At 55.4% G+C, this 57,035-nt stretch carries 54 protein-coding genes and 1 tRNA gene (1 of these 55 running past the window's edge); 27 read left to right on the forward strand and 28 right to left on the reverse strand.

All coding sequences use genetic code 11. The features are described 5' to 3' along the window. Positions 1 to 278: 278 nt before the first annotated feature. Positions 279 to 354: transfer RNA gene (locus F8R23_RS22620), tRNA-Phe, on the reverse strand. A 704-nt stretch (positions 355 to 1,058) separates the two neighbouring features. Between F8R23_RS22620 and speF the strand changes: the two genes are divergently transcribed. Continuing rightward, positions 1,059 to 3,218 (forward strand): ornithine decarboxylase SpeF, encoded by a 2,160-nt coding sequence (gene speF / locus F8R23_RS22625; protein ID WP_151416048.1) that lies wholly within the window; start codon positions 1,059 to 1,061, stop codon positions 3,216 to 3,218. Between the two features lie 107 nt (positions 3,219 to 3,325). Beyond that, on the forward strand, positions 3,326 to 4,441 hold the full coding sequence (locus tag F8R23_RS22630) for a GGDEF domain-containing protein (protein WP_129936125.1): 1,116 nt from the start codon (positions 3,326 to 3,328) through the stop codon (positions 4,439 to 4,441). A gap of 45 nt (positions 4,442 to 4,486) precedes the next feature. On the opposite strand, the gene mltC is transcribed toward F8R23_RS22630, so the two are convergent. From mltC to mutY, 3 genes are read right to left on the reverse strand one after another with little or no spacing between them, the layout of a single operon-like run. Then, positions 4,487 to 5,563, reverse strand: a complete 1,077-nt coding sequence (gene mltC, locus F8R23_RS22635; protein ID WP_112347383.1) for a membrane-bound lytic murein transglycosylase MltC — start codon at positions 5,561 to 5,563, stop codon at positions 4,487 to 4,489. A gap of 55 nt (positions 5,564 to 5,618) precedes the next feature. Further along, positions 5,619 to 5,891, reverse strand: coding sequence for an oxidative damage protection protein (locus tag F8R23_RS22640; protein ID WP_020828614.1), 273 nt, complete (start codon positions 5,889 to 5,891; stop codon positions 5,619 to 5,621). Between the two features lie 20 nt (positions 5,892 to 5,911). Next, positions 5,912 to 7,027 carry an A/G-specific adenine glycosylase gene (gene mutY / locus F8R23_RS22645; protein WP_151416049.1) on the reverse strand — a complete coding sequence of 372 codons (1,116 nt, stop codon included), beginning with the start codon at positions 7,025 to 7,027 and terminating at the stop codon, positions 5,912 to 5,914. Positions 7,028 to 7,159: 132 nt separating this feature from the next. Here mutY and trmB point away from each other — a divergent pair, with 132 nt between their 5' ends. The 7 genes from trmB (at position 7,160) to F8R23_RS22680 (ending at position 11,003) form a co-directional block, all read left to right on the forward strand. After that, a complete protein-coding gene (gene trmB, locus F8R23_RS22650; RefSeq protein ID WP_085118934.1) occupies positions 7,160 to 7,879 on the forward strand; it encodes a tRNA (guanosine(46)-N7)-methyltransferase TrmB in 720 nt (239 codons plus the stop codon). Next, entirely contained in the window at positions 7,879 to 8,205 is a 327-nt protein-coding gene (locus F8R23_RS22655; RefSeq protein WP_020828611.1) for a YggL family protein, read from the forward strand. Before trmB ends, F8R23_RS22655 begins: the two co-directional genes overlap by 1 nt. A gap of 96 nt (positions 8,206 to 8,301) precedes the next feature. After that, positions 8,302 to 9,225, forward strand: a complete 924-nt coding sequence (gene glsB / locus F8R23_RS22660; RefSeq protein WP_129938822.1) for a glutaminase B — start codon at positions 8,302 to 8,304, stop codon at positions 9,223 to 9,225. 30 nt (positions 9,226 to 9,255) lie between these two features. Beyond that, positions 9,256 to 9,972, forward strand: coding sequence for a YggN family protein (locus F8R23_RS22665; RefSeq protein WP_129936128.1), 717 nt, complete (start codon positions 9,256 to 9,258; stop codon positions 9,970 to 9,972). 96 nt (positions 9,973 to 10,068) lie between these two features. Next, a complete protein-coding gene (locus F8R23_RS22670) occupies positions 10,069 to 10,311 on the forward strand; it encodes a DUF4160 domain-containing protein (protein WP_041418711.1) in 243 nt (80 codons plus the stop codon). Continuing rightward, complete coding sequence (locus F8R23_RS22675; protein ID WP_012146739.1) at positions 10,295 to 10,543, forward strand: DUF2442 domain-containing protein; 249 nt, start codon at positions 10,295 to 10,297, stop codon at positions 10,541 to 10,543. Before F8R23_RS22670 ends, F8R23_RS22675 begins: the two co-directional genes overlap by 17 nt. 25 nt (positions 10,544 to 10,568) lie before the next feature. Then, complete coding sequence (locus F8R23_RS22680; RefSeq protein WP_129936129.1) at positions 10,569 to 11,003, forward strand: DUF29 domain-containing protein; 435 nt, start codon at positions 10,569 to 10,571, stop codon at positions 11,001 to 11,003. 36 nt (positions 11,004 to 11,039) lie between these two features. Here the strand turns inward: F8R23_RS22680 and hemW are convergent, their stop codons facing one another. The 6 genes from hemW to F8R23_RS22710 are packed head-to-tail and all read right to left on the reverse strand — an operon-like array spanning position 11,040 to position 15,205. Then, a complete protein-coding gene (hemW, locus tag F8R23_RS22685) occupies positions 11,040 to 12,179 on the reverse strand; it encodes a radical SAM family heme chaperone HemW (protein ID WP_129936130.1) in 1,140 nt (379 codons plus the stop codon). After that, positions 12,172 to 12,765, reverse strand: coding sequence for an XTP/dITP diphosphatase (locus tag F8R23_RS22690; protein ID WP_129936131.1), 594 nt, complete (start codon positions 12,763 to 12,765; stop codon positions 12,172 to 12,174). Before F8R23_RS22690 ends, hemW begins: the two co-directional genes overlap by 8 nt. 17 nt (positions 12,766 to 12,782) lie before the next feature. Then, positions 12,783 to 13,073, reverse strand: a complete 291-nt coding sequence (gene yggU / locus F8R23_RS22695; RefSeq protein WP_020828604.1) for a DUF167 family protein YggU — start codon at positions 13,071 to 13,073, stop codon at positions 12,783 to 12,785. Further along, complete coding sequence (locus F8R23_RS22700; RefSeq protein WP_085118923.1) at positions 13,070 to 13,624, reverse strand: YggT family protein; 555 nt, start codon at positions 13,622 to 13,624, stop codon at positions 13,070 to 13,072. Before F8R23_RS22700 ends, yggU begins: the two co-directional genes overlap by 4 nt. A 31-nt stretch (positions 13,625 to 13,655) precedes the next feature. Continuing rightward, positions 13,656 to 14,477 carry a pyrroline-5-carboxylate reductase gene (gene proC / locus F8R23_RS22705; protein WP_151416050.1) on the reverse strand — a complete coding sequence of 274 codons (822 nt, stop codon included), beginning with the start codon at positions 14,475 to 14,477 and terminating at the stop codon, positions 13,656 to 13,658. Positions 14,478 to 14,497: 20 nt separating this feature from the next. Continuing rightward, positions 14,498 to 15,205, reverse strand: coding sequence for a YggS family pyridoxal phosphate-dependent enzyme (locus F8R23_RS22710; RefSeq protein ID WP_129936133.1), 708 nt, complete (start codon positions 15,203 to 15,205; stop codon positions 14,498 to 14,500). 20 nt (positions 15,206 to 15,225) lie between these two features. On the opposite strand from F8R23_RS22710, the gene F8R23_RS22715 reads away from it, so the two are divergent. Beyond that, positions 15,226 to 16,248 (forward strand): type IV pilus twitching motility protein PilT, encoded by a 1,023-nt coding sequence (locus F8R23_RS22715; RefSeq protein WP_151416051.1) that lies wholly within the window; start codon positions 15,226 to 15,228, stop codon positions 16,246 to 16,248. Here F8R23_RS22715 and ruvX read toward each other — a convergent pair. The 6 genes from ruvX to F8R23_RS22745 form a co-directional block, all read right to left on the reverse strand. Then, positions 16,245 to 16,667 (reverse strand): Holliday junction resolvase RuvX, encoded by a 423-nt coding sequence (gene ruvX, locus F8R23_RS22720; protein ID WP_012146730.1) that lies wholly within the window; start codon positions 16,665 to 16,667, stop codon positions 16,245 to 16,247. The two genes, F8R23_RS22715 and ruvX, sit on opposite strands and share 4 nt — an antisense overlap. Further along, on the reverse strand, positions 16,667 to 17,230 hold the full coding sequence (locus F8R23_RS22725; protein WP_099063374.1) for a YqgE/AlgH family protein: 564 nt from the start codon (positions 17,228 to 17,230) through the stop codon (positions 16,667 to 16,669). Before F8R23_RS22725 ends, ruvX begins: the two co-directional genes overlap by 1 nt. A gap of 169 nt (positions 17,231 to 17,399) precedes the next feature. After that, complete coding sequence (gene gshB, locus F8R23_RS22730; RefSeq protein ID WP_112347374.1) at positions 17,400 to 18,350, reverse strand: glutathione synthase; 951 nt, start codon at positions 18,348 to 18,350, stop codon at positions 17,400 to 17,402. Between the two features lie 10 nt (positions 18,351 to 18,360). Further along, positions 18,361 to 19,092, reverse strand: coding sequence for a 16S rRNA (uracil(1498)-N(3))-methyltransferase (gene rsmE / locus F8R23_RS22735; RefSeq protein ID WP_129936135.1), 732 nt, complete (start codon positions 19,090 to 19,092; stop codon positions 18,361 to 18,363). Positions 19,093 to 19,154: 62 nt separating this feature from the next. Beyond that, positions 19,155 to 19,850: a deoxyribonuclease I gene (gene endA / locus F8R23_RS22740; protein ID WP_151416052.1), complete on the reverse strand. Its 696-nt coding sequence runs from the start codon at positions 19,848 to 19,850 to the stop codon at positions 19,155 to 19,157. Between the two features lie 101 nt (positions 19,851 to 19,951). After that, positions 19,952 to 20,464: a SprT family zinc-dependent metalloprotease gene (locus F8R23_RS22745; RefSeq protein ID WP_112347372.1), complete on the reverse strand. Its 513-nt coding sequence runs from the start codon at positions 20,462 to 20,464 to the stop codon at positions 19,952 to 19,954. Between the two features lie 370 nt (positions 20,465 to 20,834). Between F8R23_RS22745 and fumA the strand changes: the two genes are divergently transcribed. Continuing rightward, positions 20,835 to 22,481, forward strand: a complete 1,647-nt coding sequence (gene fumA / locus F8R23_RS22750; RefSeq protein ID WP_099063379.1) for a class I fumarate hydratase FumA — start codon at positions 20,835 to 20,837, stop codon at positions 22,479 to 22,481. A 169-nt stretch (positions 22,482 to 22,650) separates the two neighbouring features. Further along, positions 22,651 to 23,517, forward strand: coding sequence for a helix-turn-helix domain-containing protein (locus F8R23_RS22755; RefSeq protein ID WP_129936137.1), 867 nt, complete (start codon positions 22,651 to 22,653; stop codon positions 23,515 to 23,517). Here F8R23_RS22755 and F8R23_RS22760 read toward each other — a convergent pair. Further along, the gene (locus F8R23_RS22760; protein ID WP_112347369.1) at positions 23,441 to 24,493 is read right to left on the reverse strand and encodes an XdhC family protein; all 1,053 of its coding nucleotides are present in this window, start codon (positions 24,491 to 24,493) and stop codon (positions 23,441 to 23,443) included. The two genes, F8R23_RS22755 and F8R23_RS22760, sit on opposite strands and share 77 nt — an antisense overlap. Positions 24,494 to 24,500: 7 nt before the next feature. Further along, complete coding sequence (locus F8R23_RS22765; RefSeq protein ID WP_129936138.1) at positions 24,501 to 25,085, reverse strand: nucleotidyltransferase family protein; 585 nt, start codon at positions 25,083 to 25,085, stop codon at positions 24,501 to 24,503. A gap of 204 nt (positions 25,086 to 25,289) precedes the next feature. Here F8R23_RS22765 and F8R23_RS22770 point away from each other — a divergent pair, with 204 nt between their 5' ends. Genes F8R23_RS22770 through F8R23_RS22780 form a run of 3 tightly spaced genes read left to right on the forward strand, consistent with a single transcriptional unit; the run spans position 25,290 to position 29,862 of the window. After that, positions 25,290 to 28,079: a xanthine dehydrogenase family protein molybdopterin-binding subunit gene (locus F8R23_RS22770; protein ID WP_129936139.1), complete on the forward strand. Its 2,790-nt coding sequence runs from the start codon at positions 25,290 to 25,292 to the stop codon at positions 28,077 to 28,079. Then, entirely contained in the window at positions 28,076 to 28,630 is a 555-nt protein-coding gene (locus F8R23_RS22775) for a (2Fe-2S)-binding protein (protein WP_129936140.1), read from the forward strand. The genes F8R23_RS22770 and F8R23_RS22775 overlap by 4 nt, the downstream gene beginning before the upstream one ends. After that, positions 28,627 to 29,862 carry a cytochrome c gene (locus tag F8R23_RS22780; protein ID WP_151416053.1) on the forward strand — a complete coding sequence of 412 codons (1,236 nt, stop codon included), beginning with the start codon at positions 28,627 to 28,629 and terminating at the stop codon, positions 29,860 to 29,862. The genes F8R23_RS22775 and F8R23_RS22780 overlap by 4 nt, the downstream gene beginning before the upstream one ends. Positions 29,863 to 30,060: 198 nt before the next feature. Here the strand turns inward: F8R23_RS22780 and F8R23_RS22790 are convergent, their stop codons facing one another. The 3 genes from F8R23_RS22790 to F8R23_RS22800 form a co-directional block, all read right to left on the reverse strand. Then, the gene (locus tag F8R23_RS22790) at positions 30,061 to 31,011 is read right to left on the reverse strand and encodes a glycoside hydrolase family 43 protein (RefSeq protein ID WP_151416054.1); all 951 of its coding nucleotides are present in this window, start codon (positions 31,009 to 31,011) and stop codon (positions 30,061 to 30,063) included. A 10-nt stretch (positions 31,012 to 31,021) separates the two neighbouring features. After that, positions 31,022 to 32,422, reverse strand: a complete 1,401-nt coding sequence (locus tag F8R23_RS22795; RefSeq protein WP_129938813.1) for a glycoside-pentoside-hexuronide (GPH):cation symporter — start codon at positions 32,420 to 32,422, stop codon at positions 31,022 to 31,024. A gap of 198 nt (positions 32,423 to 32,620) precedes the next feature. Continuing rightward, positions 32,621 to 34,003, reverse strand: a complete 1,383-nt coding sequence (locus F8R23_RS22800; RefSeq protein WP_129936144.1) for an amino acid permease — start codon at positions 34,001 to 34,003, stop codon at positions 32,621 to 32,623. A gap of 633 nt (positions 34,004 to 34,636) precedes the next feature. Here F8R23_RS22800 and pdhR point away from each other — a divergent pair. The 6 genes from pdhR (at position 34,637) to yacL (ending at position 45,545) form a co-directional block, all read left to right on the forward strand. Further along, complete coding sequence (gene pdhR, locus F8R23_RS22805) at positions 34,637 to 35,401, forward strand: pyruvate dehydrogenase complex transcriptional repressor PdhR (protein ID WP_129936145.1); 765 nt, start codon at positions 34,637 to 34,639, stop codon at positions 35,399 to 35,401. A 170-nt stretch (positions 35,402 to 35,571) separates the two neighbouring features. Further along, a complete protein-coding gene (gene aceE / locus F8R23_RS22815; RefSeq protein WP_112347360.1) occupies positions 35,572 to 38,235 on the forward strand; it encodes a pyruvate dehydrogenase (acetyl-transferring), homodimeric type in 2,664 nt (887 codons plus the stop codon). A gap of 13 nt (positions 38,236 to 38,248) precedes the next feature. Beyond that, a complete protein-coding gene (gene aceF / locus F8R23_RS22820; RefSeq protein ID WP_151416055.1) occupies positions 38,249 to 40,132 on the forward strand; it encodes a pyruvate dehydrogenase complex dihydrolipoyllysine-residue acetyltransferase in 1,884 nt (627 codons plus the stop codon). A 234-nt stretch (positions 40,133 to 40,366) separates the two neighbouring features. Next, the gene (lpdA, locus tag F8R23_RS22825; protein ID WP_012146711.1) at positions 40,367 to 41,791 is read left to right on the forward strand and encodes a dihydrolipoyl dehydrogenase; all 1,425 of its coding nucleotides are present in this window, start codon (positions 40,367 to 40,369) and stop codon (positions 41,789 to 41,791) included. A 654-nt stretch (positions 41,792 to 42,445) separates the two neighbouring features. Continuing rightward, positions 42,446 to 45,043 (forward strand): bifunctional aconitate hydratase 2/2-methylisocitrate dehydratase, encoded by a 2,598-nt coding sequence (gene acnB / locus F8R23_RS22830; protein ID WP_112347358.1) that lies wholly within the window; start codon positions 42,446 to 42,448, stop codon positions 45,041 to 45,043. Positions 45,044 to 45,182: 139 nt separating this feature from the next. Further along, positions 45,183 to 45,545, forward strand: coding sequence for a protein YacL (yacL, locus tag F8R23_RS22835; protein ID WP_112347357.1), 363 nt, complete (start codon positions 45,183 to 45,185; stop codon positions 45,543 to 45,545). A gap of 36 nt (positions 45,546 to 45,581) precedes the next feature. On the opposite strand, the gene speD is transcribed toward yacL, so the two are convergent. The 3 genes from speD to F8R23_RS22850 all read right to left on the reverse strand — a co-directional run bounded on the left by speD (position 45,582) and on the right by F8R23_RS22850 (position 47,724). Next, on the reverse strand, positions 45,582 to 46,376 hold the full coding sequence (gene speD, locus F8R23_RS22840) for an adenosylmethionine decarboxylase (protein WP_099065289.1): 795 nt from the start codon (positions 46,374 to 46,376) through the stop codon (positions 45,582 to 45,584). Positions 46,377 to 46,403: 27 nt separating this feature from the next. Then, a complete protein-coding gene (gene speE / locus F8R23_RS22845; RefSeq protein ID WP_129936147.1) occupies positions 46,404 to 47,267 on the reverse strand; it encodes a polyamine aminopropyltransferase in 864 nt (287 codons plus the stop codon). Between the two features lie 109 nt (positions 47,268 to 47,376). Beyond that, a complete protein-coding gene (locus tag F8R23_RS22850; protein ID WP_099065294.1) occupies positions 47,377 to 47,724 on the reverse strand; it encodes a YacC family pilotin-like protein in 348 nt (115 codons plus the stop codon). 236 nt (positions 47,725 to 47,960) lie between these two features. On the opposite strand from F8R23_RS22850, the gene cueO reads away from it, so the two are divergent. Both cueO and hpt read left to right on the forward strand, forming a co-directional pair. Next, entirely contained in the window at positions 47,961 to 49,580 is a 1,620-nt protein-coding gene (gene cueO / locus F8R23_RS22855; protein ID WP_129938811.1) for a multicopper oxidase CueO, read from the forward strand. 99 nt (positions 49,581 to 49,679) lie between these two features. Continuing rightward, the gene (hpt, locus tag F8R23_RS22860) at positions 49,680 to 50,216 is read left to right on the forward strand and encodes a hypoxanthine phosphoribosyltransferase (RefSeq protein WP_012146700.1); all 537 of its coding nucleotides are present in this window, start codon (positions 49,680 to 49,682) and stop codon (positions 50,214 to 50,216) included. Between the two features lie 37 nt (positions 50,217 to 50,253). On the opposite strand, the gene can is transcribed toward hpt, so the two are convergent. After that, positions 50,254 to 50,910: a carbonate dehydratase gene (gene can / locus F8R23_RS22865; protein WP_061807929.1), complete on the reverse strand. Its 657-nt coding sequence runs from the start codon at positions 50,908 to 50,910 to the stop codon at positions 50,254 to 50,256. 236 nt (positions 50,911 to 51,146) lie between these two features. Between can and F8R23_RS22870 the strand changes: the two genes are divergently transcribed. The 3 genes from F8R23_RS22870 to F8R23_RS22880 all read left to right on the forward strand — a co-directional run bounded on the left by F8R23_RS22870 (position 51,147) and on the right by F8R23_RS22880 (position 54,340). After that, positions 51,147 to 52,070 (forward strand): ABC transporter ATP-binding protein, encoded by a 924-nt coding sequence (locus tag F8R23_RS22870; RefSeq protein WP_085118881.1) that lies wholly within the window; start codon positions 51,147 to 51,149, stop codon positions 52,068 to 52,070. Further along, complete coding sequence (locus F8R23_RS22875) at positions 52,067 to 52,837, forward strand: ABC transporter permease (protein ID WP_099065287.1); 771 nt, start codon at positions 52,067 to 52,069, stop codon at positions 52,835 to 52,837. Before F8R23_RS22870 ends, F8R23_RS22875 begins: the two co-directional genes overlap by 4 nt. Before the next feature lie 222 nt (positions 52,838 to 53,059). Continuing rightward, complete coding sequence (locus tag F8R23_RS22880) at positions 53,060 to 54,340, forward strand: polysaccharide deacetylase family protein (protein WP_099065286.1); 1,281 nt, start codon at positions 53,060 to 53,062, stop codon at positions 54,338 to 54,340. A gap of 37 nt (positions 54,341 to 54,377) precedes the next feature. Here the strand turns inward: F8R23_RS22880 and panD are convergent, their stop codons facing one another. The 3 genes from panD to panB all read right to left on the reverse strand — a co-directional run bounded on the left by panD (position 54,378) and on the right by panB (position 56,575). Beyond that, positions 54,378 to 54,758: an aspartate 1-decarboxylase gene (panD, locus tag F8R23_RS22885; RefSeq protein ID WP_024484346.1), complete on the reverse strand. Its 381-nt coding sequence runs from the start codon at positions 54,756 to 54,758 to the stop codon at positions 54,378 to 54,380. A gap of 143 nt (positions 54,759 to 54,901) precedes the next feature. Further along, positions 54,902 to 55,756: a pantoate--beta-alanine ligase gene (gene panC, locus F8R23_RS22890; RefSeq protein ID WP_129936149.1), complete on the reverse strand. Its 855-nt coding sequence runs from the start codon at positions 55,754 to 55,756 to the stop codon at positions 54,902 to 54,904. A 24-nt stretch (positions 55,757 to 55,780) separates the two neighbouring features. Further along, positions 55,781 to 56,575 carry a 3-methyl-2-oxobutanoate hydroxymethyltransferase gene (gene panB, locus F8R23_RS22895; protein ID WP_129936150.1) on the reverse strand — a complete coding sequence of 265 codons (795 nt, stop codon included), beginning with the start codon at positions 56,573 to 56,575 and terminating at the stop codon, positions 55,781 to 55,783. A 169-nt stretch (positions 56,576 to 56,744) separates the two neighbouring features. Between panB and qseB the strand changes: the two genes are divergently transcribed. Further along, positions 56,745 to 57,035, forward strand: the 5' portion of a protein-coding gene (qseB, locus tag F8R23_RS22900) for a quorum sensing response regulator transcription factor QseB (protein ID WP_112347353.1). It continues 372 nt past the right edge of the window; 291 of the gene's 663 nt are visible here — the first part of the coding sequence; the start codon lies at positions 56,745 to 56,747; its stop codon lies beyond the right edge, outside the window.

Here is a 57,035-nt window from a genome sequence, read left to right on the forward strand (position 1 = left end):
GAACAACGCTTTAGCGTTGGCCCGCAGGGTGAGGCCTTTGGCCGAATAATCGAACCTGTTCGATGCAGAGTCCGTATCTCAGAAAGCAAAAAACCCGCCATAGGCGGGTTCTTCTAAAGATGGTGCCGGACTCGGACAACCGGCGTTTACGCCGTGTTGAACAACGCTTTAGCGTTGGCCCGCAGGGTGAGGCCTTTGGCCGAATAATCGAACCTGTTCGATGCAGAGTCCGTATCTCAGAAAGCAAAAAACCCGCCATAGGCGGGTTCTTCTAAAGATGGTGCCCGGACTCGGAATCGAACCAAGGACACGGGGATTTTCAATCCCCTGCTCTACCGACTGAGCTATCCGGGCAACGGGGCGCATTTAACCCTATTGGCCGGAAATCGTCAATCGCTTTCTATCACAAAGCCGATTGGTTGCTCTATTTTCACGCAATGGCCGGTGGGGCTGGCGGGCGACTGGAACCTGGTATAGCAATAAGTATGCAAAAAATCCGTCTATTTATACCGTTTTGATTTTTCTTGTTTTTATTTTTAATCCATAATTAACAGCAGGTTATGTATTATCCTTTCATGATTAAATCAGCATAATTGTTACTTGAACCTCATAAAAAAACATGCAATCATTGCGCAAATTTTAGCAAGCTACGTCCCCTAACGGCGTTGGTGCTCATTTAAGTCAGAGGGTTGCAGGCATGTCTGGTTTTGTTACTCAAGCGTCACTGCGCACCAGACATCAAATGATGCCGTCACTCCGCCGTTACCTTTCCCGAACGCAGTCCGTCAAAAACACCCAGCCTGCCATGCGGTAAGGCTATCTGATGCTCGCTGTTAGACATTATTAAAAATAGAGCTGTGGTTCTGCTTTTACTGATGTCTATCGGACGCTGCCGATACCAGTCCCCGATAGTTACCTGATAATCTTAGGAGAGTCAGCCGGTCACGTTTGCGCTTTATGCGCTAACGCCGGGCATCAATTTGCCGGGGTAACCTTTGTTATCTCATCACCGTGCCCCATGGCACACCCTCATCCTTAACCGTTTGAGAGTTAGCACAATGAAAGAATTGAAAATAGCCACCAGCGCCAGTTTGGTAGCCACCATTGAAACGCTGCGCCAAATCGTTCGCGTAGAGCAAACGGACTATACCGATGTGGCCGCGTTAGTGGTGTCGGTCGACGACGTTAACGCAGGTATCCTGGCGCAGCTCAAAGCGACCGGGTTCGAGATCCCGACCTTTGTGGCGGTGGCAGGGGACGAGCATCTTTCCCCGGACTACCTGCCCTTGATCAGTGGCGTTTTTGCACTGGAAGGGGCCAGCAAGGCGTTCTATATGGCGCAGCTGGAAGCCGCCGCCGATGCCTACGAGCAGGCGCTGCTGCCGCCGTTTTTCAAAACGCTGAAAACCTATGTGGAAATGGAAAACTCAACCTTTGCCTGCCCGGGCCACCAGGGTGGGGAGTTCTTCCGTAAGCATCCGGCCGGCAGGAAGTTTTTTGAGTTCTACGGTGAAACGCTTTTTCGTTCTGACATGTGCAACGCCGACGTTAAGCTGGGTGATTTGTTGATCCACGAAGGCTCGGCCAAGGATGCGCAAAAGCATGCGGCACGGGTATTCAACGCCGATAAAACCTATTTCGTGCTTAACGGCACCTCGGCCGCCAATAAAGTGGTGACCAACGCGTTGCTGACCCGTGGTGACCTGGTGTTATTTGATCGCAACAACCATAAGTCCAACCACCACGGTGCGCTGATCCAGGCCGGGGCGACCCCAGTGTATCTGGAAACCGCACGTAACCCGTTTGGTTTTATCGGCGGCATTGATTCGCGCTGTTTTGATGAGCGTTACCTGCGCGAACAAATCCGTGAAGTGGCACCGGAGAGAGCCGATGCGGCCCGTCCGTTCCGCCTGGCGATCATTCAGTTGGGTACTTACGACGGCACCATCTATAACGCCCGCCAGGTGATCGACACCATCGGCCACCTATGTGACTACATCCTGTTTGACTCGGCCTGGGTAGGTTACGAAGGTTTTATCCCGATGCTGAAAGAGTGCTCGCCGCTGTTGCTGGAACTGGATGAACTGGATCCGGGTATCTTTGTTACCCAGTCGGTACACAAGCAGCAGGCCGGTTTTTCGCAGACTTCGCAGATCCACAAGAAAGACGACCACATCAAGGGCCAGAAGCGCCACTGCAACCACAAGCACCTCAACAATGCTTTCATGCTGCATGCCTCGACCAGCCCGTTCTACCCGCTGTTTGCCGCGCTGGACGTTAACGCCAAGATGCATGCCGGGGCCGCCGGTCGCCGTATGTGGATGGACTGCGTGAAGCTGGGTATCGAGACGCGCAAACAACTGCTGGAACGCTGCTCGCAGCTCAGGCCGTTTGTTCCGCTGCAGGTGGCAGGGAAAAACTGGCAGGATTACGACACCGATCTGATCGCCAACGACGCGCGCTTCTTCGATTTTGTGCCGGAGGAGAAATGGCACGGCTTTGAAGGCTACGCGCAAGGCCAGTATCTGGTCGATCCGTGCAAACTGCTGCTGACCACCCCAGGTATAGACGCGGCCACCGGCCAGTACACCGAGTTTGGCGTGCCGGCCACCATTCTGGCCAACTTCCTGCGTGAGAACGGCATCGTGCCGGAGAAATGCGACCTCAACTCGATCCTGTTCCTGCTGACCCCGGCGGAAAACCCGGCCAAGATGGAACAGTTGGTGGAGATGCTGGTGCAGTTCGAACGTTATGTGGAAGAAGACGCGCCGCTTAGCGTGGTGCTGCCAACGGTGTATCGCAAGAATGAACAGCGTTATCGCGGCTATACCCTGCGCCAGCTTTGCCAGGAAATGCACGATCTGTACGTCAGCTTTGACGTCAAACAGCTGCAGAAAGAGATGTTCCGTCAGCGCCATTTCCCGCAGGTGATGATGAACCCACAGGACGCCAACGTGGAGTTTATTCGCGATAACGTCGAACTGGTGCCGATTGGTCAGGCGGAAGGGCGCATTGCGGCGGAAGGTGCATTGCCATATCCACCGGGCGTGCTGTGCGTGGTACCGGGAGAAGTGTGGGGCGGGGCGGTGCAGCGTTACTTCCTGGCGCTGGAGGACGGGATCAACCGGCTGCCGGGGTTCTCACCGGAGCTGCAGGGCGTGTATATCGAGAAAAAAGATCACGGCTGGAAGCGCATCTTCGGATATATGATCAAGTAATAGATTTGAGCGGCCCACAGGGGCCGCTTTTAAATCATCCCGACCCAGGATGACAAAGCTGTGTGGTGGCACTACCTTTTAGGTAAAAGCCACGGGGCCGGAATAAGATGATGAAAGAAGAGGGTAATATCGAGTGGGTTGGCCGAGAGAAAAGACGTTCAACGCTGCGGAATTTTAACTGGTTCTTATTGGTTAATGTGCTGCTGGCGTTCTATCTGCTGCTTCAGCGTGCTCAAACGTTCGGTGAGCGCTCTCTGAGTTCTCTGTTACGTGGTGCGCCGGCGATCTGCGGTGTGGTATTGCTGTCGGCCCTGTCTTTTGTCGCGATCCGTCAGTTGGCTGCCAGGGGGAAGTTGGCGTCCTGGCGTGGTGCGGTGGTTTGCACTGCGTTGCTGGCACTGTGCTGGTGCGGCGTTTTTCACCATCTGATTGTCAGCGACAGTATTAATCTGCTTTACCCGTTAACACTCGGCCTGCTGTTTTCTTCTCTGATCGCTTTTTATCTGTCCCCACGGCTGTTTTTCCTGTTCAGCATTCCGGTGCTGCTGGTGGCGATTGCCGAAAATATTTTTATCCACAGCGCTTTTTCGCTGGTGAACCTGATCTCCTATGCGCTGATGCTGTTTCTGATTTATTCGGCACAGAGCCGGCTGGAGCAATGGTTCCAACTGGCGATTGAGCGCGAGCAGGAAAACAAACGGCTGATTGAGCGCCTGAGCAAGCTGGCACACCGCGATCCGCTGACCGGCATCGCCAACCGGCGCTATTTCGACACCTACTTTGATGCGGTTCTGCTGCGGGAATCGACCCTGCAGGCGCCGTTTTCCCTGATCCTGCTAGACGTCGATTTTTTCAAAAAATACAACGACCATTATGGTCATCAGCAGGGGGATGAGTGCCTGATCCGCCTGGCGGCCTGTCTGGAGAGTGCTACCCGGCGTTCGCAGGATCTGGTAGCCCGCTATGGCGGTGAGGAATTTATTATCCTGCTGCCAAAATCCGAAGCGCGTGAAGCGGCACAGGTGGCGAGGAGGATAGAAGGGTTGCTCGCCGGTCTGGCGATGCCGCATGCGGATTCTGAAGTGGCGCAATGGGTGACGGTAAGTCAGGGGGTTGCGCAATGGCAACCGGGACAGAACCGTGAACAACTGCTGGCAGCTGCCGATCAGGCTCTGTATCGCGCCAAGGAACTGGGTCGTAATGGCTACAGCATTGCTTCGTGATGCTGGTGGTCAGGGCGACGGGAGAGATCGCCCTGACCAGGGGGATTAACGGCGTCGATAACTCTTCTGCGCGTTGTTCACCTTCACCAGATAGCGGCGCGATTCACCGGCCGGATGCTTGGTGGTCAACGTCTGGTAGACGTCGCCCGGCTGCATGCCGTTGATAATGCCGACCGCACGGGTTCGGTCACTGGAGAACACTCGCAGCACGCTGCCCGCCCCGCCGTTATAGGCGGTGATCACCGCGTAGCGACGTGAGGTTGGGTTCTGAATGCCCCCTAAATAGTTATTCTGCAAAATGGCCAGATAGGCGGTGCCGGTGTCGATATTGTTCTCGGGATCGAACAGGTAACTGCGGCTTGGTTTGCCCCATTTCCCGCGCATCTGGAACACGTCTTTACCGGCGGTGTGCTGTACTACCTGCATCAGGCCCAGCGCATCCGAACCACTCACCGCATACGGGTTAAAGCTCGATTCGGTCTGCATGATCGCCAGGATCAGCGACTCTTCCACCCCGTACTTCTCGGACGCCTTGCGGACCATCGGCAGGTATTTATGCGCACGCTTGTCCAGGTGGTTCGGCACCAATTGAATGGTGACCGAGTAAATCACGTGCAGGCCGGAGGTGCGCTTTTGCAGTTTGCTCTGCACCAGATAGTCGGCAAAGTGCGCCGCACGCCATTCCCAGCGGATCGGCGCGCCTTTGTTATCCAGCACCTGGCCGTACAGGAACGGCTCTTTACTGATCTGGATATCGTTGACGTCGGAATAGAGGTCGATAGAACCCGGATCGTCACCCATCAGCAAGGTGCTGATAATCGCCTGACGCAGGTGGGCGGCAGGATCGGTGGTGGCGATGGTTTCAATGGTGATGGCACCAGAATCAAAGTTGATATGGCTACGGGTTTGATACTGATCGGTGTATTTGACGTAATCTTTTGGCCCGGCGATCAGAACTTCGTTCAGACCCCAGATATTCTCGATGTTGTGGGCGAATTGGCCCATCAGGATCTCAAAGCCGTTGGTGTCTTTGACCAGGGCTTCGTTGACTTCGGTACTTTTTTTGCCGGAACAGGAAATCAGTAAAGGCGCTATTACTAGCAAAGCTAAAATTTTCTTCATCTTAAAGCCGTATACGAGAAGTATTGAAGAGGGCCAGCGCCTGGCCCCAACAGCGTTATTCGCTCGGTGGCGTATAGCCTTCGATGTGCACGTCGTGCCCTTCGAACAGGAACTTGATCATTTCCGCTTCCAGCAGTTTGCGGTCATCCACGTTCATCATGTTCAGTTTTTTCTCGTTGATCAGCATGGTTTGTTTTTTCATCCATTCTGCCCAGGCTTCCTTCGAGATCTCGTTATAGATGCGTTTGCCGACTTCCCCTGGATAAAGCTGGAAATCCTGTCCTTCAGCGTCGCGCTGCAGGAAGGTACAAAAAATGGTTCTGCTCATGCTAATTCCTCATATTTAGGCTATAAACCCTGCTGGCGTGGGGACTGTTTTGCCAACTGTTGCAACAGGCGGTCAACCGGCGCTGCCAGCCCGACAGATGGTGGCTGCGCTAAGTTATACCAGAGACCGACGCCCTCATCCATGCTGGTGCCTACCTCGTTCATTTCCAGCCAGACAGGCACGATATCCAGATGGAAATGACTGAAAGTATGACGAAATGCGGTCAACTGCTGTTGGCGATTGTTGTTCAGACCGCGTTGTTGCAACCAGAGTTCCATCTCTTCGCGCTCGCTAAACTGCGGGAAGCAGAATAATCCGCCCCACAAGCCGACGGCCGGCCGCTGTTCCAGCCAGGCTCGCTCGCCCTGTTGCAGTAATAAAAAGTAAGCGGTTTTTTCCGGCAGCGTCTGCTTGGGCTTTTTACCGGGGTATTTCGCCCAGCTGTGATGGGCGTAGGCGATGCAGCCGAGGCTGAGTGGACACAGCTCGCACTTGGGTTTGGAACGGGTGCAGACCATCGCCCCCAGATCCATCATCGCCTGATTGAACTGGCCGACGCCCTGTGCCGGGGTGACGTCTTCACTGATCTGCCACAGCCGGTTTTCGACGTCTTTCTTGCCTGGCCAGCCTTCGACCGCATAGCAGCGGGCCAACACGCGTTTCACGTTGCCGTCGAGGATGGGGTAATGCTGGCCGAGCGCCAATGACAGCACCGCACCCGCCGTTGAGCGGCCAATACCGGGCAGGGCGTGGATTTCTTCAAAGGTTGTCGGGAACTCGCCGCCGTGCTGTGCGACAATGGCCTGCGCCGCCTTGTGCAGGTTGCGGGCACGGGCGTAGTAGCCCAGGCCGGTCCACAGGTGCAGCACTTCGTCCAGCGGTGCTTCTGCCAGCGCACGCACGTTGGGAAAACGTGCCATAAAGCGCTGAAAATACGGGATCACGGTGGCAACCTGAGTTTGTTGCAACATGACCTCAGAGAGCCATACTTGATAGGCGGTCTTATCAAGCTGCCACGGCAGGGTTTTACGGCCATAACGCTGGTACCAGTCAAGCACCACCTGTGCGAACTGTTGTGCTTGCATCATAATAAGCAGCTTCGATATCCGGCAGAAAATGAAGCGCGATTGCAGCATAGAGTCATGATGCTGTAAACCGGAACTTTCCGACGTCGCACGGCAGGTACATTAGATGAACACTTGCTAAACCAATGTATCTTTGCATAATGCGCGTTTCCCTAAATAGCAGCCAAACAGACAGAAAGCACTATGATTAATGACGTCATCTCCCCAGAATTTGATGAGAACGGCCGTGCGATGCGCCGTATCCGCAGTTTTGTCCGCCGCCAGGGGCGGTTGACCAAAGGCCAGCAGCACGCGCTGGACAACTATTGGCCGGTGATGGGCGTGGAGTATCAGGCTGAACCTGTCGATATCACCGCACTGTTTGGGCGCGATGCGCCGACCGTGCTGGAGATCGGTTTTGGCATGGGTGCCTCGCTGGTGACCATGGCGGGCCATAACCCGCAGCAGAATTTCTTGGGGATTGAAGTACATTCGCCGGGCGTGGGTGCCTGTCTGGCCGATGCTACCGAAGCGGAACTGAGCAACCTGCGCGTGATGTGTCACGACGCGGTTGAGGTGTTAGAGAATATGATCCCGGACGGGTCGCTGGACATGGTGCAGCTGTTCTTCCCCGATCCGTGGCACAAAGCTCGCCACAATAAACGTCGCATCGTACAGACGCCGTTTGTTGAACTGGTGCAGCGCAAATTGAAAGTCGGCGGCGTATTCCATATGGCCACCGACTGGCAGCCTTACGCAGAACATATGTTAGAGGTTATGAACGGGATCTCAGGCTATCGTAATCTTTCCAGCGATAATGATTACGTGCCTCGTCCGGATTCACGCCCACTGACAAAATTTGAATTACGCGGCCAGCGTCTGGGACATGGCGTTTGGGATTTGATGTTTGAGAGGAAAGAATAATGGCTAAGAACCGCAGTCGTCGTTTACGTAAAAAGTTACACATTGAAGAGTTTCAGGAGCTGGGTTTCTCCGTAGCATGGCGTTTTGCCGAAGGCACCGCGGTTGAAGATATCGACAGCACGCTGGACGCTTTCATCGACGAAGTGATCGAGCCGAACGGTATGGCGTTTGACGGCAGTGGCTATCTGCAGTGGGAAGGTTTGATCTGCCTGCAGACTATCGGTCATTGCACCGATGAACAGCGCGAACTGGTCAAAAAATGGCTGGAAGCGCGTAAACTGACCGACGTTAAGGTTAGCGATCTGTTCGATATCTGGTGGGACTGATTTCCCCAGCCCGATCGGCGCGGCCCGGGGCCGCGCCAGCTTATTGATTTTAAGGTGCCTTAACGGCACCTTTATTTTGTCCGGAGTGTGACCGCGGTGGTAACGACATTGGATAACGCGTTGCTGGAAGACATTCTGCAACAGGTGCGCCCGCTGATTGGCCAGGGCAAGGTGGCGGACTATATACCGGCACTGGCGGAAGTGGCGGCCGATCGTCTGGCGATCGCTGTTTGCACCGTCGACGGCGAAATGTTCCAGGCCGGTAACGCCACCGAGCGCTTCTCTATTCAGTCGATCTCCAAGGTGCTGAGCCTGACGTTGGCGCTGACACGCTATCAGGAGCACGAGATCTGGCAGCGGGTCGGCAAGGAGCCTTCCGGTCTGCCATTCAACTCGTTGCTGCAGTTGGAAATGGAGCAGGGCAAACCGCGCAATCCGTTTATCAACCCCGGTGCGCTGGTGGTGTGTGACATGCTGCAAACCCGGCTCAGCGCTCCCAAGCAACGCATGCTGGAAGTGGTGCGCCAACTGGCCGGTGAAGAAGACCTGGCCTATGACTCGAGGGTTGCCCGTTCCGAGTTTGAACACTCCGATCGCAATGCGGCGATAGCCTATCTGATGAAGTCGTTCGGCAACTTTGAAAACGACGTGCTCACCGTGCTGCAAACCTATTTCCACTACTGCGCGTTGCGGATGAGCTGCCAGGAGCTGGCGCGTAGCTTTGTTTATCTGGCCAATCACGGGCGTGACCTGAGCGGACGTGAAGTGATCAGCCCGCTGCAGGCGCGCCAGATCAATGCGCTGATGATGACCAGTGGCATGTACGATGGCGCGGGGGAATTTGCCTACCGCGTAGGTATGCCGGGCAAGTCCGGTGTTGGCGGCGGTATTGTCGCTATCGTCCCCGATGAGCTGTCGATCGCCGTTTGGTCGCCGGAGCTGGATGCCTCCGGTAACTCACTGGCGGGAACTGCGGCGCTGGAACTGTTGTCTCAACGGATTAGCCGTTCGATTTTTTAATCCCACCACGGAAGGGAGTCAGGAGAAAATATGTTAAAGAAAACCGGGTTAGCCTTACTGCTGTTGACTGCTTCACAGGCCCATGCCGAGTATCAGTGCAGCGTTAAACCCCAGGACGACGTGATTATCAGCCCGCAGAACGTGCAGGTGACTGGAGCCAGCGGCAACCTGCAGATTTCAGCGGATGGCGATGTGACCCGCAACGGGCAGGCGTTGACCCTGACTGACAGCCAGCGGCAAAAGGCCTTCAGCTACCAGAATGCGCTGCGTAAAGAGCTGCCGTGGATCGACAACGGTGCACAGCAGCACCTGGAAAAAGCGCGCGTGGCGTTGGATAAGGTGATCGTCAAGGAATTAGGCAGCGACAGCAACGTGCGCAACCGCCTGACTACGCTCAATGGCCAGCTCAAACAGCAGATGAACCGCATCATCGAACACCGCAGCGACGGCCTGACCTTCCACCACAAGGCGATTGATCAGGTTGAGCAGGATGGCCGTAATCTGGTGCAGCAGAGCATGGGTGGCGTATTGCAGGACAGCCTGAATGAGATGGGCGTCAAGCAGGCGGCCAACAGCGGCGGCAATCCGTTGCAGGCGATCATGGGCAATCTGGGTGGCCTGCAGAAAGCGATTCAGAACGAATGGAACAACCAGGAGCAGGACTTCCAGAACTTTGGTCACGATGTCTGTAACCGCGTTACCGGCCTGGAAACTCAGCGCAAAGACCTGCTTAATGCTTTGAAGTAACACGGAATGATGTCTGGAAGTGTGTTTTTTGACCTTTTAACCACTATCTGACAGACTGGCTAAACTATAATCAATGGCCAAAAGGATTTTGCATTGATGCCAGTAATATTTCGTTATAAAGGCTATAAGTTCTTTTTTTATTCGAATGAAGGCGAGCCGTTAGAACCGGCTCATATTCATGTCAGAGATGCGGTGGCAGAAGCCAAATTCTGGCTAACGCCTGAAGTGCAGTTAGCCCGAAATGATGGGTTTAATATCAGAGTGTTAAAAGAGTTAACCGGAACCGTTGAAGTTCATAAGAGGTTATTTTTGGAGGCCTGGAATGAGTATTTCAGCTAAGAACGTAAGCTTTGATGAGACTACGATGTGGGTTGAATTGAGCGACGCCAGAATTATCGGTGTGCCACTCGCATGGTTCCCCCGGCTACTCAAAGCTACGGACGAAGAGCGTGCCCGTTATGAGCTGAGTGCCCGTGGTATCCATTGGGAGGCGTTGGATGAAGATATTTCCGTTGAAGGTTTGCTAAAGGGACGGGGTGATATCACCCATCGTCCCCATCATGCCGCCTGATTCATGGGTGTTTACGGAGAACGCTATGAGCCATACTCGCTACGAAACTGATGTTGTCGCCTGGGCAAATGAACAGGCTGCTCTTTTGCGCTCCGGAAAATTGTCTGAGATCGATGTTGAAAAGATCGCCGAGGAGATTGAGGACGTGGGGAAGAGCGAGCAAAGGGAACTTGCAAGCCGAATGATGGTGCTGATAGCACACCTGCTGAAATGGAAGTATCAGCCGGCGCGTCGTGGCACCAGCTGGGAAAGAACGATTAAGGCGCAGCGCAAAGAGGTGCTTTATAGCCTGAAAGAGTCGCCCAGTTTAAAAAGCAAACTCGGCGATGCAGACTGGCTGGATGTGGTTTGGTCCAAGGCGATAGCGCTGGCGACGACCGAAACCGGGTTGGACGTTTATCCGGAAAACGGGATTTGGGATATTCAGCAGGTGCTTTCCCACGAGTTCTATCCAGATTAAAACCAAAAAAAAGCGCTGATAATTCAGCGCTTTTTGCTATTCGTCTGCCAGAAACAGCTCCAGCAGCGAGTTAAGGAACAGTTTGCCTTTCTCGGTGATCTGCCAATATTCCGGCGTTTCTTCCAGATAGCCTTTCGCCAGTGCTTCGGCCAGCTGTGCACGGATAGTGCTTTCATCCAGCCCGGTGTAGTTGACGAACTCGTCACGTGGCGCCGCCTCCAGCAGGCGGAAGCGGTTCATAAAGAACTCGAACGGCCGATCCGCCGCCGTCACCTCATGCTGCTTGTCCATATACTTGCCTTGCATAAAACCGCGCGGATGCTTGGTTTTCGCGGTGCGCAGAATGCGGCCGTCGCTGAATGTCAGTTTGCCGTGTGCGCCACAGCCAATCCCCAGATAGTCGCCAAAGCGCCAGTAGTTGAGGTTGTGTTGGCACTGGTAACCCGGCTTGGCATAGGCCGAGGTTTCATATTGCTGGTAGCCGGCAGCGCTCAGTAACTCATGGCCCCGTTCGAAAATATCCCACAGCGCGTCGTCGTCCGGCAGGACCGGCGGACGTGAACTGAACAGGGTATTGGGTTCGATGGTCAGCTGATACCACGACAGGTGCGGCGGATTAAGGGCAATCGCCTGGCGCAAATCGTCCAGCGCCTCTTCCAGCGACTGGTCTGGCAGGCCATGCATCAGATCGAGGTTAAAACTACGCAGGCCAAGACCGGTGGCCAGGTGCGCTGCACGTTTGGCCTCTTCCGGGCCGTGTATACGCCCCAGGCGAGTTAACTTCTCGGCGCTGAAGCTCTGCACTCCGATAGAGATGCGGTTCACTCCGGCGCGCTGGTAGCCGCTGAAGCGATCGGCCTCCACGGTGCCGGGGTTGGCCTCCATGGTGATCTCGGCACCGTCAACCACGTGGATGCGTGCCCGCACGCCGTCCAGCAGCGATTGCATCGCCTCGGCACTCAGCAGGCTGGGGGTGCCGCCGCCGATAAAAATAGTACTGATTTCACGGCCGGCTACCAGCGGCAGATCGGCATCCAGATCCGCCAGCAGGTGATCGACATATTCCTGATGCGGGACTTCGCCCTTCAACGCATGCGAGTTGAAGTCGCAGTACGGGCATTTCTGCACGCACCACGGGATATGAATGTACAAACTTAATGGCGGCAACTTAAGCATTGCGCATCGCTTCCAGCATCAGTTTCAGTGCTTTACCACGGTGCGACACTGAGCGTTTCTCATCGCGACTCAGCTCGGCAGCGGTGCGGCCCAGTTCCGGGACGTAGAAGATTGGATCGTAACCGAAACCGCCTTCACCTGCCGCGGCGTGGGTGATTTCACCGGCCCAACTGCCGTGGAACACCAGTGGCGTTGGGTCTTCTGCGTGGCGCATATACACCAGCACGCAGTGGAATTGCGCACCGCGACTGCCCTGCGGCACGTCTTTCAGTGCCACTAGCAGTTTGTCGAGGTTTTGCTGGTCGGAGGCGTCAACGCCTGCGTAACGCGCAGAATAGATGCCCGGTGCGCCGCCCAATGCGTCTACCGCCAGGCCCGAGTCGTCGGCAATCGCCGGCAGGCCGGTGATTTGCGCCGCGTGACGGGCTTTCAGGATGGCGTTTTCAATAAACGTCAGGCCGGTTTCCTCAGCGGACTCAACGCCCAGCTCGGTTTGTGCGACCACATTCAGCCCGAAATCGGCCAGCAGGTCGGCGAGTTCGCGCACTTTGCCCGGGTTACCGGTGGCAAGAACGACTTTTTGCATGATGACTACCTTGAAATTTATTCGATTAGCGCCGCGACCACTGCGGGGATCTGTTGCGGATTAACGATGCGTAACTGTTTATGCCGCCCCAGTTCGCCTTTCTCTATGGTGACGTTGCTTTTCGCCACTTTGAACTGCTTGGCGAGAAATTTGATCAGATGAGCGTTGGCCTGGCCGTCTACCGGCGGGGCGGTAATGGCGACTTTAAGTTCGTCGCCATGCAAACCGACAATCTGGTCGCGGCTGGCTTTCGGCTGAATATATAGCCTGATCGCCAGCCCGTCCAGCACCGGGGTCACTGCACTCACAACAGGAACCAGATCTCACCGAACAGATCCATACCCAGGTAGTTGATCAGATACAGGATCAGGATCACCACCATCGCTGAAAAATCAATGCCGCCCATTGCCGGCAAGATACGGCGGATCGGGGACATCAAAGGTTCGGTCAGTTGATACATCAACTGATCAATCGGGCTGCGGCCCTGGCTGATCCAGCTCATCAGCGCGCGGATAATCATCACCCAGAAGATCAGGTAACCGGCCGACTTCACCAGTGAGATCAACCCAAACAACAGATTATACGGACTGAGTGACATAGCACCGCCCTGAATCAGCAGCAGCAGCGGATACTTGATGGTCATCAGCAGGAACGCCAGCAGCAGTGATGCGCTGTCGATCGGCCCGAGGGACGGAATGACACGGCGCAGCGGGCCGATCACCGGTTGGGTGATCTTCACGATAAACTGTGCGAATGGGTTGTAAAAGTCAGCGCGCGTCCACTGCATCCAGATGCGCAGCAGCAGTACCATGACGTACAGATCAACAACGGTTTTGACCAAAAAAGTCAGCGTTAGCATGTAGTAGCCCTTCTCCTTAACTCTCGATTATTTAAAATGATTTTTCCATTTCCTGCGCACGGGAAACTGCCGCCTGCATGGCTTTGGCCACGGTTGCCGGCAGCTGTTGTTCGTTGAAGACCCGCAGCGCTTCGGCGGTGGTGCCGCCTTTAGAGGTCACTTGCTCACGCAGGGTCGACAATGGCGTATCCGGGTTGGCTTCCACCAGCGCGGCAGCGCCGGAGGCCGCTTGCTGCACCAGATTACGGGCGGTCTGGCTGTCGAAGCCCATACGTTCGGCTTCTTGCTGCATGGCTTCCATAAACAGGAAGAAATAAGCCGGTGCGCTACCGGCAGCGGCGATGACGCCGTTAATGCCGTTTTCGTCATCCACCCAGCACACCTTGCCGACTGACGCCATCAAATCGCTGCTGTAGTCGCGCTCCTGTTGGCTGACCTGTTGCGGTGCATACAGGCCGCTCATGCCTTTACCTACCAGTGAGGGGGTATTGGGCATGATGCGCACGATGTTCAGGTTGTCGCCCAGCAGTTGGTAAAAACGGCTGACCTGGATACCGGCGGCGATCGACAAAACCAGCTTGCCGCTGAAATCGACCCGTTCGCGCAATGGCTGACAGACATCGGCCATCATCTGCGGTTTTACCGCCAGCACCACGACATCGGCCGCTTGAGCACAGGCCAGATTGTCACTGCTGCTGACAATGCCGTAGTCCGCCGCCAGTGCATCACGGTTTTTAGCCGAAGGTGCACAGACGCTAATGGATTTAGCCGGATAACCGCCCGCCACCAGGCCGGCGATGATAGCGCGTGCCATGTTACCGGCACCAATAAAGGTAATCTTACGATGCTGCATCAAAATCCCTCGTTAATGTGTCAGGCCTGTGAATAATCACGGGCGCCAAAAATGGCGGTGCCGATGCGCACCATGGTGCTGCCTGCGGCAATCGCTGCCGTCATGTCGTCGGTCATGCCCATCGACAGCGTGTCCACCTGTGGGTATTGCTGTTGCAGGGCCAGGAAGGCGTCACGCATCTGACCGAATACCGCCAACTGGCTCTGGTAATCTTCTTGCGGTGCTGGAATGGCCATCAGCCCGCGCAGCCTGACGTTTGGCAGCGCGGCAACCGCCTCTGCCAGCGCCGGCAATTCAGCCAGTACAATGCCAGATTTACTCTGCTCATCGCTGATATTTATTTGGATCAGAACGTTAAGCGGTGGCATCTCTGCCGGGCGCTGGTCGCTCAAACGCAGGGCAATGCGCAGCCGATCAACGGTGTGGCACCAGGCGAAGTTCTCTGCCACCAGTCGGCTCTTGTTGGATTGCAAAGGGCCGATAAAGTGCCAATCCAATGTTGCGCCTTCCGGCAGCGCGGCGAAATGCTGAACCTTATCCACGCCTTCCTGAACATAGTTCTCGCCGAAGGCGCGCTGGCCCGCTGCGATGGCTTCTGCGATCGCAGCCACAGGTTTGGTTTTGCTTACGGCAAGCAGCGTAACTTCTTCTGGAGCGCGATCGCAGCCTTGAGCGGCCGCGGCAATGCGGTTTCTGACATCCTGCAGATTCTGTTGGATAGTGCTCATTATTGACCCAGGAGATTGATATGGATATCGATGAATTCGTGGCCCTTAGTGTAAAGCATAATGCTTCCGATCTGCACCTTTGTACCGGACATCGGCCGATGTTGCGCATTGATGGTGAACTGCAGCCGCTGGCAGGGGCCGAAATCCTGACCGCAGCGAGAATGCAGTTGCTGTGCAACGCCCTGCTGCAACCGTTGCAGCGGCAGCAGTTACAGCAGTTGGGGCAGCTGGATCTGGCGCTTTCACTGGCGGGTGAGATCCGCCTGCGTGCCAATTTCTTTCTGCAAAGCCTGGGAGTCTCGATTGCCTTGCGGCTGATTGCCGGCCACTGTCCAACCTTGGCCGCGTTGGCCGCGCCAGACATTATTCCGGCTCTGGTTCGGCGCGAAGATGGCCTGATCCTGGTGACCGGTGCGACTGGCAGCGGAAAATCCACCACGCTGGCGGCGATGATTGACGATATCAATCAGCACCAGCGTCGCCATATCCTAACGCTGGAAGATCCGATCGAATTTATCCACTGCAGCCGGCAGTGTTTGATCCAGCAACGCGAACTGGGTCGCGACAGCCATAGCTTTGACGATGCGCTGCGGGCTGCACTGCGTGAGGATCCGGATGTGATCCTGTTGGGGGAGCTGCGCGATACCACCACGATCCGTCTGGCACTGACCGCGGCGGAAACCGGCCATCTGGTGCTGGCCACATTGCATACCCGCAGTGCGCCGCAGGCGGTGGATCGGCTGGTGGATGTTTTTCCGGCGGAAGAAAAACCTTACGTGCGTGCCCAATTGGCCGGCAGCTTACAGGCAGTGATTGCACAAAAATTGTTGAGTCGGTCCGGCGGTGGCAGGGTGGCAATTTTTGAGGTACTGACGGCAACGGCGGCGGTCAGCAGCATGATCCGTGAGGGCAAAACCCATCAGTTGCCTAACGTGCTGCAAACCGGCGGGCAGTCCGGTATGCAGACCTTTGAACAGGGCCTGCAGCAGCGGATCAGCGCCGGCTTACTTGGTGGAGGGCAAGACCCTCAGAATAGGGATTAACCCAACTGCCGCTCAAACCAGCTTTCCAGAATAACCACCGCCGAGGCGGAGTCCACGCTGCCCTTGTCCAACGCGCGGAACCCGCCACGGTCGAACAAATTAGCGCGGGCTTCGACGGTACTCAGGCGTTCATCATGCAGTGCGATCTGGACGCCAAAGCGGCCGTGCAGGCGGTTGGCGAACTTGCGAGCTTGCTCGGTCACCAACTGTTCGGTGCCGTCCATGTTCAGCGGCAGCCCGACCACCACCAGATCCGGCTGCCATTCTTTCAGCAGTTTCTCGATCTTTTGCCAGTCCGGTGAACCGTCCTGTGCTTTGAAGGCCGCCAGCGCGCGGGCGCTGCCCGTGAGTTCCTGCCCGATGGCGGCACCAATGCTTTTGGTACCGAAGTCGAAGGCGATAATGGTGCGGTTAGTCATCAGGCATGTCCTGCGTGGTTAGCAATGCTGCAGATGTCGATACCCAGACGGTTGGCAGCCGCGCGCCAGCGGTTGGCGATCGGCGTATGGAACAGAATGTCGGTGTCGGCTTCAATGGTCAGCCAGGCGTTTTCCAGCACTTCCTGTTCCAACTGGCCTTTTTCCCAACCGGCATAGCCGAGCGCGACCAGCACGTCATCCGGTTGCTCCGGAGTGCCCAGCGTTTCCAGCACGTCTTTCGAGGTGGTGATCATGGTATCCGGCGAGATCTGAATGCTGGAGCCAAAGCCTTTGCGCGGCGTATGCAGAATAAAACCGCGATCGTCCGCCAGCGGGCCGCCGGCAAATACCGGTTTGTCCAGGCTGATAGCCGGATCGCGCGCCTGCGCTATGATCTTCAGTTTGCTCAACACTGTTTCCACCGTGAACTGTTCCACCGGTTTATTGATCACCAGGCCCATGGCGCCGTCTTCATTGTGCTCGCAGACATAAATCACCGAGCGTTTGAAGCGAGGATCCTGAAGTGATGGCATAGCGATAAGAAAATGGTGCTGTAAATTCATGGTGTTATTTTAGACAGTTGATGGGTGATAAGTTAAACAGCCGCCAGTATGCGGCCATCCCCGCCGCCTTTCAAGTTGCGGCGTTGTTAGCTGCACTCGCAAAGCCTAAGCCGATAGCGCCAGTCCGGGAAGCCAGGATTGCGGGCGACATCGCCGCCCGCACTGCGGATTACTTCGCTGCCAGACGCTTTTCGATCGCGTCCATCAGCATGCCGGTGATCGACACCGGGAAGGCCGCTTCGATTTCGCGCGCGCAGGTTGGGCTGGTGACGTTGATTTCGGTCAGTCGATCGCCAATCACGTCCAGGCCAACAAAGATCAGCCCTTTTTCTTTCAGCGTCGGGGCTACCGCACGTGCAATTTTCCAGTCGCTTTCGCTCAGCGGACGCGCTTCACCCCGGCCACCGGCCGCCAGGTTACCGCGGGTTTCGCCCTGCGCCGGAATACGTGCCAGGCAGTAAGGCACCGGCTCACCGTCCACCACCAGAATGCGTTTATCGCCTTCCTTGATCGCCGGAATGAAGTTCTGCGCCATGCAGAAACGGCTGCCGTGTTCGGTCAGGGTTTCGATAATCACCGACAGATTCGGGTCATCCTGTTTCACGCGGAAGATTGACGCGCCGCCCATGCCGTCCAGCGGCTTGAGGATGATGTCGCCATGCTGCTGGTGGAATTTGCGGATGTGCGCTGCGCTGCGGCTGACCAAAGTGTCCGGCGTCAGTTCCGGGAACCAGGCGGTGAACAGCTTTTCGTTGCAGTCACGCAGGCTCTGCGGCTTGTTGACCACCAGCGTGCCCTTGACCTCTGCGCGCTCGAGAATATAGGTCGCGTAGATGTATTCGGTATCGAACGGCGGATCTTTACGCATCAGGATCACGTCCAGATCCTGCAGCGCCAGATCCTGCTCGCTACCAAAGCTGAACCAGCTCTCTTTATCTTCTTTCACGCTCAGCAGGCGGGTGCGGGCGCGGCCGTCACCGGCGTGCAGATAGAGATCGTCCATCTCCATATAGTGCAGTTCCCAGCCACGGCGCTGCGCTTCGAGCAGCATGGCGAAGCTGGTGTCTTTCTTGATATTGATGGAGGCGATAGGGTCCATCACGATGCCGAGCTTAATCATCTTTTCTCCTTTAACCCAGATCGCCGAAACGTACCTGCAAAGCGGTAATCGCGGTGAGCGCTGTGGTTTCTGTACGCAGAACGCGTGGCCCAAGCAGGATATCAGTAAATCCGTGGCCTGTGGTCATCGCAATTTCGCCTGTTGATAAACCGCCTTCCGGCCCGATCAGCAGGCGGACATGTTCCACCGGCAGCGGCAGGGTATTGATGCTGTGGCTGGCGCGCGGGTGCAGGTTGAGCTTCAGGCTGCCATCCTGCTCGGCACACCAGGCTTCCAGTTGCATTGCCTCGCGGATTTCCGGGATGCGGTTACGGCCACACTGTTCGCAGGCGGCGATGGCTATCTTCTGCCACTGCTGAATTTTTTTCGCCAGGCGTTCGCCGTCCAACTTTACGCCGCAGCGCTCGGAAAACAGCGGGGTGATGACGTTAACCCCCAGTTCGATGGATTTCTGAATGGTGAATTCCATCTTTTCACCGCGAGAAATCACCTGGCCCAGATGCAGATTGAGCGGTGATTCACGGTCTTCCCGTTGCCCGGCGCTGAGCTGCACCTGCACGCTTTTCTTGTCGACATGGGTGATCTCGGCGTCGAACACCTGATTGCTGCCGTCGAATAACTGCAGTGCCTGCCCGGTGTTCATGCGCAGTACACGCCCGATATGGTTGGCGGCGTCTTCGCTTAAGAAGATTTCCGCATTGTCGATCAACGGCTGCGGGTGATAAATACGGGGTATACGCATGTGAATATTCGATCCTGACTTAAGGGTGTAGGCGGCTTGAAAGGCGACGGGTATATAGTAGGTTAGCCCTTTCGTTGCTGGCAAGCCTGTTGAATATAGGGATTATGGTTGCCCTGTACCTTAGCGATGCGTGCTTCGCGCAGGCATTCCCACTGGTTGACCGGATACTGGCGGTTCCACACCTCGAAAAGCTGGGTCTGCTGGCGTGAAAGCCGCAGTTGGTAGCGGTCGCGCATATAGAAGTAGGTGCGGGCGATCGCACCACGGGCGCGGACCGGCGGTTCGGCCTGCTTATTTTTGAAGTCCACTTTCATCGGGCACTGGCCATACTGGCCCTCGCCGCCTTTCCACTGGCTGTACATAAAGTTATTACGATCGCCATTCACTTCACCTATCGCCGGCTGCAGGTTGTGCAAATCGGTTTCGATTTGGCGGTAGCCGGCATCTTTATTGCAGTTTTTGCGGCCGCCCTGTTGCCAGCACTGCAATTGGTGGCCGAACTGCCAGGCCGGAACCACGTGTTCCCATTCGATACGTTGCGCGCGTTGGGCATTTTTACGCGCCTGATAGCCACAACTGTTCAGATTGGGAATGCCTTTCTTGCCCTGCCAGTCGATCCGGCAGCCGCAGTAGAAGGAGCCAGGCGCGTCCTGATTGATTTTGGCCGCTGCCGCCTTGGCCTGAGAAAAGTTATTGATGCCGTACGCCTGTGCGGCACCGGCAGAGAGAACCACCAAAAATAAAATTTTGCGAAGCATATTCCAAAACAGCTCAAAATTGGAAAAGCAGGCAGGGTAGCGGAAGTTGACAGTCGTAGCAAACGACGATATTGGCTTGTTTTAACGTATAAATCGTTTCGCTAAATGGGCTCACCGGCAAAAAATTTCAGCTTGTCGCCACACTGGCGGCAGCGATATTCACTTTCTCCGCGCATCACCCGATTATGGCGGCGCACTGTGAGCTGGTGCTGTTGGCAACTGCAGCGGTAGGGGTAGGTTTTGCTCTGCACCGAGGCAATCTCAAACTGGTGGGTACGGCTGGCGGGCACCTGCAATACGCTTTCCATCATCCAGCGCCATTCGCGGCCGTGCGGCGGTACGCGGCCAAACTGACGGAATACCAGCAGGTGCGCCAGTTCATGCGGCACCACCTCATCGATAAACGACTGTTGGTTTTCCATCAGCAGAACCGGATTCAGTCGGATTTCCCAGGCTTGTAGCCAGGCGGTGCCCGCGCTGGTGCCACGTTGCTGGTAAACGACTTTGGGCTCGGGGAACTCGACGGAAAAGTGCTGACGGGCCAGCTGCAGTTTATCTCGCAGACAGCGCATCGCCGCCTGTTGCAGCGCAATGGGGATTCTTACTTTGTTCATTGCGGCTAGCTTAAGCAATGGCGAACCGGCTGGCAATAAGACGCAAAACTAATTTGCTGACAACCGACAGACAGGTTTTTCACCGCATTGATAACCCGATCGATGCTGATGGATTGTAATCATTGTGTTAACTGCGGGATAATAAAGGGTACATGCTGAGTCTGTACCTGTAGGGGACGAATATATTCGTCCCGATTAACACGGGCGCAGTATACAGCGTCCCTACAAACCAGCAGGGTATTATGCGATTTAGCGCAATAACCGACTGATTAAAAATACGTAAGGTGTGGGGAGTTTTCTGACGCGGCCTGCCCCGAGCTGGCTGAGTAAGTGTGAATTTAACGCAGCTGATGTTGCAAGTGAGAGATCAATGTCGAATAAACCGTTCCATTATCAAGATCCGTTCCCGCTGAAGAAAGATGACACCGAATACTATCTGTTGAGCCGCGATCACGTTTCCGTGAGCGAGTTTGAAGGCCAGGAAGTGCTGAAAGTGGCCCCCGAAGCGTTAACCCTCCTTGCTCAGCACGCGTTCCATGATGCCTCATTCATGCTGCGTCCGGCACACCAGCAGCAGGTGGCCGATATCCTCAAGGATCCGGACGCCAGCGAAAACGACAAGTACGTTGCGCTGCAATTTTTACGTAACTCAGAAATCGCCGCCAAGGGTATTTTACCGACCTGCCAGGATACCGGCACCGCCATCATCGTCGGCAAAAAGGGCCAGCGCGTCTGGACCGGTGGCGGTGACGAAGCGGCATTGTCTCGTGGGGTGTACAACACCTTTATTGAAGACAACCTGCGCTATTCGCAAAACGCCGCGCTGGATATGTACAACGAGGTCAACACCGGCAGCAACTTGCCTGCCCAGATCGATCTCTACAGCGTCGACGGTGAAGAATACAAATTCCTGTGCATCGCCAAAGGCGGTGGTTCAGCCAATAAAACCTATCTCTACCAGGAAACCAAAGCGTTGCTGTCACCGGGCAAGCTAAAGGATTATCTGGTCGAGAAAATGCGCACGCTGGGTACCGCAGCCTGTCCGCCTTACCACGTGGCGTTTGTTATCGGCGGGACCTCGGCCGAAGCGACGTTGAAAACCGTCAAGCTGGCCTCGACCAAGTACTACGATGGCCTGCCAACCGAAGGTAACGAACACGGCCAGGCATTCCGCGACGTGGTGCTGGAAGAAGAATTACTGAAAGAAGCGCAGAATCTGGGGCTGGGCGCGCAGTTTGGCGGCAAATACTTTGCGCACGACATCCGCGTGGTGCGCCTGCCGCGCCATGGCGCATCCTGTCCGGTGGGCATGGGGGTTTCCTGTTCCGCTGACCGTAACATCAAGGGCAAGATTAACCGTGACGGTATCTGGCTGGAAAAGCTGGAGCACAATCCGGGCAAGTTTATTCCGCAGGAACTGCGTCAGGCTGGGGAAGGCGAGGCCGTCAAGATTGACCTCAACCGCCCAATGGCCGAGATCCTCAAGCAGCTGTCACAATTCCCGGTGTCCACCCGCCTGTCGCTGAGCGGTACTATCATTGTGGGGCGTGACATTGCGCATGCCAAGCTGAAAGAGCGTCTGGACAACGGTGAAGGTCTGCCGCAGTACGTCAAGGATCACCCGATTTATTACGCCGGTCCGGCCAAAACGCCGGACGGTTACGCTTCGGGTTCACTGGGGCCAACCACCGCCGGGCGTATGGACTCTTACGTTGATCTGCTGCAGTCCCACGGCGGCAGCATGATCATGCTGGCCAAGGGTAACCGCAGCCAGCAGGTGACTGACGCCTGCCACAAACACGGTGGCTTCTACCTCGGTAGCATTGGCGGCCCGGCAGCGGTGCTGGCGCAGCAGAGCATCAAGAGCCTGACCTGCGTCGAATACCCTGAACTGGGAATGGAAGCGATCTGGAAAATTGAAGTGGAAGATTTCCCAGCGTTTATTCTGGTGGATGATAAAGGCAATGACTTCTTCCAGAAGATCCAGGCCGGCCAGTGTTCTCGCTGCGTGAAGTAACTCTCGCAAAGACTTGTCGCCCGTTATCGGGCGGCAAGTTCCCACCTTGATCAGACCCAGTGTAAAGTCCTGTAGCCCGCTGGACGCCGCGTTTTAACCTGTATACCCTACGTGCGGAGCAGTAACACACGTATAAAGGCATATTTGGCACAGAAGGCTCGGCAAATACATGGAAACGCAGGAAAATCATATCAGGGAATTGCTGGTCTGGATTGAAGACAACCTGACCAACCCGCTATCATTGGATATCGTTTCTGCCAAATCAGGCTACTCGAAATGGTATCTGCAACGAATGTTCAAAACGCAGACCGGCCTGTCGCTGGCTTCCTATATTCGGGCCCGCCGCTTGTATCTCGCCGCTTTTGCCCTGCGCTTTACGCAAAAAACCATTCTTGATATTTCCATTGAATATCAGTTTGATAACCAACAAACCTTTTCCCGTTGCTTCAAGAAGCACTTTGCCGAATCCCCCAGCGTTTATCGCCACGCCCGCAAGCAGGACTTCAGCCATCTGGTTCGTTCGTTATCGGCTAACCAACCCGGCGATATTCAGGTCGACTGTATCAAAGTAGGCGAAGGGCAGTACGCGATTAAAGGGAAAAGTTATGCTTACCACCTCGATATTGCCGATCTGGATAAGTCGCATCTGCACATTCGCAGCAAAATCAGAGAGAGATTCTATCATTCGGTGGCCAGCCGACCGGCGTTGACCTATTCGCTTACCCAATTTATACCAGATGGGGAGCAGGTCAGGGTGGAGTATGCCCTCGGCGTGGCGGCGGATTGCCCGGTCAGTGATGATGCCGGTCTTGAGCTATGGCAGGAAATTCACGGCGATTTTTGCCGCTTTTGTTACTCTGGCAAACCGGTGGCCTTACACGACCATGTGATACAGATTTACACCCAGGCATTACCGGAATTGGGCCTGGCCCGCAGACAAGGGCCAGACCTGACGATGTTCAACTATTCGCTGAACGAACGGGAGGAGTTGCATCTTGAGCTCCAGCATCTGGTGCCTGTAACTCCCCTTGGTTGACCGATCGAGCGGCGGTAGTGCGGTTTTTCTGCTGCACGATATCCGCCATCACCGCCAACGCGATCTCCGCCGGGGTTTTACTGCCGAGCGGCAGGCCTATCGGGGCATGAATACGTTCCAGCTCTTGCGGGCTGAATTCGGCAATCTGTTGCAGACGCTGGCGCCGCCGTGCGCTGTTGCGCAATGACCCCATGGCACCAATGTAAAATGCCGGGGTGTGGATCGCCTCCATCAGTGTCAGATCGTCCATGCGCGGATCGTGGGTCAGCGCCACAATCGCAGTATTGGCGTGGCAGCCGCCGTCTTCAATAAACTTGGCCGGGAACTGACGCAGCAGTGTCACGTTGGATCGGAGCTGCGGGGCGAAATTATCCAGCGCCTCTGGTCGGTTTTCACACACCAACACTTCAAATCCCAATGAACTGGCGAAATCGGCGCAGTACAGCGCCACGCTGGACAACCCGGCGATCAGCAGACGTGGTGCCGCGGCAATATGCAGAGTGACTTGCGGGCCACGGCGCTCCACCTGGGTAGCGCTGGCGAAGTCGGTCAACGTCAGGCTGGAACAGGCATCGGGCAGGGTCAGGCGTTTGACCAGCGCATGGTGTCCGTTCAACGCACCGGCAATTTGGGTCAGATAGGCAATGCTGTCATCACCGGTTGGCAGGAATTCAATCAGCACCTCGAGCACGCCGCCGCAGGGCAGCGCCACGTTCGGTTCCAGGCCTCCTTCACCGTAACGGATCACCTGGCTGGCCGCCTGATACTCTCCGGCCGCCACGCGCCGCAGAAAATCTTCTTCTACACAGCCGCCCGACAACGAACCGCAATAATGCCCATCCTGGGTGGCTACCAGCAGTGCCCCTGGCGATCGCGGCGAAGAGCCATAGGTGTTCAGTACGGTGCACAGCCACACAGGTTGTTGCTTCAGCCAGCTTATCGCCTGGTTGACCACGGTGATATCGAGATGTTGCATGGGTGATTTACTCGCTGGCCGGTAGCTGTGACGGAAGATCAATATCCTGCACCACTGTAGGTTGATCAAGAGAAAGCAGGTACATCGACTGCCCTTTAAGCAGTTCACGTGCGCCATTATCACCACGCAATTGGCCAAGTTGTTTGCGCAAAAGGGCGGAAAATCCAACCGGATGGCCCGGCTGCTGCAGGAAACTGGGACGGACGATGGCGTGTTGCGATAAGGCGGCAGCCACCTGCTGGAAAACGCCCGGCGTGACGAAGGGCATATCCGCTAAATGTATCAACCAGCCTTGCCAGTGCGGCGTAGCCTTAACCCCGGCGGCGATGGAGTCCCCCAGACCCGCACTGGCCAACAGCGTGACCGGCACCTGATAGACGGCGCAAACCTGTTGCACCTGAAGGTTATCCGGCCGGGTGACGACCCATACCGGCAGGCCCGAAGCCAACGCCTGACGCAGCGTATGTTCAAACAGCGAGCGTTGTCGGCCGGACTGATCCGCAAACTCGGCATTCAATTTATTGCCTTCGCCACCGGCCTGAGAGAAGCGTTCCCCACGTCCGGCGGCGGCGATCACTATGCCCGCCGTCATCTTACCCGCCCGAATTTGCGCAACTTATTATTACCTTACTAAAAATATGTGTTTTTGATATGTGTTTTTCTTGAAAACAGCATGTTAATCATCACATAATTTTGGTTATAAGCATATGCTTATGACGTCTACGGCAAGGTCGTCAGCGTTTGCGCAACACCACCGCTGAACACAAAAATAAAATAAAGAAACAAAGGACTTTTTATGAGCAATTTTAACCCGTCGCGACGCCGCTTTATCAAAGGCGCCGTGATAGCGGGGGTATCCGTATACCTCGCGCCACTGTACAGCCGTGCCTACGCCGCGCTGTTTGAGCAAAAAATCCTCCAGTCCCCGAACTGGGATGCCCATGAAAAGCGTATTCGCTTTCGCATCGATGGCCGTGCCAAGGTGATGGGGCAGAAGGTGTTCGCCCGCGACATTCGCGCGGTCGATATGCCGCACTGGCCGCAACAACAGGCGCATGCGTTTATTTTACGTGTCACCAAGGCCGACCGGCTGTTCGAGGGCCTCGATCTCTCGTTATTGGGGGACGACCTGCAGCCAGACAGGCTGGTGACGGCAGAAGATCTGGCGCGCGACGGCCTGGCCTTCCCGGCGTTCTACGGCGACGACATGCTGCTGCCGGTTGGCAAAACCCCGGCCTATCTGGGGCAGGCGGTGGCGATCCTGATTTACCACGACTTCGCCCGTTTCCGCTTCGCCAAAGACAAGCTGAAATTCCGTGAAGAGACCCTCAAGTACGGGGCGGAAACCGGTCCACTGGAGCGGGATCCCTGGGGCACCTTCCGTTATGTGCGGGTGGGGGGCGACAAGCCGTTCGACGACGATCGCTTCTCCAGCCTGAAAGATACGCCGATTTTCCCGGTATCGATGAAGAAACACCTGCCGGTCTGGCCGGAAGGCCGCGAAGGCGGCAAGCTGGATCAGGAAGGGATGTATTACGCCGGGATGATCGCCAATGAGCTGCAAACGCCGCCGGAAGACTGGCTGGTGATGTCACGCCGTTATACCACGCAGTCGGTCGATACCTCGGCGCTGGAGCCGGATAACGCCAACGGCTGGTACGATGCGGCAACGCAGACCCTGCATCTGGTGATCCCGACGCAGTCACCGCAGGAAGTGGCCGACGAAATGCCGCGCATGCTGGCCAAGCACAATCCGCCGGTGAAGCAGCTGATCCTGCACCCGTGCTATACCGTCGGTTACGGTTCGAAAGATCACTATAACTTCCCGTACTACGGCGCGGTGGCGGCGATGTACGGTGATGGGCACCCGGTACGCCTGGCCAATGACCGTTTCGAACAGTTCCAGACGGCGCTGAAGCGCCACGCATTCGATATGAATTACCGCATTGCGGTCAACCGTCAAACCGGCGTCTTGCAGTCATTTCACGGCGAGATGACGGCAGACGGCGGCGGTCGCAGCAACTTTACGCCGTCGGTGGTGATGGTGGCGGCGACCGCGGCACAGTCGATTTACTACTTCCCGAAAAGCGATTTGTCTTCGGTAGGGTTGGCTTCACGCGCCATCGATGCCGGATCGGCACGCGGCTATGGCACGCTGCAAAGCATGGCTGCCACCGAGATGATGGTGGATGAACTGGCGGCCGAGCTGAAGATCGACCCGATTGAATTCCGTTTGCGCAACGTACTGAAATCCGGCATGAAAAACACGCAGGGCGCTATTCCGGCCGGGGCTATTCGTGCCGATGAGGTGCTGGAGAAGGCGGCGAAGCATGAAATGTGGCTGCAACGTGCCCAGCGTAAGGCAGAGTTTGAGAGTCAGCACCCGGGCAAACGCTATGGCGTCGGCTTTGGCTGCGTGCAAAAAGACTTCGGTACCGGGGCTGAGACTTCGTTTGCCCGCGTCGAGTTGGGAGAGGACGGGCGCATTAGGCTGCATCACAGCGGCGCAGAGATGGGAACCGGCATGTCGACCTCGCAGTCGGTGTTGTGCGCGCAGTGGCTGGGTAAACCGGCGGATGAGGCGCACTTCTCGGTGACCGACTGGTCGGTATTGCCGATGGTCACCAGCGGCGATCCTTACATCATGTCGCAGGCCGATCAGGACAAGTTGCAAGCCAACCCGGCCTGGACGCCAAGCTATTGTTCACCCTCCAGCGCCAGCAACTCGGCATTTTACTTCTCCCACAGTACGCGTGAAGCGGCGCGGCTGATCTTCGATCACGGCCTGTGGCCGGCGGCAATGGCCATTTGGCAATCCGGCATCGGTGGTGGGCAGGCGGCGCCATTGGTGGTGCGCAGAGAAGACGCACGCTGGGTGGAAGGCGGGTTGACCGCGGCCGGGCTGGAAGTGCTGACTCTGGAGCGTCTGGCGAAACAGGCCTACCAGATGGGCGGTATCACCGGTGCCGCGGTACACGTGTTCAACCGCTGGCAGTGGGCGGAAGCGGACTTCACCCTGAGTGGTAATAGCGAACGTCTGCCGATTGACGGGCTGGCGGTGCGCAACGCCAATGGCGAGTTCAAAACCCTGCCGCGCAACCAGGCCTATTACCCACCGACTCAACGCAATAACGCGGCGGTGACCTATTACAGCGCCGTCGGTACCCTGGCGGAAGTGGCGGTGGATATCGCTACCGGCCAGGTAGAACTGCTGAACCACCATTCGATCATGGAGTGCGGCAACCTGATTGTACCGGAACTGGTTTCCGGCCAATTGCAGGGCGGCCTGGCGATGGGGATTGGCCATGCGCTGCACGAATATTTACCGCTGTACGAAGATGGGCCCGGCAACGGTACCTGGAACTTTAACCGTTACCACCTGCCGCGTGCCAGCGATGTGGCGGTCTGGAAACAGACCGATGACATCCTGCCCGCGCTGTCGGAAACCGATCCACCCAAAGGCATGGCCGAAGTGGTGATGATCCCGGTGGTTGCTGCGCTGGTTAACGCCATCGCCGACGCTACCGGCCACCGTTTCCGTGATTTGCCCGTTCGTGCAGAAAATATTCGTGAGGTATTACAATGAGCATTAAAACCCAGCCGATTTCCCTGACCATCAACGACAAGCAGTACGGCCCGATCGAAGTGCCGGAAGGGCTGATGATGATCGACTTCCTGCACGAATATCTTGACCTGACTGGCTCACGCCTTGGCTGCGGGCAGGGGATCTGCCACGCCTGCGTGGCGATTGTCGATCACCCGAGCGGTAGCAGTGAGGAAGTGCGTACCTGTATCACCGGCGCACATTTCTTCAGCGGCAAGAAAGTGCGTACCGTCGAAGGCCATGCCAAGGTGGATGAACAGGGCGAAGTGGTCGAGCTTTCACCAATCCAGCAGGCTTTTCTGGAGCATTACAGCTTCCAGTGTGGCTACTGCACGCCGGGCTTTGTTAACGCCGCCACCATTTTTGTGGAAAAACTCAAGCGTGAGCCGATTGCCCGTGATCAGCTGGAAAGCGCTATCGAACAGGCGCTGGACAGCCATATCTGCCGCTGCACCGGCTACGTGCGTTACTACGAAGCGGTACGCGATGTGGTGCTGAAAACCCCAGGTCTGGTGAAGGAGACGGCGCAATGAAAAAACGTCTCGCACTGTTGATCCTGCTGGTGGCGATTATCGTTATCGCGGTGCTGTGGTGGCGTGAAAACCGCCATTACGACGGCCCGGTGCAACAGGTGACCGCCAGCACGGAACAGGTCGCCCGGGGCCGCTATCTGGCTCAGGCCGCCGACTGTGCCGCCTGCCATACCGCAAGTGGTGGCGCGCCAATGGCCGGCGGCTATCCGCTGGATACGCCGTTCGGTACCATCTACGGTAGTAACCTGACGCCTTCGGCCGATCAGGGGATTGGCCGCTGGACCAAAGACGACTTCTTCCTGGCGCTGACTCAGGGCGTGGCACCGGGCGGCCGTCATCTATATCCGGCGATGCCGTATACCTCGTATAAAGGGATGACGCGTCAGGATGCCGATGACATCTATGCCTATTTGATGACCCGCCCGGCGGTAGACGTTGCTATACCTGAAAACGCCATGCCGTTCCCGTTTAACCAGCGCATGGCGCTGATTGGCTGGAATCTGCTGTTCCGTAGTCAGGATCCGTTGCCGGCCAGCTCACAGGGTGATTCGGCGCAGTGGCAACGCGGCCGTTATCTGGCGGATACGCTGGGCCACTGTGGGGAATGCCACACACCACGCGGCATGCTGGGCCAAATGGAGCTGGATAAATCGATGCAGGGCGGCGATCTGGGGCGCTTTATGGCACCGGACATCACCCCGAACGGGCTGGCGAAACGCGGCTGGACGCCGGACGATCTGAACCGCTTCCTCTCGACCGGTTTGGCGCCGCAAGGCTCTGCCTTCAGCGAGATGCATATGGTGGTGGATCTCAGTACCCGTCATCTGACGCCGGAAGATCACCAGGCGCTGGCGACCTATCTGATGGGCGAACAGCCGCCGGCGGCTGTGCCGATTAAAATTGGCCAGGGCAGTGATGCCGGGCGCATCAGCTATCTGGATCAGTGCTCGGGTTGTCATGCGCGTGAAGGTGAGGGCAAGCCGCACGTGGCGGTAGCGATGCGTGATAACGCCACGCTGCGCCAGCCGGATGCTAAAAATCTGATTGTCTCGGTGCTGGACGGTTTACCGGCGCAGCAATTCCCTAACGGTGAAAGCATGCAGAGCATGCCGGCCTTTGGTGAGCGACTGGACGATGCGCAGGTGGCGGAACTGGTGAACTATCTGCGGGTGACCTGGGGCGGCTTGCCGGCAGATGTGACGGCCGAGCAGGTGAAAGCGCTACGTAAGTAAGGTTCAATGGAAAAATGGCTCGGCATATCGAGCCATTTGAGTTTGATGACAAAGTTGTCTTTGAATCCGAGATACCCGGGCCTAGCGCACCGAGGGGCGCTCCGGCGGGCAAGCCGCTACGACCCCTTCGGCACGCTCTCCCTAATAACGGGCTTTGTCAGTAGTCTGAAATGGCTCGGCATGCCGAGCCATTTTTAATTAACGATTATCTGCCGGGGGTTCACCCAGTACCGGCATGCCTTCTCCATCCCACTCCAGTGATTTAATCCGTGTATGACGATTCGGGTCATAGAGCGGGTCTCCCTCGATCTCCGTGTAATTACGAGCATGGTAAACCAACAGATCTTGCCCCTGTTCATCAAGGGTAAAACTATTGTGCCCAGGCCCGAACTGGCGGTTTTTAACACTGGTCCGAAATAGGGGCTGGCCGAGCTTATGCCATTGGGTGGCATCGGTAATGTCGCTGTCGATATCGGCCCACAGCAGGCCGAGGCAATAATTCTCGTCGGTCGCGCTGGCGGAGTAGCTGATAAATATCTTTTGGCCATGGGTGATCACGGCCGGCCCTTCATTGACCGAGAAACCGACGGTTTCCCAGGGGAGTTCCGGTTGGCTGAGCATCACCGGCTGGCCCTTGAGCGTCCAGGGATTTGCCATTTCTGCCAGATAAAGGTTGGAGTTACCGTGGATCGCCGGATCCTTTTGCGCCCACAGATAATAATGTTTGCCGCGATGCTCGAAGTGGGTGGCGTCGAGGGAAAAACTGTCGATATGCGTGTAAATTCGCCCTTTTTCCACCCAGTCTCCGGTCAGCGGGTTGGCTGCGCTGCATTCCAGTGCAAACATTCGGTGCTGGAACAGGCCGTCGGCAATCTCCGGGCTGTGGGCTGCGGCGAAGTACAAATACCATTTACTGTTAATAAAGTGCAGTTCCGGCGCCCAGATTAAATGGCTCATCGGCCCCTGCTGCGGTTTTTGCCACACCACCGTCGGGCTGGCTTGCGACAATTCGTTGATACTATGTGCACGCCGAAGCTCTAACCGGTCATATTCCGGCACCGAGGCGGTGAAATAGTAATAGCCATCGCTGTGGCGTAAAACAAAGGGATCTGCCCGCTGTTCAATCAAGGGATTAGGGTAGTTGCGCATCTCAGGCTCCTTACGGGTGTCGGGTTTCGAGTTGCTGTTCCGGGTAGTCGGTGAGCTCGCGGTAATTTATGCGTCGCTTTTCCAGATCGAGCTGAATCTGACGCATCAGTTGGCGATCAACCTTCAGCAGACGCACCACGCCGGCCGTGATCAGATATCCGATACCGGGGATCACCGTGAACAACAGGACGATACTGTTCAGCGCGCCGGCACTTTGGCTGACCGCATCCGCCTGATAGCCGGAGAGCGACATCAGGAAACCAACCATGGCGCCGGCCACCGCCAGTCCGACTTTAAGGAAGAACAGATTACCGGAAAAGCTGATGCCTGTGATGCGCTTGCCCGTTTTCCATTCGCCGTAATCGTCCACGTCGGCCATTAACGACCAGTGCAGCGGTGAAGGGATCTGATGCAGGATATTCAGCAGGAAATAGGCAGCCACGATCAGCGAAGTGACCTGAGGATTGAGGAAATAAAAACCACAGGAAAACGCCGCCAGCACGATATTGGTCCAAAAGAACACTTTCAGTTTGCAGAAGCGATCGGTCAGGGGTTTGGCCAACGCGCTGCCAATCATCATGCCGACTACACCCAGCGCGATAAACAGGCTGGCAAAGGAAGTCGATTGTTGCATGACGTAGGTGACGTAATACATGGTGGCGGCCATACGGATAAAACCGGGGCAGACGTTGCAGAACGTCAACAGCAGAATGCGTACCCACTGATCGTTTTTCCATACGTCTCTCAGATCGGATTTTAGAGCGTCATGAGTGGGTACTGCTGGGCGTATGCGTTCTTTGACCGTGGCAAAGCAGAACAGAAACATGAACAGGGCGACCAGCGCCAGCACACCCATTGCCATCTGATAGCCACGCGCTTTGTCTGCGCCGCCAAACCATTCGGCCATCGGTAACAGCGTCAGGGACAGGATCAGGGTAGCGATACCGACCAGGATAAAACGGTAGGACTGACAGGAGACCCGCTCCTGTGGATCCGAGGTAATCACACCGCCCAGAGAACAGTAGGGGATATTAATCGCCGTGTAGGTCAGCGACATTAAAAAGTAAGTCGCGAAGGCGTAGACCACTTTGCTGTTGTAGCTCCATTCCGGCGTTGTAAACATCAGTACGCTGAATAATACATACGGCAGGGAGATCCACAGCAGCCAGGGGCGAAAGCGTCCCCAACGGCTTTGGGTGCGATCGGCTATCGCTCCCATAATCGGGTCGGTGACGGCATCCAGCACGCGAACTGACAGCAGCAGCACGCCGACCAGCGCAGGCGTCAGACCGTAGATGTCAGTATAGAAATAGTTGAGAAACAGCATAATCGCTCCGCCGATCATGTTGCAGCCGGCATCTCCCATGCCGTAGCCAATCTTTTCTTTTATTGAAAGGGCATTGCTCTTCATGGACATTTTCTCCGAACTGGCAGGATCTGACTGAGTGGCAACGATTATTGTCCCGGTTGGCGGCGAGTTATCAGAAGTGAATGGTTGTAGAGATGGACAAATCCACCGTGGCGGAGAAACTGTGAGCCAGTTTGCAAAATCGAAAGGCAATAAAAAGGCCCGCAATTTGAAATGCGGGCCTTGTTGTTTTTTAGTGAGTTACCCGCGGCCAGATACGCTTACTGCGCGCTGCCTACGTTGTTTAACGGCATAGCCGATGCCTAAAATGGCGACCCAAACCGGGATCAGCAGCACCGAGATTTGGATCCCCGGCGTCAGGTACATGATCACCAAAATCGCGGCCATAAACACCAGGCACAGGTAGTTACTGAACGGATACCAAAAGGCTTTGAACTTCGGCTCAACGCCTTCGCGGTTCTTGGCCGCACGGAATTTTAGGTGCGCCAGGCTGATCATCGCCCAGTTGATCACCAGTGCCGATACCACCAACGCCATCAGCAGTTCGAAGGCACGACCGGGGATCAGGTAGTTAATCAGTACGCAGAACGCCGTGGCCGTGGCGGAGACGGCGATAGCAATCACCGGTACGCCGCGCCCGTCGACCTTCAGCAGGCTTTTCGGCCCGTTGCCCTGTTTCGCCAGGCCGTACAGCATGCGGCTATTGCAGTAGACACAGCTGTTGTAGACCGACAGCGCGGCGGTCAATACCACCACGTTCAGTACCGTTGCGACCAGGTTACTGTTCAGAGCGTGGAAGATCAGCACGAACGGGCTACCGCCTTCAACCACTTTGCCCCACGGGTACAGCGACAGCAGAATGGTCAGCGAGCCGATATAGAACAGCAGGATGCGGTAGATCACCTGATTGGTGGCTTTAGGAATGCTTTTCTGCGGGTTGTCGGCTTCGGCAGCGGTAATGCCCACCAACTCCAGCCCACCGAACGAGAACATGATCACCGCCATCGCCATCACCAACCCCATGACGCCGTTCGGGAAGAACCCGCCCTGCGCCCACAGATTGGTCACGGTGGCTTCCGGGCCGCCCATGCCGCTGAACAGCAGGTAGGCACCGAACACGATCATGCCGATAATCGCCACCACTTTGATGATGGCGAACCAGAATTCCATCTCGCCATACACCTTCACGTTCGCCAGGTTGATGGCGTTAATCGCCAGGAAGAACACCGCCGCAGACACCCAGGTCGGGATTTCCGGCCACCAGTACTGTACATAGATGCCCACTGCGGTCAGTTCCGCCATGGCAACCAGGACGTACAGTACCCAGTAGTTCCAGCCGGAAGCGAAGCCGGCGAAGTTGCCCCAGTATTTATAGGCGAAGTGGCTAAAGGAACCGGCCACTGGCTCTTCGACCACCATTTCACCCAGTTGGCGCATGATCAGAAATGCGATAAAGCCGCCAATGGCATAACCGAGAATGACCGAAGGGCCGGCCATTTTTATTGTTTGCGCGATCCCGAGGAATAGCCCGGTACCAATAGCGCCCCCGAGTGCAATAAGCTGAATATGGCGGTTTTTAAGGCCGCGTTTCAGCTGGTCGCCATCATGCTGTTGACCATCCATCAATGAAACCCTCTGTCGTTGCAGAATTACTCACATGCTGTAAAGCAGTGGTTACGATGTGTGTTTTGTTTTATTTACGGCGTTATATCTATTAATTCCACGGAGCCGCTACCGTTTGGCAAAGAATAATGTTATGTGCGCCAGTTTGCACCTGCTTTATGTGGTGAGTGATTAAGATTTCAGCAGTTTAGGAAACAAAATGCGGGTTGTGTGACGACAGGGGGGATTCAGTGCATGAAATAAGCATTAACTCACATAATGCGCAAAAATAATCTCGAGGTAGCTTATCGCCGGTGGTGAAATATTAACCGGATGAGCGCCCCTTTTGCGATGCAAATAGGTATTCGTTAAAGCTTAATAAACATGCAATAGAATTCTACATTAGAGACTTCAGTCTGCCTGACGGCAGGTTTCGCAAAAGTTAAATCAAAAACCTACCTCGTAAATGGTATTACCAAGCATGCGTTAGCGGTTTGCAGCAGCTCTGGTATTGAGGTGTTAAAATGTGCGGGTAACCTGATTTCGATTAAGGCCCATATGGACAGGAGGTGAATACTTTGTTACTTTACCGTCACGTTTTTGAAATTGGTATTACCAATTGACTCCGCGCCATTCGCAGAGAAGAAATCACCCATGGCCTACAGCAAAATCCGCCAACCCAAGTTGTCAGACGTTATCGAGCAGCAGCTCGAACACCTGATCCTCGAGGGAACACTGCGCCCAGGCGAGAAACTGCCACCGGAGCGTGAACTGGCGAAACAATTTGATGTTTCCCGTCCTTCTCTGAGAGAGGCCATCCAGCGCCTGGAAGCCAAAGGGCTGCTCCTGCGCCGTCAGGGCGGTGGCACCTTTGTACAAACTAATCTGTGGCAGAGCTTTAGCGATCCGCTGGCTGAACTGCTGGCCGACCATCCTGAATCACAATTCGATCTGTTGGAAACCCGTCATGCCCTCGAAGGCATTGCTGCCTATTATGCGGCGTTGCGCGGTACCGACGAAGATCTGGCGCGCATCCGCGATTGCCACATGTTGATTCAGCAGGCCCAGGACAGCGGCGATCTCGACGCCGAAGCCGACGCGGTCATGCAATATCAAATCGCCGTGACCGAAGCTGCCCACAACGTTGTGTTACTGCACCTGCTGCGCTGTATGGGGCCGATGCTGGAACAAAACGTGCGTCAGAACTTTGAATTGCTCTACTCGCGCCGTGAGATGTTGGCAAAAGTGAGCAGCCACCGCGCCGGAATTTTTGAGGCGATTGTGGCACGTGAGCCAGAGAGGGCCCGCGAAGCCTCGCACCGCCATTTGGCGTTTATCGAGGAAATCTTGCTGGATCTCAGTCGGGAGCATACCCGACGCGAGAGATCGCTGCGGCGTCTCCAGCAACGCAAGGATTAAGAACGGTTCTCTTCAGGGCACACCAGCCTGTGGGGTTTACGTTCGAAGTGCTTAATTAAGCATTTAAGTAAGCGGCAACTAAACTGATGGGCCTGTCTTCGTGTGTTTTGTTTCAGAACACAGGAAGACAGGCTCCAAAACAAACCATTAGACAGATAAGGAATACCACCATGTCAGAACGTTTAAACAATGACGTGGATCCGATCGAAACCCGCGACTGGCTGCAGGCGATCGAATCGGTCATCCGTGAAGAGGGTGTTGAGCGAGCTCAGTTTCTGATTGATCAGGTTCTGGGTGAAGCCCGTAAAGGCGGTGTTAGCGTTGCAGCCGGTGCTGCGGCTCACAACTACGTCAACACCATCGCGGTGGAAGACGAACCTGCTTACCCTGGTAACCTGGATCTTGAGCGTCGTATCCGTTCAGCTATTCGCTGGAATGCGGTGATGACCGTTCTTCGTGCTTCCAAAAAAGATCTGGATCTGGGCGGCCACATGGCTTCCTTCCAGTCTTCTGCGACCTTCTATGAAGTCTGCTTCAACCACTTCTTCCGTGCACGCACCGAGCAAGACGGCGGCGATCTGGTTTACTTCCAGGGCCACATCTCTCCAGGCGTTTACGCACGTGCCTTCCTTGAAGGCCGCTTGACCGAAGACCAAATGAATAACTTCCGTCAGGAAGTTCACGGCAAAGGCCTGTCCTCTTACCCGCATCCTAAGTTGATGCCGGAATTCTGGCAGTTCCCTACCGTTTCTATGGGCCTGGGCCCAATCAGCGCCATCTATCAAGCGAAGTTCCTGAAATATCTGGAGCACCGTGGCCTGAAGAATACCTCTGCCCAAACCGTTTACGCCTTCCTGGGCGATGGCGAGATGGATGAGCCGGAATCCAAGGGCGCGATCACCATCGCTACCCGTGAGAAGCTGGACAACCTGGTATTCGTCATCAACTGTAACCTGCAGCGGCTGGACGGCCCTGTCACCGGTAACGGCAAGATCATCAATGAGCTGGAAGGCATCTTCGCGGGCGCTGGCTGGCAGGTACTGAAAGTGATCTGGGGTGGTCGTTGGGATGAACTGCTGCGTAAAGATACCAGCGGCAAGCTGATCCAACTGATGAACGAAACCCTGGACGGCGACTACCAGACCTTCAAGTCCAAAGACGGCGCTTACGTCCGTGAGCACTTCTTCGGCCGCTTCCCGGAAACCGCTGCGCTGGTCAAAGATATGACCGACGAAGAGATCTGGGCCCTGAACCGTGGTGGTCACGATCCGAAGAAAGTCTTTGCTGCACTGAAAAAAGCGCAGGACACCCAAGGCAAACCAACCGTTATCCTGGCCCATACCATCAAAGGTTACGGCATGGGTGAAACTGCGGAAGGTAAAAACATTGCTCACCAGGTGAAGAAAATGAACATGGAAGGGGTTCACCACTTCCGCGATCGTTTCAATGTGCCAGTTGCCGATGCCGACATCGAAAAACTGCCGTACATCACCTTCGAGAAAGAGTCCGAAGAGTACAAATATCTGCACGAACGTCGTCAGGCGCTGAAAGGCTATGTGCCTACCCGTATGCCGAAGTTCACCGAGAAGCTGGAAATGCCGGCTCTGGCAGACTTCAGCTCCTTGCTGGAAGAGCAGAACAAAGAAATTTCTACCACTATCGCCTTTGTGCGTGCCCTGAACGTGATGCTGAAGAACAAGTCGATCAAAGATCGCCTGGTTCCAATCATCGCCGACGAAGCGCGTACCTTCGGGATGGAAGGTCTGTTCCGTCAGATCGGTATCTACAGCCCGAACGGCCAGCAGTACACCCCGCAGGACCGTGAGCAGGTTGCTTACTACAAAGAAGACGAGAAAGGCCAGATCCTGCAGGAAGGCATCAACGAACTGGGCGCAGCCTCTTCATGGTTGGCCGCAGCGACTTCCTACAGCACCAACGATCTGCCAATGATCCCGTTCTACATCTACTATTCGATGTTCGGTTTCCAGCGTATCGGTGACCTGTGCTGGGCAGCCGGCGACCAACAGGCGCGCGGCTTCCTGGTAGGCGGTACTTCAGGCCGTACCACTCTGAACGGTGAAGGTCTGCAGCACGAAGACGGCCACAGCCACATCCAGTCCCTGACTATTCCTAACTGTATCTCTTACGATCCAGCTTACGCGTACGAAGTGGCAGTGATCATGCATGACGGTCTGGTGCGCATGTACGGTGACGCGCAAGAAAACGTCTACTACTACATCACCACGCTGAACGAAAACTACCACATGCCGGCCATGCCACAGGGCGCAGAAGAAGGTATCCGTAAAGGTATCTACAAGCTGGACACTCTGGCAGGCAGCAAAGGCAAGGTTCAGTTGCTGGGTTCAGGTTCTATCCTGCGTCACGTTCGTGATGCGGCGAAGATACTGGCTGACGATTACGGCGTGGGTTCTGACATCTACAGCGTGACTTCCTTCACTGAACTGGCGCGTGATGGCCAGGATTGTGAGCGTTGGAACATGCTGCACCCAACCGAAACTCCGCGCGTACCTTACATCGCTCAGGTGATGAACGAAGCGCCGGCGGTTGCGTCTACCGACTACATGAAGCTGTTCGCAGAACAGGTTCGTACTTACGTTCCAGCCAGCGACTATCGCGTTCTGGGTACTGACGGCTTCGGTCGTTCAGACAGCCGCGAAAACCTGCGCCACCACTTTGAAGTTGATGCTTCTTACGTTGTGGTTGCTGCACTGGGTGAACTGGCTAAACGCGGTGAAATTGAAGCTTCTGTGGTAGCTGATGCGATTAAGAAATTCGACATCAACCCAGAAAAAGTTAACCCGCGTCTGGCATAAGAGGTACAGAAGAATGTCTATCGAAATTAAAGTACCGGACATCGGTGCAGACGAAGTGGAAATCACCGAAATTCTGGTGAAAGTGGGCGATAAAGTTGAAGCTGAACAATCGCTGATCACCGTTGAAGGTGATAAAGCTTCCATGGAAGTCCCATCCCCGCAGGCGGGTGTGGTTAAAGAAATCAAGGTTTCCGTCGGTGACAAAACCGAGACCGGCAAACTGCTGATGATCTTTGAAGCAGAAGGGGCGGCTCAGGCCGCACCAACAGACAAGGCTGAAGAAAAACCGGCCGCAGCACCTGCTGCTGCACCGGCTGCCGCTGCGGCCAAAGACGTTGCGGTACCGGACATCGGTGCTGACGAAGTTGAAGTGACCGAGATCCTGGTGAAAGTGGGCGACAAGGTGGAAGCCGAGCAGTCCCTGATCACCGTTGAAGGCGACAAGGCTTCAATGGAAGTCCCGGCACCGTTCGCGGGCACCGTGAAAGAGATCAAAATCGGCACTGGCGACAAAGTCACCACCGGTTCTATGATCATGGTCTTCGAAGTGGCTGGCGCCGCTTCTGCTGCTACTCCGGCTGCGGCACAAGCTCCGGCTGCCCCAGCGGCACCGGCGGCTTCTGCGGCCAAAGACGTTGCAGTACCGGACATCGGCGGCGACGAAGTAGAAGTGACCGAAGTGATGGTGAAAGTGGGCGACAAAGTTGCCGCTGAGCAGTCACTGATCACCGTTGAAGGTGACAAGGCTTCTATGGAAGTCCCGGCACCGTTCGCAGGTACCGTGAAAGAAATCAAAATCAGCACCGGCGACAAAGTGAAAACCGGCTCCCTGATCATGGTCTTCGAAGTGGAAGGCGCAGCGCCAGCCGCTGCTCCTGCCCAAAAAGCAGAAGCTGCACCGGCTCCGGCTGCAAGTTCTGCACCGGCCCAACAGGCTGCACCAGCTGCCAAAGGCGAGTTCACTGAGAACGACGCTTATGTGCACGCTACCCCGGTCATCCGCCGTCTGGCGCGTGAATTCGGCGTAAACCTGGCGAAAGTGAAAGGCACCGGTCGTAAAGGCCGCATCCTGCGCGAAGACGTTCAAACTTACGTGAAAGACGCGGTCAAACGTGCAGAAGCGGCTCCGGCTGCTGCTGCCGGTGGCGGTCTGCCAGGCATGCTGCCATGGCCGAAAGTGGACTTCAGCAAGTTCGGTGAGATCGAAGAAGTTGAACTGGGCCGCATCCAGAAAATCTCGGGTGCCAACCTGAGCCGTAACTGGGTGATGATCCCGCACGTCACTCACTTCGACAAAACCGATATCACCGATCTGGAAGCTTTCCGCAAGCAACAGAACGAAGAAGCTGCCAAGCGTAAGTTGGATGTGAAGTTCACCCCGGTGGTGTTCATCATGAAAGCTGTCGCTGCCGCACTGGAGCAGATGCCGCGCTTCAACAGCTCTCTGTCCGAAGATGGCCAGAAGCTGACGCTGAAGAAATACATCAACGTGGGTGTTGCGGTTGATACGCCAAACGGTCTGGTGGTTCCGGTCTTCAAGGATGTGAACAAGAAGAGCATCACTGAACTGTCCCGTGAACTGATGGCTATCTCCAAAAAAGCGCGTGACGGCAAGCTGACCGCAGGCGAAATGCAGGGCGGGTGTTTCACCATCTCTAGCCTGGGCGGTATCGGGACGACCCATTTCGCACCAATTGTGAATGCACCTGAAGTGGCCATTCTGGGCGTCTCCAAGTCTGCGATGGAGCCGGTCTGGAACGGTAAAGAGTTCGTGCCACGTCTGATGATGCCAATGTCGCTCTCCTTCGACCACCGTGTGATTGACGGTGCGGATGGTGCGCGCTTTATTACCATCATCAACAACATGCTGGCTGACATCCGCCGTATGGTGATGTAATGAAAAAGGGGCGCAGTTATGCTGCGCCCTTATCACTTCATTAGCAGTTTTGTCGGTTTTTGCATGACTCGACAAAATTGTTGAGACACGGGTCACTCGAACACGCTTTGCAGATTATTAACAATTCTGTAAACTGCTGGCGGTGTAAGCGTCCCGGTGGATGAAGGGCGTTATGAGATCGATTAGTAATAAAAATGACGTCAGACCCGCCGGACAATCAATTAAGAGGTCATGATGAGTACTGAAATTAAAACTCAGGTCGTGGTACTTGGGGCGGGCCCGGCAGGTTATTCTGCTGCCTTTCGTTGCGCTGACTTAGGTCTTGAAACCGTTCTGGTTGAACGTTATTCCACTCTGGGCGGTGTTTGCCTGAACGTGGGATGTATCCCTTCCAAAGCCCTGTTGCACGTTGCCAAAGTAATCGAAGAAGCCAAAGCCCTGGCCGAACACGGCATCGTTTTCGGCGAGCCGAAAACTGACATCGACAAAGTGCGCGTCTGGAAAGAAAAAGTCATCAATCAGCTGACCGGCGGTCTGGCTGGTATGGCTAAAGGCCGTAAAGTTAAAGTTGTTAACGGCCTGGGCAAGTTCACTGGCGCTAACACCCTGGTTGTTGAAGGCGAAAATGGCCCAACGACCATCAACTTCGACAATGCCATCATTGCCGCAGGTTCCCGTCCGATCCAACTGCCATTCATTCCTCATGAAGATCCACGCGTGTGGGACTCAACCGATGCACTGGAACTGAAAACTGTCCCAGAGCGTCTGCTGGTCATGGGTGGCGGTATCATCGGCCTGGAAATGGGCACCGTATACCATGCGTTGGGTTCACAGATCGACGTGGTTGAGATGTTTGACCAGGTGATCCCGGCCGCTGACAAAGACGTGGTGAAAGTCTTCACCAAACGCATCAGCAAGCAGTTCAACCTGATGCTGGAAACCAAAGTGACCGCGGTAGAAGCCAAAGAAGACGGCATCTACGTCACTATGGAAGGCAAAAAAGCGCCTGCAGAACCACAGCGTTACGACGCGGTGCTAGTGGCTATTGGTCGTGTGCCGAATGGCAAACTGCTGGAAGCGGGTAAAGCCGGTGTTGAAGTTGACGAGCGTGGCTTCATCAATGTCGACAAGCAACTGCGCACCAACGTGCCGCACATCTTCGCTATCGGCGACATCGTCGGTCAACCGATGCTGGCGCACAAAGGCGTGCATGAAGGCCACGTTGCTGCAGAAGTTATCGCCGGCATGAAGCACTACTTCGACCCGAAAGTGATTCCATCGATCGCGTACACCGAGCCGGAAGTTGCCTGGGTGGGTCTGACCGAGAAAGAAGCGAAAGAGAAAGGCATCAGCTACGAAACTTCCACCTTCCCGTGGGCAGCTTCTGGCCGTGCTATCGCTTCCGATTGTGCAGACGGCATGACCAAACTGATCTTCGACAAAGAAACTCACCGTATCATCGGTGGTGCGATTGTCGGCACCAACGGCGGCGAGCTGCTGGGTGAGATCGGTCTGGCTATCGAGATGGGTTGCGACGCAGAAGACATCGCGCTGACTATCCATGCTCACCCAACCCTGCACGAATCTGTAGGTTTGGCGGCTGAGATCTACGAAGGTAGCATCACCGATCTGCCTAACCCGAAAGCCAAGAAGAAGTAATTCTGCTGGTTTGAAAGGTTGATAAGCGGCTCCTGAAAAGGGGCCGTTTTTTATGGGCGACGTTCAGTAAAAGGCCGCTCAACAACGCCTGTAAAGAATTTCCGGGCATTCTTTTTGTTGATTTTTTAATCACACATGCACACCATGATCGTGCTTTGTGGCGCTTGTATCGTTCTTTAACGATGTAAGAAATCCGTAAGGTGCCTGCTAACACCGAACGGAACAACAGAACCGCCTTAATGGCGGTTTTTTGTGCCTTCCGCTCTCAAATTTTACTATTCGCCACCAATAGCCATTGTAAGTAAGTGGCTATTATGTTGTGCTCGTCAGGCTTAATTTTGTTGTAGACGGACCCAACCTGCAGCCCCGGCTAGCCTGTGCCGCAGCCGATTACACTGTACTCAACGATTCAGCAAAGATTTAATGTTGCTTTTATGTGAACGAATTAACAACCAATTCAAATCCTGATATGCTGGCTGAGCGGAACCGGGCACTGTAACTACAGTCCAGGACATCGACAGCAGTGCCCCGTCAGGATCAATGGCATCAACACCGTGCGCTAAACCCGGTTTGAAAATATATACCCTACGGCTTTAAAGACGACGGGTATAAACGCCAGGCACAATAAATGACAATGAGAGCGAGGAGAATGTCGTGCTAGAAGAATACCGTAAGCACGTAGCCGAGCGTGCTGCAGAGGGCATCGTCCCTAAGCCGTTAGACGCCACCCAAATGGCAGCGCTGGTTGAATCATTAAAAAATCCGCCAAAAGGCGAAGAAGAATTCCTGTTAGACCTGCTGATTAACCGTGTACCCCCAGGCGTCGATGAAGCCGCCTATGTTAAAGCAGGTTTCCTGGCTGCCATCGCCAAAGGCGAAGCAACATCCCCTCTGATTACCCCTGAAAAAGCCATAGAACTGTTGGGTACCATGCAGGGCGGCTATAACATTCATCCGCTGATTGACGCGCTGGATAACGAAAAATTGGCTGCGATTGCCGCTAAAGCGCTGTCCCATACGCTGCTGATGTTTGATAACTTCTACGACGTGGAAGAGAAAGCCAAGGCGGGTAACCCACACGCCAAACAGATTATGCAGTCCTGGGCCGATGCCGAGTGGTATCTGTCACGTCCGCAGTTGGCGGAAAAAATTACCGTTACCGTGTTTAAAGTCACCGGTGAAACCAATACCGATGATCTGTCACCGGCACCGGATGCCTGGTCGCGCCCGGATATCCCGCTGCACGCCCTGGCGATGCTGAAAAACGAACGTGAAGGCATAGTGCCGGATCAGCCGGGCAGCGTTGGCCCAATCAAACAGATTGAACTGCTGAACAAAAAAGGCTTCCCGCTGGCCTACGTTGGTGACGTGGTCGGTACCGGTTCTTCCCGTAAGTCCGCCACCAACTCGGTGCTGTGGTTTATGGGCGATGACATCCCGCACGTGCCTAACAAGCGCGGCGGCGGTGTGGTACTGGGGGGTAAAATTGCGCCAATCTTCTTCAACACCATGGAAGATGCCGGTGCACTGCCGATTGAAGTGGACGTTAATGACCTGAACATGGGCGACGTAATCGACATTTACCCGTACAAGGGTGAAGTACGTAACCATGAAACTGGCGATCTGATTGCCAACTTCGAACTGAAAACTGACGTGCTGCTCGATGAAGTACGCGCCGGTGGCCGTATCCCGTTGATCATCGGCCGCGGCCTGACCACCAAAGCGCGTGAAGCGCTGGGCCTGCCGCACAGCGACGTGTTCCGCATTGCCAAAGAAGTGGCTGCCAGCAGCAAAGGCTTCTCACTGGCGCAGAAAATGGTTGGCCGCGCCTGTGGCGTTGCCGGCGTGCGTCCGGGGGAATACTGTGAGCCGAAGATGACCTCCGTCGGTTCTCAGGACACCACCGGCCCGATGACCCGTGACGAGCTGAAAGACCTGGCTTGCCTGGGCTTCTCCGCCGATCTGGTCATGCAGTCGTTCTGTCACACCGCCGCGTACCCGAAACCGGTTGATGTGACCACTCACCATACGCTGCCGGACTTTATCATGAACCGTGGTGGCGTATCGCTGCGTCCAGGCGACGGTGTTATCCACTCCTGGCTGAACCGCATGCTGCTGCCGGATACCGTAGGTACCGGTGGTGACTCCCACACCCGTTTCCCGATTGGTATTTCCTTCCCGGCGGGTTCTGGCCTGGTCGCCTTTGCTGCCGCCACCGGCGTGATGCCGCTGGATATGCCTGAGTCGGTGCTGGTGCGCTTCAAAGGTAAAATGCAGCCGGGTATCACCCTGCGTGACCTGGTGCATGCCATCCCTTACTACGCCATCCAGCAGGGCCTGCTGACCGTAGAGAAGAAGGGCAAGAAGAACATCTTCTCCGGCCGTATTCTGGAAATCGAAGGCTTGCCGGAACTGAAGGTTGAGCAGGCATTCGAACTGACTGACGCCTCTGCCGAACGTTCCGCAGCCGGTTGTACCATCAAGCTGGATAAGGCCCCGATCGAAGAGTATCTGAACTCTAACATCGTGCTGCTGAAGTGGATGATCTCCGAAGGCTACGGCGACCGTCGTACGCTGGAGCGTCGTGTCCAGGGCATGCAGAAATGGCTGGCAGATCCGCAATTGCTGGAAGGCGATGCAGATGCAGAATACGCGGCGGTGATCGACATCGATCTGGCGGAAATCACTCAGCCAATCCTGTGTGCACCAAACGATCCGGATGACGCGCGTCTACTGTCTGATGTGGCCAACAGCAAGATCGATGAAGTGTTCATCGGCTCCTGCATGACCAACATCGGCCACTTCCGTGCTGCCGGCAAGCTGTTGGATCAGCACAAGGGGCAGTTGCCGACTCGTCTGTGGGTGGCTCCGCCAACCAAGATGGATGCGGCTCAGTTGACCGAAGAGGGCTACTACAGCGTGTTCGGCAAGAGTGGGGCACGCATCGAGATCCCGGGCTGTTCACTGTGCATGGGTAACCAGGCGCGGGTGGCCGACGGTGCGACGGTGGTTTCCACCTCTACCCGTAACTTCCCGAACCGTTTGGGGACTGGCGCCAACGTCTATCTGGCGTCTGCAGAACTGGCGGCAGTGGCTTCATTGCTGGGCCGTCTGCCAACGCCGGACGAGTACCAGACGTACATGGCACAGGTCGATAAGTCTGCGGCGGACACCTACCGCTATCTGAACTTTGACCAGTTGGGCCAGTACACTGAAAAAGCCGACGGCGTGATCTTCCAAACCGCTGTTTAAGTCGCTATATTGCGCAACTGTTTAACGGGAGGCCTTGGCCTCCCGTTTTATTTTTCTCAGTTGCCAACTTTGCGAGCGTTCACTGAGTTAGTCATGAATTAATGTTTACACTAAGAGAAAGGGCTCAGGAGGGCGTGCTATGGATTACGAATTTCTGCGTGACGTGACCGGACAGGTGATCGTCAGATTTTCGATGGGGCATGAGGTGATTGGCCACTGGATCAACGAAGAACTCAAAGGCGATTTTACCCTGTTGGATCGGATCGAAGCCGGTGCGGCCGAGGTCAAGGGCAGTGAGCGTCAATGGCAGTTGGAAGGCCGTGAATACACGCTGCTGATGGACGGTGAAGAAGTAATGATCCGCGCCAATCTGCTGGAGTTTGAAGGCGACGAAATGGAGGAGGGGATGAATTATTATGATGAAGAAAGCCTCTCATTCTGCGGCGTTGAGGATTTCCTGCAGGTACTTAAGGCCTATCGTTCTTTTATGCTGAAATACTAAGCATAGGGCGCGGCGGTATACCGCGCCCGTTACACACTACAGATGCGGAATATTGCGGCCGTAATAGATTTCCTGCATCTCTTTCCACAGCAGATCGGTAATCTCTTTACGTTCGGCGGCACTCAGCGTATCCGGTTTGGCATTGAACAGGTAATGCTTCAGATCGAAATCCTTCAGCAACATCTTGGTGTGGAAGATGTTCTCCTGATAAACATTCACATCCATCATGTGGTACAGCGCTTTCATATCATCAGACATAAAGTTCTGGATCGAGTTGATCTCATGATCGATGTAATGCTTCACGCCGTTCACGTCGCGGGTAAAGCCGCGCACGCGGTAATCCATGGTTACGATGTCGGATTCCAACTGGTGGATCAGGTAATTCAGCGCCTTAAGCGGTGAGATCACGCCGCAGGTCGATACTTCGATATCGGCGCGAAAGGTGCACAGACCGCCTTCAGGATGGCTTTCCGGATAGGTGTGAACGCAGATATGGCTCTTGTCCAGGTGTGCTACCACCGTTTTTGACAGTGGGCCAGGGTGCTCCGAGGTATCGACATCGTTCGGATCAACCGGTTCTTCACTGACCAGAATGGTGACGCTGGCGCCCTGAGGCTCATAGTCCTGGCGTGCGATGTTCAGAATATTAGCGCCAATGATCGAGCAGGTTTCGCTCAGGATCTCGGTCAGCCGATTGGCGTTGTATTGCTCGTCAATGTAGGCGATATAGCCAGCGCGATCGTCCGCGGTTTTGGCGTAACAAATATCGTAAATACAAAAACTCAGGCTCTTGGTCAGGTTGTTGAAGCCGTGCAGTTTTAGCTTATGCAATTTGGTTCACCTCCTTTATCTTCTCGCTTAACGTGTAACGTTCAGTGCGTCGAGCAAATACTGCGGCAGAGCAAAGCTGCCCGCGTGAATTGCCGGGTTGTAATAACGACAGCTTAAACCGCTTTGATGAAAGCGATGTTGCAGCGTTGCCAGATCGAGCTGGCGCAGCGCCGGATCCTGGCTCGCCCAGGCGAAGGTCATGATGCCGCCGTAATAGGTCGGGATCGCCGCCTGGTAAAAGCTAACGTCGTTGAAGTACTGGCTCAGCTTGGTGTGGCTATTGACCGCTTCGTCTTGCTGCAGGAAGCACACGCCGTTCTGCGCAACAAAAATGCCGCCGTCGTTCAGGCTGTGCGCACAACCTTCGTAGAATGCTGAAGTGAACAGGCTTTCGCCAGGGCCGATAGGGTCGGTACAGTCGGAGATAATCACATCGAATTTTTCATCGGTCTGATTAACAAAGTTGACGCCGTCGTCGATCACCAGCTTGAAGCGTGGGTCGTCGTAAGCTCCGGCATTGTGGTTTGGCAGGTATTGGCGACAGAACTCGACCACGCCGGCGTCGATCTCGACCATGGTGATCTGCTCTACGCCCTGATGCCGGCTGACTTCACGCAGCATGGCGCCGTCACCGCCGCCGATGATCAGCACCTTCTTCGCCTGACCGTGGGCCAGCAGCGGTACGTGAGTCATCATTTCGTGATAAATGAACTCATCACGCTCGGTGGTTTGCACCACGCCGTCGAGCGCCATAACGCGCCCCAGAACCGGGTTTTCAAAAATCACCAGATCCTGATGCTCGGTCTTCTCACGATACAGTATCTTCTCTACCGAGAAGTACTGGCCGAAGTTGGCATGCAGCGTTTCATACCAAATTTCTTTCTGGGCCATGTGCGGGAACTCCGTAATAACAGCCATGAAAAATTGGCGCAACATCATAGCTAACTCTGCCCGGTGATGCACGGCTGAATTTCAAACAGAGATAGCGCAAGGCGGGGGATTAGTTGGCGTAAGCCAGCAGGCTAAGCGAGTCGCGTGCCAGGGATTTGCACTTGTTGGGGGTAGGGATGGCGATACCACTGAGATCGCGATAGCTGTCTTCACCCAGCGCCTTCATATTAAAGCTATTATAGTTGCTCAGATCCCAACGGTTTTGCTGGGCAAAATAAACGATGGCGCGTTTGATTTGGGCATTGGGCAAGTCGTTATAGCCGCAGTCATTTTTCAAATAAATAAAGACCGCCGTCAGATCGGCCAGATCTTCCGCCTCAGACTCATTCAGCGCCAGACTGGCGTTGGAGAACCCCAGCATGGTCAGTAACAGCACCAGTAACGTTGTTTTTTTCATCATGAAAATAGACCTGTTTATTGTCCACAGACGTTATCACACTTGCTTGTAAAGGCACCAAATTTTATTACCTGCAGGTAACATAACCGGCAGCAAAGGCTTGACCTTCCGCTTAGGGGAGGGTTTAGGCTGTGCGCAGATAAAGCTATATCCATAATCTTTCAAGGCGCAGGTTCATTGAATGAGCTGCACCTTACGTCGCATTAAGGGCCGATCACTGAAAAAGGGAGTCAGCGATGTTACGCCGTGATTTTATCAAATTGACCGCTGCGCTGGGCGCGGCAAGTGCTTTACCCTTGTGGAGCCGGGGCGCGTGGGCAGCTGAACTGCCGGCGTTGCCGATCCCGCCGTTGCTGATGCCAGACGCGCAGGGGAACATCGCTTTGGCGCTGCAAACCGGTGAAATGAACTGGCTGCCAGGCAAGGCAACCCAAACCTGGGGGGTTAATGGTGCATTGCTGGGGCCGGCGGTACGGCTGCAGCGTGGCAAGCCGGTCACGGTGGATATCCGCAATGGCTTGCCGGAGGCCAGTACCGTCCACTGGCACGGTCTGGAAATCCCCGGCGACGTCGATGGCGGCCCACAGGCGCTGATCCAACCAGGTACCACGCGCAGGGTGCAGTTCACGGTGGAACAACCCGCAGCTACCTGCTGGTTCCATCCGCACACCCACGGCAAGACAGGTCAGCAGGTGATGATGGGCTTGGCAGGGCTGGTGCTGTTGGAAGATGAAGAGAGCAGCAAGCTGCCATTGCCGAAAACCTGGGGGCAGGATGATATTCCGGTGATCCTGCAGGACAAGCGGCTGGGCAAAGACGCACAGATTGAATACCAACTGGATGTCATGAGCGCAGCGGTAGGCTGGTTCGGTGATCGCATGTTTACCAACGGTGCCCAGTATCCACGGCATGTGGCACCTCGCGGCTGGCTGCGCCTGCGTTTTCTCAACGGTTGCAATGCGCGTTCGTTGAATCTGGCAACCAGTGATAACCGTCCACTCTATGTGATCGCCAGTGATGGTGGTTTTCTGGCCGAACCGGTCAAGCTGACCGAGCTGTCGATGTTGATGGGCGAACGCTTCGAAGTGCTGGTGGATGCATCCGATGGCAAACCCTTTGATATCGTCACGCTGCCGGTTAAACAGATGGGCATGACGCTGGCACCGTTCGACCAGCCGCTGCCGGTATTGCATATTCAGCCTTCGCTGGCGAAGGGCATCAAGACCATGCCGGACAGCTTGGTGAAACTGCCTGTATTACCGGCGGTGAGTGGGATCCAGGAGCGCTGGCTGCAACTGATGATGAACCCGCAGTTGGACAAGCTGGGCATGCAGGCCTTGATGGATCGCTACGGTCATCAGGCCATGGCCGGCATGAGCATGGATCACGGCAATATGGCTAAAGGCGGCGGTGAGATGGCCGACATGAAAGGCATGGACCACGGTGCGATGAAAGGCATGGATCACGGTAATATGAAGGGGATGGATCAGGGTGCCAAGCCGTTCGACTTCAGCCATGGCAATATGATCAACGGTAAAGCCTTCGACATGACCAAGCCGATGTTTGAGGCCAAGCGCGGAAAATATGAAAAATGGACCATTTCCGGTGAAGGCGACATGATGCTGCACCCGTTCCATATTCACGGCACTCAGTTCCGTATTCTGTCGGAAAACGGCAAGCCCCCGGCGGCCCATCGCAGCGGCTGGAAAGATACGGTGCTGGTCGAAGGTTGGCGCAGTGAAGTGCTGGTGCGTTTTGATCACCCAGCCAACAGCGATCATGCCTATATGGCCCACTGCCACCTGTTGGAACATGAAGATACCGGCATGATGCTGGGCTTTACCGTAACCGACTGATCCACCCACCCTGGAACAACGGGCGGCGCACTCGCGTCGCCAGTGGCTTCAGGCTATGCTAAACTCTGCGCCCTTCTTCCGGCAACTGACCTGAAAACTATGAAACACACTGTAGAAGTAATGATTTCCGAGCAGGAAGTTAAGACCCGTATTGCTGAACTTGGCCGCCAGATCACCGAAGATTACCGCGATAGCGGCAGTGATATGGTGTTGGTCGGGCTGCTGCGCGGCTCCTTTATGTTCATGGCCGATCTGTGTCGCACGATTGAAGTGCCGCATGAGGTCGACTTTATGACCGCTTCCAGCTACGGCAGCGGCATGTCTACTACCCGTGATGTGAAAATCCTCAAGGATCTGGATGAAGACATCCGTGGTAAAGACGTGCTGATCGTGGAAGACATCATTGATTCCGGCAATACGCTGAACAAAGTGCGCGAAATTCTGGCGCTGCGCGGGCCGAAATCCCTGGCGATCTGTACCCTGCTGGACAAGCCTGAACGCCGTGAGGTTGAAGTGCCGGTGGAGTACGTGGGCTTCCCCATTCCGGACGAGTTTGTGGTGGGTTATGGTATCGACTACGCCCAGCGTTATCGCCATCTGCCGTACGTTGGCAAAGTGGTGCTGCTGGACGAGTAATAAGCTGCGGGCGCGGTTTACCGCGCCCGTGACAGAATTAAATGCCCTTATCCTGCTGCAATGTAGCCATGGCCTTGCGATAGCCCATCTCCAGGCTTTCGCGGCTGGTGGCCGCCACTTCAAGATCGCGCAAGCGTCCGTCCTGGATGCCATACACCCAACCGTGAATCATGACTTTCTGGCCACGTTTCCACGCTGATTGCATGATGGTGGAATGGCCCAGGTTGTAGACCTGCTCAATCACGTTGATTTCACAGAGTACGTCGAGGCGTTGTTCCGGCTCCAGTTCACCCAACAGTGAGCTGTGCTTGTACCACAGGTCACGAATGTGCAGCAGCCAGTTGTTGATCAGCCCCAGTTCCGGGTTCTCAACCGCGGCTTCCACACCGCCGCAGCCCAGGTGGCCGCAAATAATGATATGTTCAACTTCCAGCACGTCGACGGCGTACTGCACCACTGACAGGCAGTTTAAATCGGTATGAATCACCAGGTTGGCCACGTTACGGTGGACAAACAGTTCACCTGGCTCCAGCCCGGTCAGTCTTTCCGCGGGAACGCGGCTGTCTGAACAACCTATCCATAAAAAGCGGGGCTTTTGCGCCTGGGCTAAACGTTCAAAAAAGTCTGGGTCTTCCTTGCTGATGTTAGCTGACCAGGTATGGTTATTAGCGATAAGCTTTTCGATTTCTTTCATGGAGGTTATAGACCTGTAACGAACAGATTGCGTTGGGGTAATATAGGACAAGCATCACATTTTGGAAATCGGAACAGTTACGCAAGACGGTATTCAGCCACTTTTTATACAGTATGGCGGGATGGAACCTGAATTTTCCGCACGGATTTGCCTCAGTGAAAACGCTGCTGATGATAAGATCATCTTCATTACAAGACGCAGCAGCATACTCATCGTCACAAGGTACTTTTTAACTTATGAATTATGCACTGGAAATAGCGCAGTTAACCAAGACTTACGCCGGTGGCGTCAAGGCATTGCGCGGGATCGACCTGAACGTCGAGGCAGGGGATTTCTACGCTTTGCTGGGGCCTAACGGCGCCGGGAAATCCACCACCATCGGCATTATCAGCTCGCTAGTCAATAAGACGTCCGGCAGCGTGCGGGTGTTCGGCTACGACATCGATAAAGACATTGTTAATGCCAAACGCCAGCTTGGGCTGGTGCCGCAGGAGTTCAACTTTAACCCGTTTGAAACCGTGATGCAGATTGTGGTCAATCAGGCGGGCTACTATGGCGTGACTCGCCGTGAAGCCCTGGTGCGGGCGGAAAAATACCTGACCCAGTTGGATCTGTGGGGCAAGCGCGATGAACGTGCCCGCATGTTATCCGGCGGGATGAAGCGCCGCCTGATGATCGCCCGCGCATTGATGCATCAGCCAAAATTGCTGATCCTCGATGAACCGACTGCCGGGGTAGATATCGAGCTGCGCCGCTCGATGTGGGGCTTCCTGAAAGAGCTCAACGCGCAGGGCACCACCATTATCCTCACCACCCACTATCTGGAAGAGGCAGAAATGCTGTGCCGCAATATCGGCATTATCCAGAACGGCGAACTGGTGGAAAATACCTCGATGAAAGGTCTGTTGGCCAAGCTGAAGTCTGAAACCTTCATCCTCGATCTGGCGGCGAAAAGCCCGTTACCGAAACTGGACGGTTACCGCCACCGCCTGACGGACACTTCAACGCTGGAAGTGGAAGTGATGCGCGAGCAGGGCCTGAATGGCCTGTTTGCCCAGCTCAGCACCCAGGGCGTTCAGGTACTGAGTATGCGTAACAAGGCTAACCGGCTGGAAGAGCTGTTTGTCACCCTGGTTAACGGTAATGGAGAAAAAGCATGATGCGTTTGTATTGGGTGGCCTTACAGAGCATCTGGGCCAAAGAGATCAACCGTTTTGCCCGCATCTGGATCCAGACGCTGGTACCGCCGGTGATCACCATGACGCTGTATTTCATCATCTTCGGCAACCTGATTGGTTCACGTATCGGTGAGATGCACGGTTTTGATTACATGCAGTTTATCGTCCCTGGCCTGATCATGATGGCGGTGATCACCAACTCATATGCCAACGTGGCCTCCTCGTTCTTCAGCGCCAAATTCCAACGCAATATTGAAGAACTGCTGGTGGCGCCGGTACCGACGCACGTGGTGATCGCCGGTTACGTCGGCGGTGGTGTCGCGCGCGGTGTTTGTGTCGGCGTGCTGGTCACCGTGATCTCGCTGTTCTTCGTGCCGCTACAGGTGCATGCCTGGTGGGTGATTGTGGCCACGCTGCTGCTGACGGCGATTTTGTTCTCGCTGGCGGGCCTGATCAATGCGGTGTTTGCCACCACCTTTGACGATATCAGCCTGATCCCGACCTTCGTACTGACGCCGCTGACCTATCTGGGTGGGGTGTTTTACTCGCTGACGCTGCTGCCGCCGTTCTGGCAGGCGGTGTCCAAACTGAACCCGATCGTCTACATGATCAGCGGATTCCGCTATGGCTTCCTGGGCATCAGCGACGTGCCGTTGGCGCTGACCATGACGGTGCTGGTGGCGTTTATTGCGGTGTTCTACCTGTTGTCCTGGTACCTGATTGAGCGCGGTCGCGGTCTGCGTACCTGATTAACCCGTGTCCCCGGGCATCGCGTGCGGGGACGCTTTTATTGACCTGAAGCAAGCACCCTGTAAATCAATAAAATTGCTCAAATAACCCCTTTCTCCCGGCTGTTCAAATCGTGCTATGCTGGCGCTCCACATTTTCTCCATTTTGTTATATGCCCTATGAATTTCAAGTTGCGGCTTGAAAGGCGAGGGGTATTACGCACTCGTAAGCAGAACATAACCATGCGGTCTACACACAAGATAGCGGCTGGGTTACTCGGCATCCTGATGTCACTTGTCGCCCCGGCAAGCCTGGCAAATTTGCTGTCGGAAGACAGTGCTGTTAAATCCGAATATATGGAGGCGCAACGCGACAGCGAAGTCTATTCGCTGATTGGCGAGCATGTCATTCCGGTTGGTGAAGTGAAACAGGGGCAACTGATCCAGGTGTTCCCGGCGGATGCGGAATATTACGAGTTCAAATTCGGCCACGGCACGGGGTTTATCGATAAAGACGATGTGCGCGATCTCAAAAAATCACGCAAGGTGAAGGATGATCTGGGGGAACTGAATAAACCGCTGACCAACCAGAATCTGATCACTCACAAGGCGATCAACGTTTATACCGATGCGGATAACAGCAGCGATGTGTTTGGCGTACTGGAAGAGAACCTGCGCTACCCGATCATCGGTAAGCTGAAAGACCGGCTCAACAATACCTGGTACGAGATCAACATTGGCGATCGCCTGGGTTATGTCAGTGAGCTGGACTGCGAGATTGACACAGGTATACCGATACTGACCTACCATCATCTGCTGAAAAACGAAGAGAACAAGCGCTTCCGCCATACCTCGACCACCACGTCGGACGTGGCGTTCAGTAACCAGATGACCTATCTGAAGCAGGCGGGGTATGACACCATTTCCCTGTATCAGTTGGAAGCCTACCTGAAAAATCAGATCAACCTGCCGGGCAGGGCGGTAGTACTGACGTTTGATGACGGGCTGAAATCGGTCTATCGCTATGCTTACCCAGTCTTGAAGAATTACGGCTTCCGCGCTACGGCGTTTATCATTTCTTCGCGCATTAAACGTCACCCGCAAAAGTGGAACCCAGACTCGCTGCAGTTTATGAGTATTTCCGAACTGAAGCAGATTCAGGACGTCTTCGACGTGCAGTCGCATACCCATTTCCTGCATCGTACCGACGGTAATCGTCAGCCGATCCTGCTGAGCCGCTCGCTGCACAATATCGAATTCGATTTTGAGCACTCACGCCGTGCGCTGTCGCAGTTTAATCCGCATGTGCTGTATGTGTCCTACCCGTTTGGCGGCTACAACCAGCGGGCGATACAGGCCGCGAAAGATGCCGGGTTCCATATGGCAGTGACCACGGTGCAGGGTAAAGTGAAACCGGGGGATAACCCCTATACGCTGAAACGGCTGTATATTTTGCGCACCGACTCGATTCAGACCATGGCGGACAGAATAGCCAACAAGCCAGGAACGCTGGTGGTGCAATAGCAAGAAAGGAACGGGCGCCGACAGCGCCCGTTTTGTTTTAGGCGACCTGTACCGGCACGGCTTTCGCCTTGCGTTGCAGGTGGTTGTCACCTTCGAAATAGGCCACTTTAGGATGGTGCTGGCGGGCATCGGCGTCGCTCATCTGCACATAGGAACAGATGATCAGTTTGTCGCCCACGCAGGCGCAACGTGCTGCCGCGCCGTTGACCGAAATAATGCGCGAACCGCGTTCGGCGGCGATGGCATAGGTCGAGAAACGCTGACCGTTATCAACGTTATAGATATCGATAGCTTCATATTCCAGAATGCCTGCGGCTTCCAGGAAGTCCTGGTCGATGGCGCAGGAGCCCTCATAGTGCAAGTCAGCCTGAGTCACTTTCACCCGATGCAGCTTGCCTTGCAGCATAGTACGTATCATAACTTTACCTAACTAAGTTTCAGCCTTCACAGGCGATTGAGGTGGCGTCCTAAACCCTTCGTCTTTCAAGCTGCAACTCGAAATCCATTAGGGTAGATTTTTTATTACTTTCCCGGTAACAGCGGTACCAAATATGCAAAAACCTACAGCGTCAGGTCAACCTGTTGATTGTCGATCAACCGCGCTTTACCCAGCCAGGCGGCCATTAACACCACGGCACGTTGGCTTTCAACACCCAGCGGTTGCAGGCTGTCGGCGTCGCGGATAAACAGCTCATCCGGCGTGAAACCAGCGTTGCGCAGGTGTTCGGCGGTTTGTTCCAGCAACTCGTTGACGTGGCGTTCGCCGTTGCTGAGCTGTTCAGCCAACGCATTCATGATTTTGCTGAGCTGCGGGGCGATTTTACGCTCTTCAGCGGTCAGATAGCCGTTGCGCGAGCTGAGCGCCAGGCCATCTTTGGCTCGCACGGTCGGCACGCCGACGATATCGATGTCATAGCCCATGTCCGCCACCATCTTGCGGATCAACGCCAGTTGCTGGTAATCCTTCTCGCCAAAACAGGCCAGATCCGGCTGCACCAGATTGAACAACTTGCTGACAATGGTGGCGACGCCGCGGAAGTGGCCCGGACGGCTGGCACCTTCCAGCATGCTGGAGATACCCGGCACATCGACGTAGGTTTGCTGTTCCAGCCCCTGCGGATAGACATCGGCCGGGGCCGGTGCAAACACCAGTTCAACGCCGCGACGGGTCAGCTTTTCGCTGTCCTCCTGCAGGGTGCGTGGGTAACGCGCCAGATCTTCTGGACGTTCGAATTGCATCGGGTTGACGAAGATACTGACCACCACGATATCGGCGCGCGCACGGGCTTCATCGATCAGTGTCATATGGCCTTCGTGCAGGTTGCCCATGGTTGGCACCAGCGCGATGCGTTTCCCATCCTGACGCCAGCGGCGTATCTGCTGACGCAACAGCGGCAGGGTTTCGATAATTACCATTGCATAACTCCTAACGCGGTCACTTTAGTTGAAAGAGTGCTCTTCAGCGGGGTAAATTCCTTGCTCCACGTCCTGAATATAGTGTTGCACCGCCGAGCGGATATCGCCGCTTTGCGCCAGGAAGTTTTTAGCGAATTTCGGCGTGTGACCGCCGGTGATACCGAATGCGTCGTGCATCACCAGGATCTGGCCATCAGTGGCGTTACCGGCGCCAATGCCGATCACTGGGATGGTCAGGGCTTCGGTGACCTTGCGTGCCAGTTCGGTCGGTACACACTCCAGCACCAGCAGTTGGATACCGGCCAGCTCCAGATTTTTTGCATCTTCCAGCAGCTGCTTGGCGGCGAGCTCATCACGGCCCTGCACCTTGTAGCCGCCGAATACGTTGACCGACTGCGGTGTCAGGCCGAGGTGGCCGCATACCGGCACGGCACGTTCGGTGAGCGTTTTCACCGTTTCACACAGCCAACTGCCGCCTTCCAGCTTCACCATATTGGCACCGGCCTGCATCAGTTCGGCGGCATTGGCACAGGCCAACTGTGGGGTGGCGTAACTCATAAAGGGCAGGTCGGCCAGCAGCAGACAGGCCGGAGCGCCACGGCGCACGGCACGGGTATGATAGGCAATGTCGGCGACGGTGACCGGCAGCGTGGAGTCGTGGCCCTGCAGCGTCATGCCCAGCGAATCGCCCACCAGCAGCACTTTAACGCCTTGCTCTTCAAACAGTTTGGCAAAGCTGGCATCGTAGGCGGTGAGGGAAGCAAACTTGCGCTGTTCCTGCTTCCACTGGTGCAAATGGGTCACGGTGGTGGGTTTCATCACGTCGTCTCCTGAATAGGGTCGTGCGGCGTGCGCAGGGCCCTGGCTGCAAAAAAGTGCTGTCATTCTACTGTAACCCTAACGGGGTGGGTAGCGCAGATCATAATGCTTAAGCGGTTCTTAAGAACCTTGTGGTGTAATGGCCTGCAATGGCTAAAAAAGGACGCACATGCGAATTCTGCTGATAGAAGATGACAAGTTAATCGGCGACGGTATCAAGGCCGGGCTGACCAAGCTCGGCTTTAATCTGGACTGGTTTACCGATGGGCTGGTCGGCAAAAATGCGCTGGAAAGCGCGCCCTACGATGCGGTGATCCTCGATCTGAGCCTGCCGGGCCTTGATGGCCTGGACTTGTTGCGTCAGTGGCGACAGGCCGGTCATGACGTGCCGGTGCTGATCCTGACCGCGCGCGACGCGCTGGAGCAACGAGTCAACGGCCTGCAAAGCGGGGCAGATGAT

Origin of the sequence: Serratia proteamaculans (genome assembly GCF_008830365.1) — a bacterium.
In the GTDB taxonomy this organism is placed as follows: domain Bacteria; phylum Pseudomonadota; class Gammaproteobacteria; order Enterobacterales; family Enterobacteriaceae; genus Serratia; species Serratia proteamaculans.

Bases quoted from the DNA above. Each gene is read 5' to 3' on its own strand.
- speF (WP_151416048.1), top strand. From the start codon at position 1,059: ATGAAAGAATTGAAAATAGCCACCAGCGCCAGTTTGGTAGCCACCATT.
- F8R23_RS22630 (WP_129936125.1), top strand. From the start codon at position 3,326: ATGATGAAAGAAGAGGGTAATATCGAGTGGGTTGGCCGAGAGAAAAGA.
- mltC (WP_112347383.1), bottom strand. From the start codon at position 5,563: ATGAAGAAAATTTTAGCTTTGCTAGTAATAGCGCCTTTACTGATTTCC.
- F8R23_RS22640 (WP_020828614.1), bottom strand. From the start codon at position 5,891: ATGAGCAGAACCATTTTTTGTACCTTCCTGCAGCGCGACGCTGAAGGA.
- mutY (WP_151416049.1), bottom strand. From the start codon at position 7,027: ATGCTGCAATCGCGCTTCATTTTCTGCCGGATATCGAAGCTGCTTATT.
- trmB (WP_085118934.1), top strand. From the start codon at position 7,160: ATGATTAATGACGTCATCTCCCCAGAATTTGATGAGAACGGCCGTGCG.
- F8R23_RS22655 (WP_020828611.1), top strand. From the start codon at position 7,879: ATGGCTAAGAACCGCAGTCGTCGTTTACGTAAAAAGTTACACATTGAA.
- F8R23_RS22665 (WP_129936128.1), top strand. From the start codon at position 9,256: ATGTTAAAGAAAACCGGGTTAGCCTTACTGCTGTTGACTGCTTCACAG.
- F8R23_RS22670 (WP_041418711.1), top strand. From the start codon at position 10,069: ATGCCAGTAATATTTCGTTATAAAGGCTATAAGTTCTTTTTTTATTCG.
- F8R23_RS22675 (WP_012146739.1), top strand. From the start codon at position 10,295: ATGAGTATTTCAGCTAAGAACGTAAGCTTTGATGAGACTACGATGTGG.
- F8R23_RS22680 (WP_129936129.1), top strand. From the start codon at position 10,569: ATGAGCCATACTCGCTACGAAACTGATGTTGTCGCCTGGGCAAATGAA.
- hemW (WP_129936130.1), bottom strand. From the start codon at position 12,179: ATGCTTAAGTTGCCGCCATTAAGTTTGTACATTCATATCCCGTGGTGC.
- F8R23_RS22690 (WP_129936131.1), bottom strand. From the start codon at position 12,765: ATGCAAAAAGTCGTTCTTGCCACCGGTAACCCGGGCAAAGTGCGCGAA.
- F8R23_RS22700 (WP_085118923.1), bottom strand. From the start codon at position 13,624: ATGCTAACGCTGACTTTTTTGGTCAAAACCGTTGTTGATCTGTACGTC.
- proC (WP_151416050.1), bottom strand. From the start codon at position 14,477: ATGCAGCATCGTAAGATTACCTTTATTGGTGCCGGTAACATGGCACGC.
- F8R23_RS22710 (WP_129936133.1), bottom strand. From the start codon at position 15,205: ATGAGCACTATCCAACAGAATCTGCAGGATGTCAGAAACCGCATTGCC.
- F8R23_RS22715 (WP_151416051.1), top strand. From the start codon at position 15,226: ATGGATATCGATGAATTCGTGGCCCTTAGTGTAAAGCATAATGCTTCC.
- ruvX (WP_012146730.1), bottom strand. From the start codon at position 16,667: ATGACTAACCGCACCATTATCGCCTTCGACTTCGGTACCAAAAGCATT.
- F8R23_RS22725 (WP_099063374.1), bottom strand. From the start codon at position 17,230: ATGAATTTACAGCACCATTTTCTTATCGCTATGCCATCACTTCAGGAT.
- gshB (WP_112347374.1), bottom strand. From the start codon at position 18,350: ATGATTAAGCTCGGCATCGTGATGGACCCTATCGCCTCCATCAATATC.
- rsmE (WP_129936135.1), bottom strand. From the start codon at position 19,092: ATGCGTATACCCCGTATTTATCACCCGCAGCCGTTGATCGACAATGCG.
- endA (WP_151416052.1), bottom strand. From the start codon at position 19,850: ATGCTTCGCAAAATTTTATTTTTGGTGGTTCTCTCTGCCGGTGCCGCA.
- F8R23_RS22745 (WP_112347372.1), bottom strand. From the start codon at position 20,464: ATGAACAAAGTAAGAATCCCCATTGCGCTGCAACAGGCGGCGATGCGC.
- fumA (WP_099063379.1), top strand. From the start codon at position 20,835: ATGTCGAATAAACCGTTCCATTATCAAGATCCGTTCCCGCTGAAGAAA.
- F8R23_RS22755 (WP_129936137.1), top strand. From the start codon at position 22,651: ATGGAAACGCAGGAAAATCATATCAGGGAATTGCTGGTCTGGATTGAA.
- F8R23_RS22760 (WP_112347369.1), bottom strand. From the start codon at position 24,493: ATGCAACATCTCGATATCACCGTGGTCAACCAGGCGATAAGCTGGCTG.
- F8R23_RS22765 (WP_129936138.1), bottom strand. From the start codon at position 25,085: ATGACGGCGGGCATAGTGATCGCCGCCGCCGGACGTGGGGAACGCTTC.
- F8R23_RS22770 (WP_129936139.1), top strand. From the start codon at position 25,290: ATGAGCAATTTTAACCCGTCGCGACGCCGCTTTATCAAAGGCGCCGTG.
- F8R23_RS22775 (WP_129936140.1), top strand. From the start codon at position 28,076: ATGAGCATTAAAACCCAGCCGATTTCCCTGACCATCAACGACAAGCAG.
- F8R23_RS22780 (WP_151416053.1), top strand. From the start codon at position 28,627: ATGAAAAAACGTCTCGCACTGTTGATCCTGCTGGTGGCGATTATCGTT.
- F8R23_RS22790 (WP_151416054.1), bottom strand. From the start codon at position 31,011: ATGCGCAACTACCCTAATCCCTTGATTGAACAGCGGGCAGATCCCTTT.
- F8R23_RS22795 (WP_129938813.1), bottom strand. From the start codon at position 32,422: ATGAAGAGCAATGCCCTTTCAATAAAAGAAAAGATTGGCTACGGCATG.
- F8R23_RS22800 (WP_129936144.1), bottom strand. From the start codon at position 34,003: ATGGATGGTCAACAGCATGATGGCGACCAGCTGAAACGCGGCCTTAAA.
- pdhR (WP_129936145.1), top strand. From the start codon at position 34,637: ATGGCCTACAGCAAAATCCGCCAACCCAAGTTGTCAGACGTTATCGAG.
- aceE (WP_112347360.1), top strand. From the start codon at position 35,572: ATGTCAGAACGTTTAAACAATGACGTGGATCCGATCGAAACCCGCGAC.
- aceF (WP_151416055.1), top strand. From the start codon at position 38,249: ATGTCTATCGAAATTAAAGTACCGGACATCGGTGCAGACGAAGTGGAA.
- lpdA (WP_012146711.1), top strand. From the start codon at position 40,367: ATGAGTACTGAAATTAAAACTCAGGTCGTGGTACTTGGGGCGGGCCCG.
- yacL (WP_112347357.1), top strand. From the start codon at position 45,183: ATGGATTACGAATTTCTGCGTGACGTGACCGGACAGGTGATCGTCAGA.
- speE (WP_129936147.1), bottom strand. From the start codon at position 47,267: ATGGCCCAGAAAGAAATTTGGTATGAAACGCTGCATGCCAACTTCGGC.
- F8R23_RS22850 (WP_099065294.1), bottom strand. From the start codon at position 47,724: ATGAAAAAAACAACGTTACTGGTGCTGTTACTGACCATGCTGGGGTTC.
- cueO (WP_129938811.1), top strand. From the start codon at position 47,961: ATGTTACGCCGTGATTTTATCAAATTGACCGCTGCGCTGGGCGCGGCA.
- hpt (WP_012146700.1), top strand. From the start codon at position 49,680: ATGAAACACACTGTAGAAGTAATGATTTCCGAGCAGGAAGTTAAGACC.
- can (WP_061807929.1), bottom strand. From the start codon at position 50,910: ATGAAAGAAATCGAAAAGCTTATCGCTAATAACCATACCTGGTCAGCT.
- F8R23_RS22870 (WP_085118881.1), top strand. From the start codon at position 51,147: ATGAATTATGCACTGGAAATAGCGCAGTTAACCAAGACTTACGCCGGT.
- F8R23_RS22875 (WP_099065287.1), top strand. From the start codon at position 52,067: ATGATGCGTTTGTATTGGGTGGCCTTACAGAGCATCTGGGCCAAAGAG.
- F8R23_RS22880 (WP_099065286.1), top strand. From the start codon at position 53,060: ATGCGGTCTACACACAAGATAGCGGCTGGGTTACTCGGCATCCTGATG.
- panD (WP_024484346.1), bottom strand. From the start codon at position 54,758: ATGATACGTACTATGCTGCAAGGCAAGCTGCATCGGGTGAAAGTGACT.
- panC (WP_129936149.1), bottom strand. From the start codon at position 55,756: ATGGTAATTATCGAAACCCTGCCGCTGTTGCGTCAGCAGATACGCCGC.
- panB (WP_129936150.1), bottom strand. From the start codon at position 56,575: ATGAAACCCACCACCGTGACCCATTTGCACCAGTGGAAGCAGGAACAG.